Origin of the sequence: Agrococcus sp. SGAir0287, assembly GCF_005484985.1 — a bacterium.
Classification (GTDB): Bacteria; Actinomycetota; Actinomycetes; order Actinomycetales; family Microbacteriaceae; genus Agrococcus.
This window is the reverse complement of sequence record NZ_CP027942.1, coordinates 2,974,282-3,030,583: the sequence shown is the minus strand read 5'-3', so window position 1 is coordinate 3,030,583 and position 56,302 is coordinate 2,974,282. Positions and strand designations below refer to the sequence as shown.

The following is a 56,302-nucleotide window of genomic DNA, read 5'->3' as shown; positions in this document are numbered from 1 at the left end:
CGCCCAGTCGTCGTGGATATCGTGATCGCATGGACGACGCCTGGCGCGAGGACGTGCTGGGCGACGGGTTCCACCAGCGCACCCTCCCGCTGAGGCCCGACGACGAGGGAGAGGTCGTCGCGACGCTCGTGCGGGCGCTGCCCAGCCGGCGTCGCCTCTGGCATCCTGAGCGTGCGCTCGAGGACGTCGACGTGCTCTACGTGCACGGCTGGTCCGACTACTTCTTCCAGACGCGCCTCGCACGCTCGTTCACCGACCGCGGCGCCCGCTTCTTCGCCCTCGACCTGCGCAAGTACGGCCGCAGCATCCGGCCCGGCCAGACCCTCGGCTTCGTCGCCGACCTGGGCACGTACGACGAGGACATCGCCGCCGCGCTCGCCGTCATGCGCGAGGACGGCGCCGGGCGCGGGCGGCGTCTCGTGCTGCTCGGGCACTCGACCGGTGGACTCACGCTCACGTTGTGGGCGCATCGGCATCCGGGCGTCGCGAGCGCCGTCATCCTCAACGCTCCCTGGCTCGAGCTGCAGTTCGGGGCGCGGTCGCGCGCGGCCATCACGCCGGTGGCCGAGCTGCGCGGTCGCCTCTCGCCGCTGGCGCCAGCGCCGCAGATCGACCTCGGCTTCTACGCACGCGCGCAGCGGGAGGTGTTCGACGACGAGGATCCGTACGTCGTCGACCACGCCTGGCGGCCGGAGATCGCGATGACGGCGCACGCCGGATGGATCCGCGCCGTGCTCGCCGGCCACGCGCAGGTCGCCGCGGGGCTCGCGATCGAGGTGCCGGTGCTCGTGCTGCTGTCGACGCGCTCCATCCTGCCCACGCGATGGTCGGAGGCGCTCACGGGTGCCGACACGGTGATCGCCGTGGACCCCGTGGCGCGGGCTGCGCTGCACCTCGGCCGGTCGGTGACGATCGAGCGCATCGACGGCGCGCTGCACGACGTCTTCCTGTCGCGCCGCGCGGCGCGCACGGATGCGTACGCGCGCCTGGAGCGCTGGCTCGACGGCATGCTCGCTCGTCGGTGACCGCGGCGGAGCCGCCTGCCTCAGCGCTGCTCGGCCCGCGCCTCCAGCCGCTGCGCGAGCGCGATGGGCACGATCGAGACGATCACGAGCACGACGGCGACCACGTTCACGATCGGCGCCTGGCCCGGCCGGAACATGTTCTGGAAGATCCAGATCGGCAGCGTCGTCACGCCCGGTCCCGCCGTGAACTGCGTGACGATGATCTCGTCGAACGACAGCCCGAACGCGAGCAGCGCTCCGGCGAAGAGCGCTGAGCGCAGCTGCGGCAGCGTGACGAGACGGAACGTCGTGAAGCGGTCGGCGCCGAGGTCGGCGGAGGCGTCGACGAGGTTGCCGTTCAGGCGCCGCAGCCTCGCGAACGCGTTGTTGTAGATCGTGACGATGCAGAACGTGGCATGGCTGACGATGAGGGTGCCGAGCCCGAGCGTCAGCCCGAGGCCCGTGCGGAACAGGTTGTTGAGCACGATGCCCGTCACGATGCCGGGCAGCGCGATCGGCAGCACGATGAGGAGGTTCACCGCCTCCTTGCCGAAGAACGCGAACCGGTCGAGCGCGAGGGCGCACAGCGTGCCGAGCACGAGCGCGATCGCGGTGGCGCACAGGGCGACGACCACGGATGTGCCGACCGCCTGCCACGCGCCGGCGTTCTGCGCGGCGCGACCCCACCACTCCAGCGTGAGCGAGCGCGGCGGCCACGCGAGCGCCTGGCTCGTCGAGAACGCGTTGACGAGCACGACGAGCAGCGGCACGTAGACGAATGCGAGCGCGAGCGCGACGATCGCGACGAACGCCCTGCGCACGGGCTTCGAGATGCGCATGGATGGGCTCCTAGAGGTTTCGCAGCGCGCCCGTGCGGCGCACGGCGAGCAGGAAGAGCAGGATGACGGCGATCGGCACGAGCGCGACGGCGGCCGCCATGGGCACGTTGCCGGCGACGCCGACGTTGTCGTAGATGAGCGTGCCGAGGAACTGCGTCGAGCCGCCGACGATGCGCACGGCGATGTAGTCGCCGAGCGTGAGCGAGAACGAGAAGATCGCGCCCGCGATGATCGCCGGGTACATGAGTGGCAGCACGACGGCCGCGAACGTGCGCAGGTTGCGAGCGCCCAGGTCGCTCGAGGCCTCGACGAGCGAGTCGGGCACCCGCTCGAAGCCCGCGTAGATCGGCATGACGACGTACGGCAGCCAGATGTACGCGAGGGTCACGATCGTGGCGACCTCGCCGAAGCCGGGCGTGATGCCGAGCGACGACAGCAGGCCGCCCTCGATGAAGATCGACCGCCACGCGTACGCCTTCACGAGGTACGACGCCCACAGCGGCATGAGGAACGCGATGACGAGCGTGGCGCGGGCTCGCGGCCCGAACACCTTCGCCATGGCGTAGCCGACGGGCAGCGCGATCGCGACGTCGATGAGCGTCACGAGCAGCGCGGCGCCGAGGGTGCGCACCGTGACGGCGCGGTAGAGGTCCTGCGTGACGATGCGAGCGAGGTTGTCGAGCGTCCACTCCGTGCGGACCTCGTTCGTGAACGAGTCGGTCTGCCAGAGGGCCGTGATCAGCAGGAAGCCGAGGCTCACGACGTAGACGACGACGAGCCAGCCGAGCGGGAGGCCGAGCAGGGCGGCGAGCCCGACGCGCGGATGCCGGTCGAGCGCGCGGGAGGCTCGCCGCACCCCCGTCTCGGGGGGTGCGGCGAGCACCGTGGTGGATGCGGTCATGCGATCGGGTGCGTGGACAGGGGCGTCAGCCCTGGATCTGCTGCCACGCCTCGGTCCAGTCGGCGTAGTCGGTGCACTCGACGTCGGTGCGACCGTCGAGGCACTCGGCGATCGGCGTCGTCCAGTACCAGATCTGCGACGCGTACTCCTCGTCGCCCGCGTGGTACGCCTCGCAGTGGCCCTCGCTCGCGAACTCGCACGCCTCGGGGTTGTTCGGCGCCTCGCCGAAGTACTCCGTCGCCATCGCGTTGCCCTCGGGGCTCGCGATCCAGTCGAGCCATGCGTACGCGCACGCCGTCTGCTCGGTGCCGGACGAGATCATCCACGAGTCCGACCAGCCGGTCGCGCCCTCCTCGGGCAGCGTCGCCGCGACGGGCGTGCCCTCGGCGAGCGAGTTGATGATCACCTGCCACGTCGTGCCGGCCACGATCGATCCGGCCTCGAGACCCTGCAGCTCGAGCAGGTAGTCGCTCCAGTACTCGCCGATGTGCGAGCGCTGCTCGGTGAGCAGGTCGACGGCGGCAGCGAGCTGCTCCTCGTCGAGCGAGTACGGGTTCTCGATGCCGAGGTCCGGCTCGTGCGCCATGAGGTACATCGCGGCGTCGGCGATGTAGATGGGGGAGTCGTAGGCCGTGATGCGCCCGGAGTTCGCAGCCGCGTCCTCGAACACGACCGACCACGACGTGGGCGCCTCGGGGAAGACGTCGGTGCTGTAGGCGAGCAGGTTGGCGCCGTAGCCGTGCGGGATGCCGTAGACGTCGCCGTCGACCGAGTTCCACTCCTGCTCCTTGAGGAACGGGAAGATCGCGTCGTACGAGTCGAGCAGGTCCGTGTTCAGCTGCTGCACCGCGTCGGAGGCGATGAGTCGCAGCGTGAGGTCGCCCGACGCGGCGACGACGTCGAAGCCGCCGTCGCCCATGAGGTTGAAGGCCTCGTCGCTCGTGCCGTAGGTCTGCGACGTGACCGAGCAGCCCGTGGCCTCCTCGAACGGCGTCACCCAATCGACCTCGGGGTCGTTGGTGCCGTCCTCGACGTAGCCGGGCCAGGCGAGGATCGACACCGAGCCGCCCTCGGTGTCGCCGAGCTCGTCGGCGGGGCCGGTCGCCTGACCGCCGCCGCCCGACGTGCCGCACGCGCTGAGCGCGAGCGCGGCGATGCCGAGGCCGGCGCCGATCGCCGCGGTGCGGCGTCGGTGCATGGTGCGTGCCTGCATGATGACTCCTTGCTGTGGTGCGTGGCTCAGGCGGATGCCGTCGCCGGGGTGGGGGTCTCGGGGTCGGTGGTCGCATCGTCGGCGGCGCGCCGCTCGGCGGTCTCGGGCTCGACGAGGTCGCGCACGTCGTCGTGCGCCCATGCGATGCGCACGCGATCGCCGCGCGCGACGCTCGCGTGACCCGACGACGACTGCTCGAGCACGGTCAGGCGCATGCCGGCATCCGTGTCGACGACGCAGCGCACGCTCGCCCCGGCGTAGATGACCTCGGCCACGGTGCCGGGCAGCCCGTCGCCGGTCTCGCCGCGATGGATCTGCAGCTTCTCGGGGCGGATGGCGTGGATGCCGCCGTGGCCCAGCAGCGCGCGCGACTGCGCGTCGTCGAACAGGTTGGAGGTGCCGACGAACGTCGCGACGAAGGGCGTCGCGGGCCGCTCGTAGACCTCGGCGGCCGGGCCGACCTGCTGGATGCGGCCGGCGTCGAACACGGCGATGCGGTCGGAGAGCGTGAGCGCCTCGTCCTGGTCGTGCGTGACGAAGACGAACGTGATGCCGAGGTCGCGCTGCAGCTGCTTCAGCTCGACCTGCATCTGCTCGCGCAGCCCCCGGTCGAGCGCGCCGAGCGGCTCGTCGAGCAGCAGCGCGCGGGGCTCGACGACGATCGCGCGTGCGAGGGCGACGCGCTGCCGCTGGCCGCCGGAGAGCTGGCTCGGACGGCGGGCGCCGTAGTCCGCCAGCCGCATCCGGTCGAGCGCCTCCGTCGCCCTGCGGGTGCGCTCGGCGCGGCCGACGCCGCGCACGCGCAGACCGTAGGCGACGTTCTCGAGCACGCTCATGTGCGGGAAGAGCGCGTAGTCCTGGAAGACGGTGTTGACGGGCCGGTCGTACGGGGCGTCGCCCGAGACGTCCTTGCCGAAGAGCTCCACGGCGCCCGCGGTCGGGGTCTCGAAGCCTGCGATGAGGCGCAGCACCGTGGTCTTGCCGGAGCCGGAGGGGCCGAGCATGGAGAAGAACTCTCCCTCGGCGATGTCGAGATCCACGCCGTCGACCGCCGTGACGGGGCCGAACTCGCGGCGCAGGCCGCGCAGGCGGATGGCCGGCAGATGCGCTTCGGTCACGCGTGCTCCCTTGGCTGTGCGGATGCTGTGCAGTGGGCACCATAAAACCTCTGATTCCAGAGGTTTGGAAGTCGGCAGTGTTACGGTTGCGTCACGAATCCGAGACGGGGGACGTGGATGGAGCAGCCGGCGACGCTCGCGCGCTCCGCCGTCTTCGCCCCGATCGACGAGCTCGGTCGCACCGAGGCCGTCACGGCACGCCTCGAGGAGGCGATCGTGCTCGGCATGCTCCATCCAGGCGAGCGGCTCCCCGCGGAGTCGCGGCTCGCCGAGCGCTTCGGCGTCGCCCCCGCGACCGTGCGCGAGGCGCTCGCGGACCTGCGCGAGCGCCGGCTCGTGACGACGCAGCGCGGGCGGCGCGGCGGCTCCTTCGTCACGCTCGACGACGCCGATCGCGTCGCAGCCATGGAGGACCGCATCGTCGCGCTCTCGAGCGCGGAGCTCGCCGACCTCGGCGTCCACGCCGTCGCCATCGCGGGCACGGGCGCCGCGCTCGCCGCCGAGGAGGCGTCGGCGTTCGAGGCCGCTGCGCTCGCGCGCGACCTCGTCGGCATCGACTTCGACGACGAGCTCGCCGCACGCCGCGGCATCGGCGGCCTGCATCTGCAGGTCGTCGCGCTCAGCCGCTCGGTGCGCCTCGTGCGCGAGCAGGTGCGCTTCCAGCACGCCGACGGTCCGCTGCTCTGGGCGTCGCTGCACGACGCGGACGAGCGCGCGGCGGCACGCGCGGGCGCGGAGCTGCTCGTCGGCGCGATCCGCGACGGCGACGCGGGCGGCGCTCGCGCGCAGGTCGAGGCGGCGTGCGACCGCACCGTGCGGTGGCTCCTCGAGGCGAAGCGGAGGCTCGCATGACCGCGATCGATGCCGTGCGGGTGGTGGTGGACGAGGCCGAGGCCGTGATCGCGCGACTGCGCGGTGCGCTCGCCGATCCCGCCGTCGCCCTCGACGCGGCGGCGGCACTCGCCGTGGTGGAGCGGGTCATGGCGGCGGAGCTCGCCGCGCGTCCCGTGGTGTTCGGCGGCGGCTACGTCGTCGCGCCGGCGCGGCTCGGGCAGCCGCTCATGGCGTGGTGGCAGGCGCTCGGGGCCTCGCGCGACGTGCGCCGGCTCGACGCAGGGGCGACGGATGCGGGCTACGTGCGCTCGTACGAGGACATCGAGTGGTACTGCGTGCCCGCTGACACGGGCGAGGCGCACATGACCGGCCCGTACGTCGACCTGCTGTGCACGGATCAGGCGACGCTCACGTTCACCGCGCCGCTCGTCGTCGACGGCGCCTTCGCAGGCGTGGTCGGCGCAGACGTGACGATCCCGACGTTCGAGCGAGCGATCGGCGACGCGCTGCGGCAGGCAGCCGCCGGCGCCCTCGTCGTGACGAGCGAGGGTCGCGTCGCGGCATCCACCGACCCCGGCGTGCTCGTGCAGCGTCGGCTCCGCGACGAGGCGCTCGCGTCGTACGCGGTCGAGCCCGTGCCTGGCACTCGGCTCTCGGTCGCCCTCCCGCGCTGATCGCGTCCCGCGCTCTCGAGCGAGGGTTGTGCCCCGATGTCGCACATGGCAGCGTGATCGGGATGATGAGCGGGGAGTGCGCGCGATGACCGTCGAGACCGAGCAGACCGCGCCGACGCGCCCCCGCCTGCCGACACGACGACTCGTCACCACGGGCATCGTCGCGGCGGGCCTCTACTGGATGGTCGCGCGCGGATCGGTGGGTGGCGGTGCCGGCGGCGTCACGGGCGACGGCTCATGGATCGACGCGCAGGGCGAGCCGACGAGCGAGGCACCCCTGACGTTCGCGGTGACCCTCCTCCCGTCCCCCCTCGTCGTGCTCGTGATCGCAGGACTGCTCGTGGTCGCGTGGGCGACGAGGGATGCACGCGATCGCCTGGCATGGCTCGCGCCGGCGTGCGAGGTCGCTGCGATCGTCGTGCCCCTGCTCGCGATCGCCGGCCTGCACGCCTGGATCGTCGGCGTCGCGCAGACGTGGGACGCGGGCGTGCCGATCTCGCCCCCGTGGTGGGCGTCGTCCACGATCACGATCGACCGCATGCGCTGAGCGGCCCGGCTCGCGCTCCGGACCAGGGCTCGGTGCTCGAGGACGCCCTGGAGCCCGACGGAGCCCTCGATGGCGGGGATCGTCTCGCGCGTGCGCATGTGCTCGACGTCCTTCTTCCCGCCGAGGGACGGGAGCGGCACGGAGGTGGACGACTCGTCGCAGCAGAGAGGGAGGTGGCGCTCGTACGGCTCTGGATCGATCAGGCGGGAGGAGCCCTGCCCGAAGGACCCGTAGCCGCAGTGCTCCCAGAGCGTCCCTGCGCGACGACCGGCGTCGACCTCGCGCACCCGGCGGGTCAATGCTCGATGGGGCCCTGGAACTCGAGGTAGACCTGGATGGCCGGGATCGTCTCGCGCTTGCGCATGTGCTCGACCGACTGCTCGCCGCCCAGCGACAGGAGCGGCACGTAGGTGAACGACTGGTCGTACGACAGCGTCCCGTGGGCCTCCACCGCCTTCTGGTACATGCCCCAGTCGAGCGCGTCCGTGCCGTACTTCTCGATGCCGTCGTAGTTCAGGATCGTGAACATCGTCTTGATCTGCCGACCGAGGCCGGTGAGTCGCTGATCGCGGAACAGCAGGGCCGTCACGCTGTCGGGTTCCGGCTCCCAGCAGATCAGGTCGGCGAGACCGGTCGCGTAGATGGGGATGGACGTCGCCGGCTCCCCGTCGTCGCCGACGCGGCCGAGACCGTCGCCCAGACGCTCGAGGTAGAGGTCGGGGTCGATGACGCGGAAGAAGCCATCGCCGAAGCTGCCGTAGCCGTACCGCTGCCAGATGTCGATGAGGTCGTCGGGCACGCGGCCCCGATAGCGATCGATGGTGGCCTGCGCCACGGGCGCGTGCTGGACGAAGTCCTTGATCTCGATCACGCGGGGAGCCTATCGAAGGAAGGGGATGAAGATGTCCATGTTGACCGACCCCAGGTCCACGTCGGGATGCAGGTCCGCGAATGCGTCGACTGCAGCCGTGAGCTGGGGGATCCGAGCCCTCCACTGGCTCCCCAGCGAGGAGTTGATGCTGCGATCGCCCACCCCCGAGATGTCCAGCCAGTCGCCGCCGGCGATGCCGTCGAGGCGGTGCGTCGCCGCGACGAAGTCCGGGTCGAGTCCGCGCTCGATGAGGTCGGCGCGGATCTCCGCGCTCTCGTTGGCCTGATCGAGGATTCGGCGCTGCTCTGCGATCGAGCCGGGCGGGCGGGTGCGGTTCCCGTCCATCGCCGCGCGCCACGTCGCAAGGTCGATCCGGCCCAGAGCAGCGAGCTGCTCGTCCAGCTGGCGATCGAACTCGGCGTCGAGCGCATCCTGCGTGACGGCATCGTCGCCCCGAGCGTCCTCTCGTCGCCGACGAGTCGGCGTCATCGTGTACTTGTCGAACTTGTCGATGCCACGAATCGCGGCGACGTCGAGGTCGACCTTGGTGCCGAACTTCTTCGAGAGGTCCCCGACGGCGTCGCCCCCAGCGCGCATCACCCTCGGGATCGTGGTCGTCACGATGTCCGCCACCGGTCGGAAGATCTGTCCCATGGTCCCTACCCCGCCGTCGAGATCTGAAGCGTCGAGAACTGCGCCACGAAGTCCTCGGTGATGGTCTGCTGACTCGCCTGCGCGTCCGAGAGGTCGGCCGACGCCTGCTCGAGGACGAGGAGGTCGGCCTCGTACGACTCCTTCTCCGCCACCGCGTTGGCGACGACGGGAGCCTCGAGCATGCGATCCACGAGCTGCATCCCGAGGTTCATGAGCGGCTCGTCGATGAGCTCGACGACCTTGATGATGAGCTGCTCGAGGGCGACGTTCGTCGCGAACTTGAGCGCCGCCTTCCGCGCGAGCAGGATGGCGGTCTGCGCAGCGAGGCTCGCGCCGAAGGTGAACGCAGCCGCGGCGATCGCCGCGGCGACCTGCGCTGCCGTCAGGACGAGCTCCGCGATTACCTTGAGCTTCAAGGCGATGACGGCATCCGAGAAGAGATCCATGCCCTGGGCCGCCGGGTCGATGAGGCCGACGAACTGCTGGAGGTTCTCCGACCGCTGGTCGCTCCATGCCGAGCCGACCGCTCCGCCGGCGCTGGTGCGGTACGCGGGGACGAGCTGGTCCTGCACGATCGCATCCATCGCCGCGATGCTCGCGGAGAGGTCCTCGCCGTACTGCCGCAGCATCGCCGCGCCGCGCTGGACCTCGTCCTCGTCGATCTCGGGCCAGTCGAAGTCGAGCATCTGCAGCACCCACGCAAGCTCGTGCGGGAGATTGATCGCCACGGTGTCCCCTTTCCGCGCTCGACGCTAGCGAGAGTCGCTCGACATGGACATGGGGAGAACTGCCCTATCCGCTGAGCATCAGGTGGGATCCGGCGCCGTCATCGTCGACGGCAGCGCTCGGCATCGGCGCGAGACGCCGATCGGCCCGCTCGACGCTCCTCGCGCAGCACCCCGTAGACGAGGGCGTCGTGCACGCCGCCCGACCAGCGCCTGGCGCGCCGCATCCGCCCCTCGAGCGTGAAGCCCGCCGCCTCCGCGGCCCGCTGCATGCCGACGTTGCCGGAGTAGGTGGCGAGGTCGAGGCGCAGCGCGTCGGTGACGGCGAAGAGGTGGTCGGTCCACAGCGACAGCGCCTCGCGACCGACGCCGCGTCCGCGTGCCGCGTCGTCGTAGAGCACGATGCCGATGCGCCGCCAGTCGGTCTCGCGACTCTCCCAGTACCAGGAGACGCTGCCGAGCACCGCGTCGGTCGCGGGATCGGCGATCGCGAGCGACGGGCGCGGCATCGGCACGTCCGACGCGGGCATCGCGGCGAGGGCGAGGAAGGCCTGGCGGACCCGTTCCATGTCGTCGGCGGTCGGCCGGCCGAGGTACGGCCCGTTCGTGTCGTGCCACGATGCACGCGGATCGAGCAGCGAGCGCAGCGGCTCCGCGTCGGCGAGCGCCCAGTCGCGCAGCACGCACCGCGCGCCGACGATGCGGATGCGCTCGGCGCGCTCGCGCCGCCCGGTCACGGGGCCAGGTCGGTGAGCTCCGGCGCGAGCCCGACGTACGTGTTCGGTGTCAGCGCCTTCAGCCGCTCCTTCGCCGCATCCGAGACGTCGAGGCCGTCGACGAAGGCCGCGAGCTCCTCGCGGCCCACGCGGTGGCCGCGCGTGAGGCCCTTCAGCTGCGCGTACGGATCCTCGATCGACGACGTGCCTGCGAGCACCTCGGCGCGGATGACCGTCTGGATCGCCTCGGCGAGCACCTCCCAGTTGCCGTCGAGGTCGGCGGCGAGCGCAGCCTCCGACACCGCGATCTCGCCGAGTCCCTTGCGCAGGTTGTCGAGGGCGAGCAGCGAGTGGCCGAGGGCGACGCCGACGTTGCGCTGCGTCGACGAGTCGGTGAGGTCGCGCTGCAGGCGGCTCGTCACGAGCGTCGCTGCGAGCGACTCGAGCAGGGCGCTCGCGATCTCGAGGTTCGACTCCGCGTTCTCGAACCGGATGGGGTTGATCTTGTGCGGCATCGTCGACGAGCCCGTCGCACCCTCGACGGGGATCTGCGTGAAGTAGCCCATCATGATGTACGTCCACACGTCGGTGGCGAGGTTGTGGAGGATGCGGCCCGCGTGGCTGATGCGCGAGAACAGCTCGGCCTGCCAGTCGTGGCTCTCGATCTGCGTCGTGAGCGGGTTCCACGTGAGGCCGAGGCCGGCGACGAACTCCTTGGCGAGGTTCGGCCAGTCGGCCTGCGGGTCGGCGACGACGTGCGCCGAGAACGTGCCGGTGGCGCCCGCGAACTTGCCGAGCACCTCCACGTCCTCGATCTGGCCGGCGACGCGCTCGAGACGCCACGCGAAGACCGCCATCTCCTTGCCGAGCGTCGTCGGCGTCGCGGGCTGGCCGTGGGTGTGGGCGAGCATGGGCAGGTCGCGGTGCTCGACCGCGAGGCCGGACAGGCGTCCGATCACCTCGCGCAGCGCCGGCATCCACACCTCGTGCACCGCGGCCTGGATGGTGAGGGCGTAGGAGAGGTTGTTGACGTCCTCGCTCGTGCAGGCGATGTGCGTCGCCTCGGCGAGCGCGCCGAGGCCCTGGGCTGCGAGGCGGTCGCGCACGAGGTACTCGACGGCCTTCACGTCGTGGCGGGTCACGGCCTCCTTGGCCGCGAGCCAGTCGATCTCCGCCTGGCCGAAGCGCGCAGCCCACGCACGCAGGGACGCGGCGTCGTCGGCCGAGACCGCGGGCGTCGAGAAGAGGCCGCGCTCGGCGCAGAAGAGCAGCCACTCGACCTCGACGTGCACGCGCGCCCGGTTGAGCGCCGCCTCCGAGAGGTGCTCGCCGATCGCGCCGACCTGCGCGGCGTAGCGGCCGTCGAGCGGGGAGACGGGCTGCGGGGGAAGCGTCATGACGTCCTTCGAGGGTCGTGCCTGGTGCGCCGACTGGCGCGCGGACGTCCTCCATGCTCCCACGAGCACGATCGCGACGGGCGGTCGGGGAGGCTCAGGCGCCGACGACGATGCTCGCCGCGGTCGGCGGCACGCTGGCGACGGGATCGAGGTCGACGCGTCGCGCCCCGCAGACGAGGCAGCGCGCGTAGCGCACGACGCCCTCGCTGGTGCGGTGGCGCGACTCGGTGGTCCAGCCGTGCTCGTGGGGTCGGGCGAGGGTTGCGGGCGGGTGCTCGGCGAGCGTGTCGTGGTCCATGCATCCGAGCGTGATGTAATGTCGTTTTGCATCTCAACCCTTACGGTGAGTACGCGGTGCTGCTCGCGGCATCCCTCGCCAACGACTGGCCGGCGGACCGCGCCGCGATCGTCGCGCGCACGCGCGAGGCGGGCATGACGATGGACTTCACGCCCGCCGACGCCGCCGACCACGCGCGCACGCGCATCGTGATCGACGACTGGCTGCGCGTGGTCGACGCACCGACCGAGTCGGAGCGCGCGCGGCTGCTGAACGCCGAGATGGCCGCGGTCGCCGCCTACCCCCGCCTCACCGACCACGACGGTGAGGGATGGCACCTGCACTACCGCGACGCGCAGCAGTCGCTGCCGCACGTGCTGCGCGCGGTCATCGCCGTCGGCACCGCGCTGCACGTCACCACCCGGGGCATGCGTCGGCTCTCGCGCTGCGCGGCGGGGCTCGCACCCGGCGATCCGTGCACGAACGTCGTGGTCGACGTCACCCGCGGCGGTCGGCAGCGCTACTGCTCGGTGCGGTGCGCCAACCGCGACGCCGTGCGGCGGCATCGAGCGCGCGCGAGCGCCCGCGCGTGAAGGCTCAGCCGCGCCGCGAGGCGGCGAGCACGGGATGGATCTGGCGGAACAGCCGCCGGCACGCCGACTCGATCTGCTGGAGCACCGCGTCGAAGGTCTCCGGCTCCGAGTAGTACGGATCCGGCACGTCGAGCGTCGGCGGGTCGGACTCGAAGGCCATGAGCAGCCGCACCTTCGAGCGCGCCTCGTCGTCCCGCGCCAGCTGCCGCAGCACGCGCTCCTGCCCGCGATCGAGCGCGATGACGAGGTCGAAGCGGTCGAACCACTTGCGCGTGAAGTGCTTCGCGCGGTGGTCCGACGCGGGGTAGCCGGCGCGCTCCAGCGCTGCGATGGTGCGCTCGTCGGCGGTCTCGCCCACGTGGTAGTCGCTCACGCCCGCGCTCGTCACGAGCACGCGGTCCGCGACGCCGTGCTCGTCGGCGAGCCGCCGCAGCACCGCCGACGCCATGGGCGACCGGCAGATGTTGCCGGTGCACACGAAGCAGATGCGGAACCGCGACGCGTCGAGGAACGCGGGGTCCATGGTCACAGGCACATCATGGCAAGGATCCTCCACAGGCGGGAGGGATGCCCGCCCATCCACAGGCCGCGTGCAGGTCGACCCCGGACGACGGCGGAGCGGGCCAGTGTGCCCGTCGTGCCCGCACCCTTCGTCCCCACCGATCCCCTGCAGGCCGCCGTGCGCGCGGCGGCCCACGCATCCCTCGTCGCGCTGCGCGACGACCTCGTCGCCGCGCGCGGCGCGGCGGCCGCTGCGACGGAGGCGACGCCGTCGACGACGCTCGACTGGTTCGGGCCGGCGTCGCAGGCGCTGCGCGACGCGCTCGATCGGCTCGCGCTCGCGATCGACGTCGTGCACGCCGACCTCGACCGCGCCGTGCCGCTCGTCGACCAGGTGCTCGCATGACGCTCGTCGGCTGGAGCCCGGATGCCGCGCACGCCGTGCGCGCCGACCTCGACGCCGCCCGCGACGCGCTCGAGCGCGCGCAGGCGAGGCTGCGGACGCGCAGCGCGCCGGCGCTCGCCGCGCTCGCGCCAGGCGAAGCCGCCGCCGTGGCCGGCGCGCAGGCGCTCGCCGCCGACGCGGAGGCGGGATGCAGCCATGCGCTCGCGGACGTCATCCGGCTCGGGGCAGCCGTCGACCTCGCCGGCTGGTCGTACGCGACGACCGACGCCGTCGTGCGCGGGGCGGTCGACTGGGCGGCCGACACGCTCGCCGTGGGCATCGGGGCCGCCGCACGCACCGTCGTGACGGGTGGCATCGGGGTCGCGGTCGTCGGCGCTGGGCTGCTGTCGGCGCCGCTGATGGCGATCGCGATGCGCAACCCGCACGTCGTGAGCCTCGTCGGGGCGGGGCTCGATGCCGCGAGCCGCCTCGCCGCGCCCCTGCTGCAGGGCCTGCAGACCCTCGTGCAGCAGCACGGACCCGACCTGCTGAACCATCCCGCGTTCGTCGACGCCATCCGGCTCGCCGTCTCGCAGCTCGACGACGTCGGCGCGGGCTTCGCCATGGTCGCGCCGGCGCGGCTCGACGACGACGTGGCGCTGGGCGCCGGTGCCGCCGCGGCGACCCTGCTGGGGCTCATCGTCTCCGGCCATCCGCCGCGGCTGCCCGGCTCCGTGCCCGTGACGATCGAGCGCGGCCCGTCGGGCGCCGCCGTCGACCAGCAGCCCGTCGCCTCGTACGCCGACGCGTTCGCCCGCATCCAGGCCATGGAGTCGAACGTCGAGGTCGACCGCTACGAGCTCGCCGACGGCACCGTCGTCTGGCAGGTCTTCGCGGGCGGCACGGAGTCCTTCGCCCTCGACGACCCCGACACCGCCTACGACATGACGTCGAACCTCGAGAACGCCATGAACGTCGAGGGCGCCCCGACCGTCGGCAGCGCTGCCGCCGTGGTCGCGGCGATGGAGGAGGCGGGGGTCGCCGACGGCGATGTCGTGCAGCTGTTCGGCTACTCGCAGGGCGGCGCCGCCGTCGCGGGCGCGGCGCTCGGCGCCCGCGTCGCGGTGCAGTCGGTGGTCACCTTCGGCGCGCCCGTCGGCGCGATGGGCACGCCGAGCGGCACGACGGCCGTCGCGGTGCAGAACGACTCCGACGTCGTCTCGGCGCTCGGCGGTCGGCACGGCGAGGGCCGTCTCGTGCTCGAGGGCTCTCCCGACCTCGCGGCGATCGCGACCGATCGCTACGAGCCGGGCGGCGAGCCGCTCGCCGGGCTCGCCGTCGGCGGGCACTACCCCGAGGCCTACGCCGACACCGCCGCTCGGCTCGACGCGCAGGGCGACGCGGTCGTCGACGCCGTGTGGCAGCCGATCCAGTCGGCAGCGGACCCGGTGTCCGTCGAGTCGGCCGGATGGGACGTGCAGCGGTGAGCGCGCCGCTCAGTCCGCGACGTGGATGACGAGCTTGCCGCGCGTGGTGCCCGAGCTGCTCTGCGCGAAGGCTCCGGCGACGTCGTCGAGCGGGTACGAGCCCGCGATCTCGACGTCGAGCTCGCCGCTCGCCACGCGCTGGGCGAGGGCTTCGAGCCGCGGTCCGTCGGGACGCACCCACACCCAGCGCCCACCGTGCTGCTCGGCGGACGAGTCGGCGATCGACGCGTGGCGACCGCCATCCCGCAGCACCGCGAGCGTCTGCTCCAGCACGCCGCCGACGAGGTCGATCACGGCGTCGACGCCGCCCGGCGCGAGGGCGCGGACCGCGTCCACGAGCCCCTCGCCGTACGCGACGGGCTCGGCGCCGAGCGCACGCAGCCGGTCGTGGCCCGACGGCGATCCGGTGCCGATCACGCGTGCCCCGCGCAGCCGCGCGAGCTGCACCGCGAGCGTGCCGACGCCGCCCGACGCGCCGTGCACGAGCAGCACGTCGTCGGCGCCGACGCCGGCGGCGTCGAGCACGCGCTCGGCCGTGAGCCCCGCGAGCGGCAGGGCACCCGCCGCATCCCACGACATGCCGGCGGGCTTCCTCGCGACGTCGACGGCGCGCACGGTGACGAGCTCGGCGAACGTGCCCTGCTGCACCCAGTCCTTGCGCGCGTACGACAGCACCTCGTCGCCGACGGCGAGCTCGGGCACGTCGGGACCGAGCGCGTCGACGACGCCCGCGACGTCCCAGCCCGGCACGATGGGCAGCGCATGGTGCATCAGGCCGCGCAGCCCGCCGCCGAGCACCTTCCAGTCGACGGGGTTCACGCCGGCGCGCAGCACGCGGATGCGCACCTCGCCGGGCCCGGGCGTCGGGGCCGGGATCTCGCGCACCTCGAGCCGCTCGGGCCCGCCGAACGCGTCGTACACGACCGCCTGCATCGTCTGCTCGCTCATGCCTCGATGCAACGGCGCGAGCCGTGACGCATTCCAGGCCTTGCCGGAAACGTCCGGACGCGGTCAGTCGCGGTCGCGCGCACGCTCACGCCGCCACAGCGGCCGCGTGATCACGGTGACGAGCCAGGTGCCGAACGAGATGAGGATCGCGCCGAGGAAGCCCCACCAGAAGCCCTCGATCCACAGGCCGAAGCCGACGGCCTCCGACAGCCAGTGCACGCACATGAGCAGCAGCGCGTTCACGAACAGCGCAGCGATGCCGAGCGTCAGGAGGTAGATGGGGAAGGCGACGATGCGGATGAGGTTGCCGATCGTGGCGTTGATGACGCCGAACACGACGGCGACGAGCAGCAGCGTGCCGACCTCCGGCCAGACGCCCTCGGCCCACGGCACGACCCGGATCCCGGGCACGATGAGCGTGACGACCCAGATCGACAGGGCGGTGCCGGCGATTCGCAGCAGGAAGCGCATGCCGACATCTTGGCATCCACCGTCCTCATGCCCCATGAGGCGAGCCTTCGCCATAGCCTGGGTCAGTGCCGGTACGACTGCGTGACGCCATCATGGCCATCCCCGCCTACAAGCAAGGGCGGCCAGCTCCCGAGGGCGGATTCAAGCTCTCGAGCAACGAGAACCCCTTCCCGCCGCTGCCCTCGGTCGTCGATGCGATCGTCGAGCAGGCGTCGACCGTGAACCGCTATCCCGCCGCGGGCGCCCCGTCGCTCGTCGCCGCGCTCGCCGCGAAGCACGGCGTCGCGCCGGAGCGCATCCTCGTCTCCGACGGCTCGGTGTCGGCGATCATGCAGCTCGTCACCGCGGTCGCCGGGCCCGGCGACGAGGTCGTCTTCGCGTGGCGCTCGTTCGAGGCGTACCCGCTGCTCGTGCAGGTCTCGGGCGCGACGCCGATCATGGTGCCGCTCACCGAGACGGCCGAGCACGACCTGCCGGCCATGGCAGCCGCCATCACCGAGCGCACGCGTGCCGTCTTCGTCTGCAGCCCCAACAACCCCACGGGTCCGATCGTGACCCAGGAGCAGTGGGACGCCTTCATCGCGCAGGTGCCCTCCGACGTGCTCGTCATGCTCGACGAGGCATACGTCGAGTTCGTGCAGGCTCCGACGGTCGACGGCCTCGCGGCGCAGGCCGCCCACGACAACGTCGTGATCCTGCGCACGTTCTCGAAGGCGTACGGCCTCGCCGGCCTGCGCGTCGGCTACGCGATCGGCGATCCGTCGATCGTCGCCGCCGCCACCATCTCGGGCATCCCGCTGTCGGTCACGGGCCTCGCGACCGCCGCCGCGCTCGCGAGCCTCGAGGCCGAGGGCGAGCTCTTCGCCCGTGTCGAGCAGCTCGCAGCCGACCGCGACGCGCTGCAGCAGCGGCTCGCGGACGCCGGGACCCCCGTGCCGCACGCGCACGGCAACTTCATCTGGGTCGCCGCTCGCCCCGACCAGGCCGAGGCGATCGCCGGCATCCTCGACGACGTCCGCATCGTCGCGCGGCAGTTCCCCGACGGCGTGCGCATCACGATCGCCGAGCGCGAGGCGCACGACGGCATCGTCGAGGCCGTGCGTCGCATCCGGGAGCTCGCGTGACGGTGGCCCTCGCCGACCTCGACGAGCCGCTGCGGCTGCTCGACGCCGACGGCGCCCTCGTGCACGGCGCCGAGACCGAGCGCTGGCATGCCCTCGCCGACGCGCTGACGCTCGAGGACCGCATCGCGATGCAGCGCGCGATGGTCGTGACGCGCGCCGTCGACATGGAGGCGCGCAACCTGCAGCGGCAGGGGCGCCTGGGCTTGTGGGTCCCCTCCGTCGGACAGGAGGGCGGCCAGGTCGGCATGGCGTTCGCGATGCGCGACCAGGACACCGTCTTCCCGTCGTACCGCGAGCACGTCATCGCGCACGTGCGCGGCGTGGAGTGGATGCAGATCGTCGACGTCTTCCGCGGCGCGCGCCACGGCGGCTGGGATCCCGCGGCGACGCGCGGGTGCCGCATCTACTCCCTCGTCATCGCCACGCAGTCGCTGCACGCGACGGGCTACGCGATGGGCGTGACGATGGACGGCGCGGTCGGCACGGGCGACGTCGAGCGCGACGAGGCGGTGCTCGTCTGCTACGGCGACGGGGCGACGAGCCAGGGCGACGCCTCCGAGAGCCTCGTCTTCTCCTCGACGTTCGACGCGCCGCTCGTGACGTACGTGCAGGACAACAAGTGGGCGATCTCCGTGCCCTCGCGCGTGCAGTCGCGCACGCCGCTGCACCTGCGCGCCCGCGGGTTCGGCCATCGGGCCCACTGGATCGACGGCAACGATCCGCTCATCGCCTTCGCCGTCGGCCGCGCCGAGCTCGACGCCGCGCGCGCAGGCTCCGGCCCCGGGTACGTCGTCGCCGACACCTACCGGATGGGCGCCCACACGACGAGCGACGACCCGACGCGCTACCGCTCGAGCGAGGAGGAGGCGGCGTGGCAGCGCCGCGACCCCATCGCCCGCCTTGCGGCACACCTGCGCGCGCAGGGCGTGGAGGACGCGCTGCTGCGGAACATCGACGAGGAGGCCGCCGACACCGCCGCTGACGTGCGCCGCCGCACGCTGGAGGCGAGCAGCCCGCCCAGCGACGTGATCTTCGACCACGTCTACACGGATCCGCACGAGCCGCTCGCGCAGCAGAAGCTCGCGCTCGCGGAGTTCGAGGCGACGTTCGGAGGCGACGCATGAGCGAGCAGGCGACCCCGGAGGCGGCCGCGCCCGCGACGGAGCAGATGCCGATCGCGAAGGCCCTCACCGCCGGCATGCGCGCCGCGATGGCCGCCGACGACTCGGTCGTGCTGCTCGGCGAGGACATCGGGCCGCTCGGCGGCGTCTTCCGCGTCACCGACGGGCTGCAGGCCGAGTTCGGCACCGCGCGCGTCATCGACACGCCGCTGGCCGAGTCGGGCATCGTCGGCGCAGCGATCGGCCTCGCGATGCGCGGCTACCGCCCGGTGTGCGAGATCCAGTTCGACGGCTTCGTCTACCCCGCGTTCGACCAGATCGTGTCGCAGCTGGCGAAGCTCACCGCTCGGCACGCGGGCGCCGTGTCGTTCCCCGTCGTCATCCGCATCCCCTACGGCGGGCACATCGGCGCGGTCGAGCACCACCAGGAGAGCCCGGAGGCGTACTTCGCGCACACCTCGGGCCTCAGGGTCGTGTCGCCGTCGACCGCGAACGACGCCTACTGGATGATCCAGCAGGCGATCCAGGGCAACGACCCCGTGATCTTCCTCGAGCCGAAGGCGAAGTACTGGGCGAAGGGCGAGGTCGATCGCTCGGCCCCTCCCGGCCCGCTGCACCGATCCGTCGTCGCGCGCTCCGGCACCGACGTGACGCTCGTCGGCCACGGCGCCATGGTGCACGTGCTGCTGCAGGCCGCGCAGATCGCGGAGGGCGAGGGCACGTCGTGCGAGGTCGTCGACCTGCGCTCGCTGTCGCCGATCGACTTCGCGCCCATCGTCGAGTCGGCGCAGCGCACCGGTCGCGTCGTCGTGGCGCAGGAGGCGCCCGGCCACGTGTCGGTGGGATCGGAGGTCGCCGCCACGATCCACGAGCGCGCCTTCTACTCGCTCGAGGCGCCCGTGCTGCGCGTGTCGGGATTCGATGCGCCCTTCCCGCCGGCAGCGCTCGAGGCCGTGTACCTGCCGGACGCGGATCGCGTGCTCGACGCGGTCGATCGCGTGCTGGCCTACTGATGGAGGCATGATGCAGGAGTTCCGACTGCCGGATCCCGGCGAGGGCCTCACCGAGGCCGAGATCGTGGCGTGGAAGGTCGCCGTCGGCGACGAGGTCGCCGTCAACGACGTGATCCTCGAGATCGAGACGGCGAAGTCGCTCGTCGAGCTGCCGAGCCCGTTCGCCGGTCGCGTCGAGGCGCTGCTCGCCGAGCCGGGCGACACCGTCGAGGTGGGTGCGCCCATCATCCGCATCGCGGACGGCGACGCGCCGGCCGGCGAGGAGGCGGTCGACCCGTCCGCGCTCGAGGCGCAGGAGGCGGTCGCCGACGTGCAGGCGACGATCACGCACGACGAGCCGGGCGCCGTGCTCGTCGGCTACGGCGTGCGCGGCGACGCGCAGACGCGGCGGCGCAAGCCGCGCACCGTCGAGCAGCCGCCGCAGCGCACCGAGCCCGCCCGCCCCGCCTCGGTGCCGGCGGCGTCCGCGGTGCCGACGATCGCGAAGCCGCCGATCCGCATGCTCGCGCGCGACCTCGACGTCGACCTCCGCTCGGTCGTCGGCACGGGGCTCGCAGGCGAGATCACGCGCGACGACGTCGTGCGCGCCGCGGAGCAGGCGAGCGTGTTCAAGAATCTCGAGACGCCGGCGGCGTGGTCGGGGGAGCGCGAGGAGCGCATCCCCGTGAAGGGCGTGCGCAAGGCGATCGCGGCGGCGATGGTCGAGTCGGCGTACTCGGCGCCGCACGTGAGCGTCTTCGTCGACGTGGATGCGACGCGCACGATGGAGTTCGTCTCCCGGCTCAAGCAGTCGACGGACTTCGCGGGCGTCAAGGTCTCGCCGCTGCTCATCATGGCGCGGGCGGTGCTGTGGGCGGTGCGGCGCAACCCGAACGTGAACTCGACGTTCACGGGCGAGGAGCTCGTCGTGCACCACTACGTGAACCTCGGCATCGCCGCGGCGACGCCGCGCGGCCTGCTCGTGCCGAACGTCAAGGACGCGCAGGACATGTCGCTGCTCGAGCTCGCGAAGGCGCTCGAGCAGCTCACGATCACCGCGCGCGACGGGCGCACGCAGCCCGCCGACCTCGCGCGCGGCACGATCACGATCACGAACATCGGCGTCTTCGGCATGGACACGGGCACCCCGATCCTCAACCCGGGCGAGACGGGCATCATCGCGCTCGGCACGATCAAGCAGAAGCCGTGGGTCGTCGACGGCGAGGTGCGTCCGCGCTTCGTCACGACCGTCGGCGGCTCGTTCGACCACCGCGCGATCGACGGCGACATCGTCTCGCGCTTCGTCGCCGACGTCGCGTCGATCCTCGAGGAGCCCGCGCTGCTGCTCGACTGAGGCGCCGCGCCGTCGAGGTCAAGCAGCCGCCGCCGCTCGCGGTGGCTGCTTGACTGGAGCGACGCCGACCCAGGGGAGCCGATGGCCGCCGACACCCTCACGCCCGCCGACCGATACCAGGAGCTCTTCGTCGCCGTGCAGGACGGGGAGGTCTTCGAGGACTCGAAGCACTTCGTCGACTGCGTGCCGCGCGACGACCCCGAGCAGATCCTGCGCGCGTACCGTCGCGAGCGGAACCGCGAGGGGTTCGACCTCGCGACGTTCGTGGGCGAGCACTTCGACGAGCCGAAGCCGGCCCACAGCGGGTTCCGCCCGCACGCCTCCGACGACCTCGCACGGCACCTCGACCGGCTGTGGGAGCCGCTGACCCACCGCGCGTCCCCGAAGGTGATGGGCTCGCTCATCGACGTGCCGACGGCCTATCCCGTGCCCGGCGGTCGGTTCCGCGAGCTCTACTACTGGGACACGTACTTCTCGATGCTCGGCCTCGCGGCGAGCGGCCGCACCGGCCACGTGCGCGACGCGGTCACGGCGATCGCCTCCCTCGTCGACCGCTACGGCCACATGCCCAACGGCAACCGCACCTACTACCTCAGCCGTTCGCAGCCGCCGATGCTCGCGTGCATGGTGCAGCTCGCGGAGGCCGCGGGCGCCGTCGACCCGCGCGACCTGCTGCACGCGCTGCGGCGCGAGCACTCGTACTGGACGGACGGCGCGGATGCGCTGCGACCCGGCGAGGCGCATCGCATGTCGGTCGCCATGCCCGACGGCGCGGTGCTGCAGCGCTACTGGGACGACCGGGACTCGCCGCGCGAGGAGTCGTACCGCGAGGACGTCGCGACCGCTGCGGCATCCGATCGCCCCGTGCACGAGGTCTACCGCGACCTGCGTGCGGGTGCCGCGTCGGGCTGGGACTTCTCGTCGCGGTGGAACGACGTGCCCGACGACCTCGCGACCATCGCGACGACGCGCATCGTGCCCGTCGACCTCAACGCGCTGCTCGTGGTGCTCGAGCGGCAGATCGCGCGCCTAAGCGCGGCGGACGGCGACGACGAGTCGGCGGCGATCTTCACGACCGCCGCCCAGGACCGGTGCGAGGCGATCGACCGCTGGCTGTGGGACGACGATCGCGGCGTCTACCTCGATCGCGACATCCGCTCGGGCGAGCTGCGCGCATCTCTCACGGGCGCGTGCGTCGTGCCGCTCTTCGCCGGCTGCGCGAGCGACGAGCAGGCTCGCCGCACCGAGTCCGCCGTGCGGGACGCGCTGCTGCGCGACGGCGGCATGGGCACGACCGAGCATGCGACGGGCGACCAGTGGGATCAGCCCAACGGCTGGGCGCCCCTGCAGTGGATGGCGATCGAGGGCTTCCGCAGGCACGACCTGCCGCTCGGCGACGAGATCGCGTCGCGGTGGATCGCGACGGTGCGATCGGTGTTCGAGCGCGAGCACCGCCTCATCGAGAAGTACGAGATCGACGGCGACGACGGCATCGGCGGCGGCGGCGAGTACGAGCTGCAGGACGGCTTCGGCTGGACGAACGGCGTCACGGCGGCTCTGCTCGCCGGCTGGCGCCCGCCCCATCTCTGACCCGGCGGCGCCCCGCATCGCTACGCTCGCCCCAGGAGGGCGATGCGATGACGCGTGCCGAGGACTTCGTGGAGCGCTACGTGGATGCGTGGCTGACCGAGGACGACGACGTCGTGCGCGAGGCGTTCGCGCCCGACGCCATCTACCGCGGCTATCCCTCCGACGACGAGCCGGCGATCGGCATCGACGCCATCGTCGCGATGTGGCACGAGCAGGCGGACGCGCCGGGGTCGTGGACGTTCGACTGGCACATCGTCGCCGAGGAGGGCGACGTCGCCGTCATCCAGGGCGTCACGTCGTACGCCGACGGAGCGACGTACGACACCCTCTGGGTCGTGCGCCTCGATGCGATGGGCCGCGCGTGCGACTTCACCGAGTGGTACGTGCGCCGCGACTGAGTCGCTAGCGTGGGACGGGTGAGCGACGACGCCCCCCGCTGGACCACCGACACCCTCGACCTGCACCGCCCGTACGCGGCCGCGCCCGACCGGTACGCGGTCGACCGGTACCGCCAGGTCGGCACCTCGGGCCTCTACCTGCCGGCGATCTCGCTGGGCCTGTGGTGGAACTTCGGCGACAACATCCCGTTCGACGACCAGCGCGCGCTGCTGCGCCACGCGTTCGACCGCGGCATCACGCACTTCGACCTCGCGAACAACTACGGCCCGCCTCCCGGCACCGCCGAGACGAACTTCGGGCGCATGCTGCGCGAGGACCTCGGGCGCTACCGCGACGAGCTCATCATCTCGTCGAAGGCCGGCTACCCGATGTGGCCCGGCCCCTACGGATCGTGGGGCTCGCGCAAGTACATCCTCGCGAGCGCCGAGCAGTCGCTCACGCGCATGGGCATCGACCATGTCGACGTCTTCTACTCGCACCGCGCCGACCCCGTGACGCCGCTCGAGGAGACGATCGGCGCCCTCGACGCGCTCGTGCGCCAGGGCAAGGCGCTCTACGTCGGCATCTCGTCGTACTCGGCCGAGCGCACCGTCGAGGCGCACGCGATCGCCGAGCGCCTCGGCACGCCGCTCGTGATCCACCAGCCCGCGTACTCGATGCTCAACCGCTGGATCGAGGACGGGCTGACGGATGCGCTGCGCACGACGGGCATGGGCGCGATCGCGTTCACGCCGCTCGCGCAGGGTCTGCTGACCGACAAGTACCTCGGCGACGGCACTGCCGAGCGCCGCATGCAGCGTGCGTCGCTGTCGTCGAACCCGCTGCCGGAGGAGACCGTGCGCATCCTCGGCACCGTGAACGACCTCGCGCGCGAGCGCGGCCAGTCGCTCGCGCAGCTCGCGCTGCAGTGGGTGCTGCGCGACGACGTCGTGACCTCGGCGCTCATCGGCGCCTCGCGTCCCGCGCAGATCGACGAGAACCTCGCAGCCCTCGACGCGCCTGCGCTGACGCAGGAGGAGCTGACCCGCATCGACGAGCTCGTCGAGGGCGTCGACGTGGGCCTCAAGGCATGGCGGGAGTCGGCGAACCGCTGACGCCCGACGCGCTCGCGCGCTACGCCCGCACCACGCGTCGGCGCAAGCGGGGGCGATCCACCGCCGTGCCCCCTACGATCGCAGGGGGCACGGCGGGAGGCGATGCACATGGACGCGGTCGACGCGGAGCATCCGCTCGCACCGGGCTCGCTGCTCGCCGGCCGCTATCGCGTCGGCGAGCGCCTCGGGCGCGGCGGCACGGCGAGCGTCCATCGCGCACGCGACGAGCTGCTCGGCCGCGACGTCGCCCTGAAGGCGGTGAGCTCGGGCGCGAGCGACCCGACGGCGCACGAGCGGGAGCGCACCGAGGTCGAGCTGCTCGCGCGGCTGAGCCATCGCGCGCTCGTCACGGTGTTCGACGCGGTGAGCGCGCGCATCGACGGCGTCGACTCGATCGTCGTCGTCATGGAGCTCGTCGACGGGCCCACGCTCGCGCAGCGCCGCGAGGAGGGACCGATCCCCGACGCGGAGCTCGTGCGCATGGCGCACGACCTCGCGGAGGCGCTCGCGGTCGTGCACGCCGCGGGCATCGTGCACCGCGACGTGAAGCCGTCGAACATCCTCCTCGCGCCGTCGCCGCTGCCCGGGCACGAGTTCGACGCGAAATTGGCCGACTTCGGCATCGCTGCCGTCGACGGCGGCGCCGAGCTCACCGCCACCGGCGCCGTGCTCGGCACGGCCGCGTACCTGAGCCCCGAGCAGGCCGTCGGCGGCGACGTCGGGCCCGCCTCCGACGTCTACTCTCTCGGCCTCGTGCTGCTCGAGGCGATCACGGGCGAGCGCGAGTTCGACGGTCCGGCCCTCGAGGCCGTCACCGCGCGCATGCTGCGCGACCCTGTCATGCCGCCCGCGCTCGACGAGCGATGGACGTGGCTGCTGCGCGGCATGACCGCGCGCGAGGCCGCGGATCGGCCCACGACCGACGAGGTGCGCGCGCTGCTCGTCGAGCTGGAGCGCATCCCGGTGCACGTGCCGGCGGCCGCCGGATCCGACGTCGCCACCGCGGCGCTGCCCACGGCCGTGCTCGCATCCGACGCCGGGACCGACGCCGCATCCGACGGCGAGGACGCCCCGCCCACGATCCTGCTGCCCGCCGCGGGTGCCGGGATCGGCGCGGCGGCCGGGATGGGCGCGGCCGGCCCCGCGGTCGCCGACGCGACGAGCCCCATCCCGCTCGCGACGGAGCAGGTGCCCGCGCGCAGGCGCCGCCGCATCGCGGTGCTCGCGACCGTGGGCGTCGTGATCGTCGCGGGCCTCGTGGGCGTCGGCGCGCTCGCGATCCAGGGGACGGGCGGCGAGGATCCGACGCCGTCGGCCCCGGCGGAGGAGGCGGATCCCGCGCCGTCGACGCCGTCGCCGAGCCCGTCGCCGTCGACCTCGCCGACGCCGACGACCGAGGCTCCCGCGTCGCCGTCGACCTCGCCGACCCCGACCGAGACGCAGCAGGCACCCGCGCCGACGAGCGAGGCGCCCGCGCCGCCGCCCGCCGAGACGACGACGCCGCCGAGCGAGACCACGCCCGTCGAGCCGCCGCCGAGCGAGGCGCCGCCGACCGAGACGACGCCAGCGGATCCGACGCCCTCGACCGAGCCGGCGCCCACTCCGTAGGCCACGGCCACCCTGCCGCGCAACCCTCCTCGTCGGCACGTCGCGCGGGCATAGCCTCACGACGTCATGGCCGAGGACTTCCCCTCGCCGACGCTCCTCGTCGGCTCCCTCCTCGCGGGTCGCTACCGCGTGGGAGCGATGCTCGGCGCGGGCGGCATGGCTACCGTGCATCGCGCGCACGACGAGATCCTCGGCCGCGACGTCGCCATCAAGCTGCTGCGGACCGCGGACGCGGATGCGACCGCTCGCCGGCGGGAGCGCGCGGAGGTCGACATGCTCGCCTCCCTGAGCCACCGCGCGCTCGTGACCGTCTTCGACGCGGCCACCGTCCACCTCGCGCAGGGCGCCGGCACCGTCATCGTCATGGAGCTCGTCGACGGCCCGACGCTCGCTCGCCGCCGCCGTCGCGGTCCCATCGCCGACGTCGATCTCGCGCGGCTCGCCGTGGACCTCGCCGAGGCGCTCGTCGTCGTGCACGCCCGGGGCATCGTGCATCGCGACGTGAAGCCGTCGAACATCCTCCTCGCGCCATCGCCGTCGCGCGGCCGCGAGTTCGACGCGAGGCTCGCCGACTTCGGCATCGCGACGCTCGAGGGCGGCGCGCGACTCACGGCGACGGGCACGGTGCTCGGCACGGCCGCATATCTCAGCCCCGAGCAGGCGATGGGTGGCGCCGTGACGGCGGCCGCCGACGTCTACTCGTTCGGGCTCGTGCTGCTCGAGGCGATCACGGGCGAGCGGGAGTTCCCTGGCCCGGTCCTCGAGGCGCTCTCGGCCCGCATGCTGCGCGACCCCGTGATCCCGGCGTCCATCCATCCGCGATGGGCGACGCTGCTCGCCGCCATGACCGCACGCGAGGTCGCCGACCGTCCGTCGCCCGAGGAGGTCCTCGAGGTCGCTGCGGGGCTCCTCGCCGACCGCGTGCCCGCGATCGTCGAGCCGCCGACCGCGACGATGCCGATCGCCGTGCAGACGGCGTCGGACGTCCGCCATGCGGACCTCGCACAGCGTGCCGCGCCGCCGGGCGATCGCGCGCTCCGTCGACGTCGACCCATCCTCGTGGCGCTCACGACCGCTGCCGCCGTCATGGCGGGCGTCGTGGCGGCGGTGGTCGCATCGCAGGCGACGACGGGCACGCCGGCACCGGCCGAGGTGGCCGAGGTCTCGGATGCGCCGGCCGCGCCGGCCGTCGCCTCCGACGCTCCGACGCCGACGCCGAGCGAGGAGCCGGTCGTCGCTCCCGTCGTCGACCCGGCCCCTGCAGACGATCCAGCGAGCGGCGGCACCGCCGGGGTGGCTCCCGCCGTCGACCTGAGCAGCGAGGACGGCGGCAACGGCAACGGCAACGGCGGCAACGGGAACGGCGGCAGCGGGAACGCCGGCAACGGCAACGGCAGCGGTCCCTCGGGGAACAGCGGCAACGGCAGCGGCAGCGGGGGCAACAGCGGCAACGGCAACGGCAACCGCTGAGCTCAGCCGCTGCACGCGATGCGCGGGGAATGCCTCCGTCCTCGCGATGCGTTCGCTCCTCGCGGCGGGTACCGTGCAGGCAGGCACGGGCGGCTGCGGCGAGAGGGCACGAGCATGACACGACGGATCTCTCGGACGCAGGCCGTGATCGATCGTCTGCGCACGGAGTCCGGCAGCGCGCTCCTGCTGCTCGCGGTCTCCCTCGTGGCGCTCGCCTGGGCGAACTCGCCGTGGTCGCAGACCTACGTCGACCTGTGGGAGACGCACGCGGCCGTGACGATCGGCGACCTCGCGATCGACCTGAGCCTGCACCACTGGGTCAACGACGGGCTCATGGTCATCTTCTTCTTCCTCATCGGCCTCGAGGTGCGCGAGGAGCTCGCCGTCGGCTCGCTGCGCGATCGCCGCAGCGCCGTCGTGCCGCTGATCGCCGGCCTCGTGGGCGTCGCACTGCCCGCCGTCCTCTATCTCGCGATCGCCGGCCGCACGGCGCCGGAGGGCTGGGGCGTCGTCATCGGCACCGACACGGCGTTCCTGCTCGGTGCGCTCGCGCTCCTGGGGCCGCGGCTGTCCAACCAGCTGCGGGTCTTCCTCCTCACCCTCACGGTCGTCGACGACTTCCTCGCCGTCACCGTCATCGGCGTCTTCTACACCGAGGACGTGCAGCTCGTGCCGCTCGGGATCGCCGCGGTCGCGCTCGTGCTCCTGTACCTGCTCGGCAAGGCGCGGCAGTGGCGCTCGAGCCCGTACGTGGCCGTGATCGTCGTGCTGTGGGCGGCGACGCTCATGTCGGGCGTCCACCCGTCGCTCGCGGGCATGGCTGCAGGCCTGCTCGTGCCGGCCGCCGCGACCGAGCGCAGCGACGTGCTGGCGGCGAAGTACCTCTTCCGCGACTACTGGCAGTCGCCCGACGCCGGCGTGGCTCGACTCGTGCAGCGCGGGCTCGCGCGATCGATCTCGGTGAACCAGCGGCTGCACGAGGTGCTGCGCGGCCCCGTCTCGCTCGTGATCGTGCCGATCTTCGCGCTCGCGAACGCCGGCGTCGACCTCCGCGGCGGCGTGCTCGCCGATGCGCTCACGAGTCCCGTCACGTGGGGCGTCGTCGCCGGGCTCACGCTCGGCAAGTTCCTCGGCATCGGGCTGGGCGCCTGGGCGTCCACGCGCGCGGGCCTCGGCAGGCTGCCCGACGGCGTCGGGCCGGGCAGCGTCGCGGGCGGCGCGGCGCTGTCGGGCATCGGCTTCACGATGTCCCTGCTCATCATCTCCCTCGCGTTCGAGGGCGAGGTCGCGGACGCGGCGACCGTCGGCGTGCTGCTCGCGCTCGTGCTGTCCTCGATCCTCGGCTGGCTCACCTTCCGGGTCGCGCGCACGCGCCTCGGCGAGACGGAGGCCGACCTGCCCTCGACGCTCGACCCCGAGGTCGATCCCGAGAAGGACCACGTGCGCGGCCCCGAGGACGCCGTGCTGACGGTCGTCGAGTACCTCGACTTCGAGTGCCCGTTCTGCGCCCGCGCCACCGGCATGTGGCAGGACCTCAAGCAGCACTTCGACGGGCAGATCCGCTACGTCGTGCGGCACCTGCCGCTCGACGACGTGCATCCGCACGCGCGCGGTGCGGCGATCGCCGCGGAGGCCGCGGGTCGCCAGGATCGGTTCTGGGAGATGCACGACGTGCTCTTCGCGAACCAGTCGGCCCTCGAGGCTCACGATCTGCGCCGCTACGCCGAGCAGATCGGCCTCGACCTCGAGCGCTACGACGAGGACGTGCGCGACGAGGCCCTCGCGCGTCGCGTCGCCAAGCACGCCCGGTCGGCGCACGACTCCGGCGCGCGCGGCACGCCGACCTTCTTCATCAACGGCACCCGCCACCGCGGTCCCCACGACGCCCGCACGATGATCGCGGCGCTCGAGGCGTGGCAGCCCGTGCCGGAGCGCCGCCGCTCGTAGCCCGCGAGCGCCGCTACGACGAGAGCTGCAGCGCGCGCAGCCGCGCGAGCTCTGCGTGCACGAGCGGCAGCGCCGAGGCGCCCTCGCCCGCGGCAGACGCGACGCGCTTCATGGAGCCGGCGCGCACGTCGCCGACCGCGAAGATGCCCCGCACGGTCGTCTCGAGGCTCGCCGGCGGCACGCCGTCGATCCACGCATCCTTCGGCACGTCGCGTCCCGTGAGCACGAAGCCGTGGTCGTCGCATGCGATCTCGTCCGGCAGCCAGCCGCACGCGGGCTCCGCGCCGAGCATGCAGCACAGCCCGTCGGCGGGCACCGTCTCCCGCTCGCCGGTGTCGATGTCCTCGAGCGTCAGCCGCTCGAGGCGCGCATCCCCGCCGCCGTCGACGATCCGGGTCCGGGTGCGCACCCGGACGGCGTCGAGCGCCGCGATCTCGCGCACGAGGTAGTCGGACATCGTCTCGGCGAGGTCGCCGCGGCGCGCGACGAGCGTCACCGATCGCGCGAACTTCGCCAGGTGCACCGCTGCCTGCCCGGCCGAGTTGCCCGCACCGACGACGAACGCATCCCGGTCCTGCAGCTCGCGCGCCATGGTCGTCGCCGACCCGTAGGTGACGCCGTTGCCGACGTGCTCGTCGACGCCCGGCACGGCGAGGCGTCGGTACTGCACGCCCGTCGCCAGCACGATCGTCCGCGCGCACATCTGCGCGCCGTCGACGAGCACGTGATGGTGGTCGGGCTCGTGCGCCGGTCCGCGCTCGATGCGGATCGCCTCCCTGCCCGTGTAGAAGCGCGCGCCGAAGCGGGATGCCTGGATGCGCGAGCGCTGCGCGAGCCGCATGCCCGAGATCCCGCGCGGGAAGCCGAGGTAGTTGCGGATCATCGACGACGAGCCCGCCTGGCCGCCGATCGCGTCGCCCTCGAGCACGATCGTCGAGAGCCCCTCGGAGGCCGCGTAGACGGCCGCGGCGAGCCCGGCGGGCCCGGCGCCGATCACGACGACGTCGGCGACCTCGCCGTCGGGGATCTCGTCGAAGCCCCCGTACATCGCCTCGCTCACGCGCGCCGGGGTCGCATCCTGCAGCACCTGGCCCGTGAACGATCGCACGAGCGGGAGGACGGGATCGGGGCCGGCGAGCACGAGCATCTCGAGGGCCTCGGGGTCGTCGGGCGCGAGCGTGCGGTTCGGCATGCCGAGCCGGTCGAGCAGGTCGCGGATGGCGCCGACGCGCCGGTCGCCCGGCTCGGCGACGATGTCGGCCGACGAGACGACCGGCCCGGCGACCGACCATCCCCACTCCGACAGCAGCTCGGTGAGCGCGATGTGGAACTCCTCGTCGCGCTTGCCGCGCGGCACGCCGACGAAGGTGTCGATGTCGCGCCGCAGCATCGCCGCGCGCATCTCGTCGATCGCGTCGACGTACTCGCCGGGAGCGAGCAGCGACACGCGACGCGCGGCCGGCGCGAGGGCGTGGGTCGCGCGCAGCAGGTCGAGGCCCGTCGCGTCGGGCAGGTGCCGAGCGGCCCCCAGCATCGCGATGGCGACGCGCTCGTCGACGAGCTCCGCGAGGCGCGCGAGCGTCGCGGCGGCGTCGGGCAGCAGCTCGATGCGGTAGTCGCGGTCGTAGCGGGCGCGGAACTCGCGGTCGATCACGTCGGCGGCGTCGGATGCGGCGAGGAGGATCGCCGGGCGCGTGTCCATGCGGTCAGGATAGGACGCGCACGGGCGTCGCGGCGCGGTGCGGAGCGGGCTCCTCGGTTCGGGCTCCGGGGGACAGACACGCCGGGATGCTTGCCCCGTCGCGTCCCCCAGGTAGGGTGAGCACGGCTCACAGAACAGTGAGCATGCGTCATCCTTCTGACGCACGATCCTCCGCGGCGGCCTGGCTGGACCGTGGACCGCCCTCGGAGACCCCATGCCCCGTCGCATCGTGCGCGCCCTCGTGGCTGCCCTCGCGCTCTCGACCCTCGTCGTCTCGCCCATCGTCGCGCCGCTCACGGGCTCCGCGCCCGAGGCGGCCGCCGAGCCGGTCGGAGCGATCGTCATCGGTGCCGGCGCGGACGTGCCGACCACGACGCTCCTCGGCGACCGCGTGGCCGTCACCCTCACGGCGAGCAACGAGACGTCGACGAACGCGTACAACCTCGCGTTCCGCGCGATCCTGCCCGTCGGCACGCCCGCCGACAGCATCGCGACCGCATCCGAGAGCATGCCCGCGCCGACCGTCACCACGCTGCCCGACGGTCGCGTCCTGGCCGTCTGGACGAACGTGGCCGACCTCGTCGCCGGCGCGACCGTCGGGCTCGACGTCACCTTCCTCGCACCGCCGACGTTCACGATCGGCGACGACGTCCTCGTCGACGTCGCAGCGGCAGCCTCGACGAACCCGCGCAACGTCGCCGCCTTCACGGCGACCGGCGCCCCCGACCTCGACGGCGAGACGGGCGCGAACACGGCCTCCGGCACCACCGAGCTCGCCGCCTTCGAGGTGACGAAGTCCGAGCCGAGCGCCGAGGCCGAGCTGCTGCGCGGCGTGCAGGACCACGCGACCGTCTACACGCTCACGGTGCGCAACAACCTCGAGACGCCCACGTCCGGCATCTCGATCGTCGACCACCTGCCGGCCGGCCTCGAGTTCCTCGGCTGCGGCGTCGTCGACGCGAGCCCCGCGGACACGGAGGAGTACCCGGGCTCCGGGCGCATCCCGACGGTCTCGGCCGATCGCTTCGCCAACCCCTGCGTCACGCCGACGAGCGTGACGACCGTGGAGGTCGACCCCGACGGCGCGGACGGCCCGCTGCCGTTCGACGTGTACACGCGCGTGGAGTGGTCGACCGCGACCCTCGCCGCCGCGGGGGTCGCGACGACGCTCGCCGCACGCACCGAGATCCGGATCGACTACGCCGCTGCCATCCCGCTGCGCGAGAACGCCCTGCCCGCCCCCGAGGTCTCGACCGCGAACCTCGAGAACAACACGGGCGCGCTCACGGCCGACGAGCAGTCGCTCGTCAACCACGTCGCCGTCACGGGCACGACGCTCGGCGCCGCGAGGACGGTGACGACGACGCACGAGGTCATCGCCGAGGACGTGTCGATCCACAAGTCGGTCGACCAGGGGACGTCGAAGCAGGGTGCGACGAGCACGTGGACGCTGCTCGTCGAGTCGAGCGAGTACGCCACCGCCACCGGTCCGATCACGGTCGTCGATACCATCCCCACCGCCCTCGACTTCGCGGGCAGCGACACGCCGCACTCCGTCGCGGTGGTCGACGGTCACGAGGTGGTGACGTGGATCCTCCCCGGCTTCACGGACCGCAACGGCACGCAGACGATCTCGTACACGACCACCACGCGCACGGACTACCTGGGCGCGGGCCCGGTGTCGGCGGCCGACTCGTGGACGAACGAGGTGAGCCTCGAGACGACGGCCACCGTCATCACGGCGAACGACGGATCGACCTCGCAGCTCGACGTCGTCGATGCTTCGAGCGCCGGCCAGACCACGGCTCCCGTGGAGCTGCGCAAGGACGTCGCGAACGCGCCCGCGCCCGGCACGACGCTCGACTGCGCCGCGGTCGCCGCCTCCGACTGGTCGGACCGCACCGCGACGGGGGCCTTCACCGTGGGCGATCGGGTCTGCTGGCGCATCACCGCGACGTTCCCCGCTGCGCTCGACACGCTCGACGTGGTCGTGACCGACTTCCTGCCCGCGGGCTTCGCCTACGAGGCCGGCGCCGCCACCTATCCCGGCTCGGTGCAGCCCGCCGGTCAGCCGACGGTCGACGGCCAGACGATCACCTGGACCCTCGGCACGGTGGACGCAGCCGCCACGAGCCAGACCTTCGTCGCGATCATCCCGACGACCGTCACCGACACGACGGCACGCCAGGCCGGCGACCTCACCGCCAACCTCGCGAAGCTGCAGTACCGGAACACCGTCGGCGACGTGCTGCAGCTGCGCGACGACGCGTCCGCGGTCTTCACCGCGCCTCTCGTGACGATCGACAAGTCGCTCGTGCCCGGCGGCGCGTCGACGGTGCGCGGCGGCGACGTCGTCTCCTACCGCGTCACGGTGTCCAACCCCAACCCTCAGCCGGGCACCGGTGCGCCGGCCGTGCCCGTCGAGGACGTCGCCGTGAGCGACGTGCTGCCCGCGGGCATCGCGCCGGCCGACGTGACGAACCCCGGCACCGCGACCGTCTCGACGAACGCCGCGGGCCGCACCGTGCTCACGTGGCCGCTCTTCGCGCTCGCGGCCGGCGGCTCGGCCACCTTCGACTACTCGGTGACGATGCCGAGCACGTTCGCGCCGAACGCCGCGCTCACGAACGTCGCGACGATCGACCGCTACGTCACCGTCTCGAACCAGGGCACCGAGGTCCCGTACACTCCCGCCACGACGAGCGACGAGACCGTGCGCATCCTCCTGCCCGTCGTGACGAAGGAGCAGTCGACCTCGATCACCGAGAGCGGCAACGGCGCGGGCGACGCCACGATCGGCGAGACCGTCGACTACGTCATCACCGCCACGATCCCCGAGGGCACGACCCTGCCTGCCGGGGCCTCGCTGCGCGACACCCTCCCCGCCGGGCTGCAGATCCAGGACACGCCTACCGTGCTCGTGAACGGTCTCGAGACCGCCCCCGCCGGGTGGCAGCTGACCGTCGACGGCCGCTCGATCGCCTACACGACCTCGGTCGACCAGCCGAACCCCGCGGGCACGGGCGACGACGTCATCGAGATCTTCGTCTCCGCCCTCGTGCTCGACGAGGCGTCGAACGCCCACGGCACGCGGCTCGACAACACGGCGGTGCTGTCGTGGGACGGCGGCTCGACGTCGTCGAACACCACGACGACGACCATCGTCGAGCCGCAGGTCACGATCGCCAAGTCCGTCGTCGGCGGCGCGCAGAGCGTGCGGCCAGGCCAGGAGATCGAGTACCTCGTCACGATCGGCAACGGCTCCGGTCGCTCCGTCGCGCACGAGGTGCGCGTCGTCGACCAGATGCCGGCGGACATCACGCCGAGCGACCCCGACTCGCTGCCGTTCGACGGCGCGTGGGACCCGCAGTCCCGCACCATCGTCTGGACCTTCGCGACGCTCGAGCCCGGCCAGACCATCGACCTGCGCATCCCGTCGGTCGTGGCGGACCCGCTCACGAGCGGCTCCTCGCTGCGCAACACCGCGAGCATCGAGGCGACGACGACGCCGGGCCCGAACGGTCGCGACTCGGGGACGAGCGTGACCGCCAACAACGGCATCTCGGTGAACGCGCCGCAGATCTCGCTGGCGAAGTCGGTCGACCTCGCGCAGGCGACGATCGGTCAGAGCCTGACGTACACGATCGACGTCACGATCCCCGCGGACACGCAGTCCTTCGACGTCACCGTCGTCGATCAGCTGCCGTCCGGCATCGCGTTCGACGGCCTCGCGTCCTGGACGATCGACGGCGTGCCCGTCGCGGATGAGGACGCCGTCGTCATCGAGGGCTCGAACCGCCGGATCGCGTTCTTCATCGGCGACGTCACGGCTGCACCTGCCGATCGCATCGTGCGCATCGTCTACGACGCGCACGTCACGGACACCCTCGCCGCAGGCACCGTGGTCAGGAACGCAGCCGTCGTGCGCTCGAACCTGACCGACACGACCTCGGGGACGCCGACGACGGTCCCGACGACGTCCGACGTCGTGACGCCGACCGTCCGGGCGCAGACGACCATCGTCGAGCCCCGCCTGACCATCGCGAAGGACGTCGCTCGCGGCGACGCCTGGGTCGCCCAGCGGCGCGCGGTGCCCGGCGAGCAGCTGACCTACCGCATCGTCGTGGCCAACTCGGGCACGAGCCCCGCGTACGACGTCACGATCACCGACGACGTGGTCGTCGCAGGCAGCCTCGGCGACTACGAGATCGCCGGCGTCGAGGGCGCGACCCTCGTCGACGGCGACCCGAGCGACGGCTCGCTCGCGTGGTTCGTCGCCGGACCCATCGCCGTCGGCGGCAGCGTGACGCTGACGTACGTCGTCACCGTCCCGGCCGACTGGGACGAGCAGCAGGAGGTCGACGGTCCCGAGATCGTCAACACCGCCGCCGCCGGTGGCTTCGGCCTGCCCGAGGCGACGCGTGAGGCCGAGCCGGACCGCGACTACCCCGCGTACGACGCGGGCGACGACACCGTCGAGGTCGAGCTCGACCTCGCATCCATCGGCGACACGCTCTGGTACGACGTGGACGGCGACGGCGAGATCGGCGACGACGAGCCGCGCCTCGCGAACGTGCCGGTGACGGTCACGTACCTCGGCCCCGACGGCGTGCTCGGCGGCGGCGACGACGAGTCGTGGACGGTCACGACCGACGCGAACGGCGTCTACCTCGTCGAGCACCTCCCCGGCGGCGCGTACGTCGTGACGGTCGACCAGAGCGCGGCGGCCATCGCCGGCTCCGGCCTCGTGCCCTCGTCGGACGGCCCCGGCCAGACCGGTGCCGCCGACGGCGTGTGGACCGGCACGCTCGGCGAGGCCGAGGCGCGCCGCGACGTCGACCTCGGCTTCCGCGGCACGGGCTCGCTCGGCGACCTCGTCTGGTTCGACCAGGACCGCGACGGCGTGGTCGACGCAGGCGAGGCCGGCATCCCGGACGTGCGGCTCGAGGTCACGTGGCTCGGCCCTGACGGCGTGCTCGGCGGCGGCGACGACGTCGTGCAGGTCGTGACGACCGGCGAGGACGGTCGCTGGACGCTCGACGCGCTCCCGTGGGGCGTCTACGACGTGCGCGTCGTGCCCGGCGACTCGCTGCAGTCGTACGAGCAGGTCTCGGCCGTGTCGAACGACGTCCTCGACCTCACGTCGACCACGACGCTCTCCGCTGCCGCGCCGAGCGACCTCGACCTCGACTTCGGCTTCGCAGGCAGCGGCTCGATCGGCGACCGCATCTGGCTCGACCAGGATGGCGACGGCGTGCAGGACGCCGGCGAGCCCGGCCTCGTCGGCGTGACGGTCGAGCTGACCTTCACGGGCCCGTCGGGCGAGGTCTCGACCTTCACGACGACCACGGGCGACGACGGCATCTACGGCTTCGCGAACCTGCCGGCCGGCGAGTACGTCGTGCGCGTCACCGGCGCGCTGCCGGCGGGCGTCACGAACACGTTCGACCCGGATGCCGCCGACGGCGAGGAGGGCGACTCCGCCGCTGCCGACACGCTCGGCGACGGCGAGGCGCTCGACACGGTCGACTTCGGCTACCGCGCCGAGGTCGTCCTCGGCGACCGCGTCTGGCTCGACCTCGACGGCGACGGCGTGCAGGATCCGAGCGAGCCCGGCCTCGAGGGCGTCGCCGTGACGGCGACCGGTCCCAACGGCCTCACCTTCACGACGACGACGGACGCGAACGGCGACTACCTCTTCACCGAGGTCGTCGAGGGCACGTGGACCGTGACGATCGGCGCGGGCCTGCCCGACGGGGTCGAGCCGACGTTCGACTTCGACGGCACCGGCACGCCGGGCGTCTCGGTCGTCGAGCTCGGCGCCACGGGCTCGCTGCTGCAGGACTTCGGCTACCGCGGCTCGGCCTCGGTCGGCGACCTCGTGTGGCTCGACCTCGACGGCGACGGCGCGCAGAGCGCCGGCGAGCCCGGCCTCCCCGGCGTCACGGTCACGCTCACGATCGTGCGCGAGGGCCTCGAGGACGTCGTGCTCACGACGATCACGGATGCGAACGGCGCGTACGCCTTCACGGGCCTGCCCGCGGGCACCGTCACGGTGGCGGTCGACGCGTCGACCCTCCCGCCGGGCGTGACCTGGACGCACGACCTCGACGAGGTCGCCGACGGCACCGCGACGCTGCAGCTCGCCGCAGGCGACGCGCGCACCGACGTCGACTTCGGCGTCCGCGGCTCCGCCTCCCTCGGCGATCTCATCTGGCTCGACCAGGACGGCGACGGCGAGCAGGGCGACGCCGAGCACGGCCTCGGCGGCGTGACGGTGCTCGTCGACTGGGCGGGCATGGACGGCATGCTCGGCACCGACGACGACGTCACCTTCGCGACGACGACGGACGTCGACGGCGCCTACGGCTTCGACGGCCTGCCGGCCGGCGACTACCGCGTGCGCATCGACGCCTCCACGCTGCCCGCGGGCCTCGTGGCGACGTTCGACGAGGACGGCACCCCCGACGGCTCCACGCTCGTCACGCTCGACGAGGGCGAGGCGCACGACACCGCCGACTTCGGCTACCGCGGCGACGGCGTCGTCGGCGACCTCGTGTGGCTCGACCTCGACGGCGACGGCGTGCAGGGCGACCGCGAGCCGGGCGTGCCCGGCCAGCAGGTGGAGCTCACGTGGCTCGGCCGCGACGGCGTGCCGAGCGACGACGACCTCGTCTTCGTCTCCACGACGGACGCGAACGGCGCGTACCGCTTCGACGGGCTGCCCGACGGCGCCTACGTCGTGCGCGTCGTCGACGGCGTCGTCGGCACGGCCACGAACGTCACCGACCCCGACGGCGGCGCGGACTCCACCGCGTCCTTCGTGCTCGACGGCGACGCGCGCGAGCGCCTCGACCTCGACTTCGGCTACCAGGGCGCCGGCGCGCTCGGCGACACCATCTGGTGGGACGACGACGCCGACGGCGTCGACGAGCCGGGCGAGCCGCGCCTGGCCGGCGTCGAGACGATCGTGACCTGGTTCGGCCCGGACGGCGAGCGCGGCACGGCCGACGACGTCGTGCTGCCGACCCTGCCGACGGACGCCGACGGTCGCTACCTGCTCACGGGCCTGCCCACCGGCACGTACGCCGTCGAGGTGGGCGAGGGCATCCCCGCCGGACTCGCGCCCACGGTCGACGCCGGCGACACGGTCGACCCCGACGGCACGAGCGTCGTCACGCTCGACGACGAGACGGGCCTCGTCCGCCTCGACCAGGACTTCGGCTTCGCCGGATCCGGCGTCATCGGCGACCTGGTGTGGCTCGACCTCGACGGTGACGGCGAGCGCGACGCCGGCGAGCCCGGGCTCGAGGGCGTCGTGGTGACGATCGTCTGGGCCGGCCCGGACGGTGTCGTCGGCACCGACGACGACCGCACGTGGACGACGACGGTCGCCGACGACGGCTCCTACGCCGTCGGCGGGCTGCCCGCCGGCGAGTTCCAGGTGTCGCTCGCGGGCGTGCCCGCCGGACTCGTGGCCTCCGCGGACCCCGACGGTGGCGAGCTCGGATCGAGCCTGACGCTCGAGCCCGGGCAGCAGGACCTCGACCAGGACTTCGGCTTCGTGGGCGACGCGAGCGTCGGCGACACGATCTGGCTCGACGTGGACGGCGACGGCGTGCAGGGCGAGCGCGAGCCCGGCGTGGGCGGCGTCACGGTCATCGTGACCCTGCCCGGCGTCGACGGCATCCCCGGCACCGACGACGATCTCGCCATCGAGGTCGTGACGGACGCCGAGGGCCACTACGGCGTGGGCGGGCTGCCCGCGGGCCCCGTGGTCGTGTCGTACGACCCCGCGACCCTGCCGTCAGGCACGGCGCCGTCGAGCGACCTCGACGGCGGTGACGCCACCGAGACGTTCGCGCCCGTCGGCCCGGGCGAGGCGCGTGACGACGTCGACTTCGCGGTCGTCGGCACGCAGTCGCTCTCGGGCGTCGTGTGGGTCGACGAGGACGGCGACGGCGTGCGCGACGAGGGCGAGCCGGGCATCTCGGGCGTCACCGTGATCGTGACGTGGGACGGCCCCCTCGGCCCCGTCGAGCTCACGGTCGTGACGGGCGAGGACGGCAGCTGGACCCTGCCGAACGTGCCCGCGGGCGACTGGACGGTGCGGGTCGACCTCGACACCGTGCCGCCGCACCTCGTCGGCTCGACGCCCGCCTCGGTCGTCGTGCAGGTGCCTGTCGGCGGCGTCGGCACGGTGGAGCACGGCCTCGTGCCCACCGGCCAGGTCGGCGACACCGTCTTCCACGACGAGGACCGCGACGGCGTGCAGGACGCGGGCGAGCCCGGCATCGAGGGCGTCACCGTGCAGCTCGTCGACGCGCAGGGGAACGTCGTGGCCGAGACGGTCACCGACGCCGACGGTCGCTACCTGTTCGAGGACGTCGCCCCGGGCGACTACGTCGTGCGGATCGACCTGTCGACGGTGCCCGAGGGCTACGAGGTGACGCAGGGCACGGCCGAGATCGCCGTGACCGTCGGGCCCGGCGAGTCGGTGCTCACGGCGGACTTCCCGCTCGCGCTGCCGCCGATCGTGGCGCCGGCGCCGGGAGTGGCGCTGCCGCAGACGGGTGCCGAGCTGCCGCTCGGCCTGCTCGGGGGCACGCTGCTGCTGCTCCTCGCAGGCGCGCTCCTGCTGCTGCGCCGCCGACGCGCGTAGCCGGCCGCAGCACGCTCGAGGGGCCCGATCCGCACGGATCGGGCCCCTCGAGCGGCGTGCGGGGTCGCTCAGGGACGCAGCAGCACCTTGCCGACGCGGCCGGGCGTGAGGCTCGCGCGCACGGCGTCCGTCACGTCGTCGAAGCCGTGGATGCTCGACACCGGCAGCGTGAGCGAGCCGTCGGCGATGCGCGCGCCGAGCTCGGCGAAGAGCGTCGCGCGCGTGTCCGCATCCATCGTGCGGCTCACGACGGCGCCCCAGAAGCCGCGCACCGTGGCCTGCTTGAAGATGAGGTCGCCGGAGGAGAGCTCCATCGTCGCGTCGCCCATCGCGCCGAACGCGACGAGCGTGCCGCCCTCGCCGAGCACCGAGAGCACCTCGCCGGCCGCGGCGCCGCCGACCGAGTCGACGCCCGCGACGATCGGCGCGCCGCCCGTGAGGGCCGCGACGCGATCCCGCCATCCCTCCTCGTCGGTCGCGACGATGCCCTCGATGCCCGCCTCGCGCAGCTCCTCGATCGCGGCCGTGCGGCGGACGAGTCCGACGACGTGGATGCCCCGGGCGACGGCGAGCTGCGCGACCATGCGGCCGACGGCGCCGTTGGCCGCGTTCTGCACGATCCACTGCCCGGGCTCGAGGTGGAGGGAGTGCAGCAGGCTCACGGCGCTGAACGGCATCGCGACGAGCTGCGCGGCGGCCTCGTCGGGCATGCCCTCGGGTGCGGGGACGAGCCCGCGGGCGTCGACGACGACCTGCTCGGCCCACGCGCCGGGCGCGCCGCCGATGACGACGCGGTCGCCGACGGCGACGCGGTCGACGCCCTCGCCGAGCGCGTCGACGATGCCGACGGCCTCGGTGCCGGCGACGGCGGGCAGCTCGGGTCGCACGCCGTAGGTGCCGCGGACGGTCCACAGGTCATGGTTGTGGATGGTCGCGAGCAGCACGCGCACGCGCGCCTGCCCGGGGCCGGGCTCCGGCGTGGGGCGCTCGCCGATGGTCAGGACGTCGGCGGGCTCGCCGAAGGTCTCGTGCACGATCGCACGCATGATGCAGCTCCTCTGCGGTGATGGATGAGTGGCTCAGCGAGCGCGGCGGGCGCGGATGCGCTCGGCGATCGCGTGGCCGGCGCCCGTCGACCACAGGGCTGCGGCGACGAGGACGGGCTGGAGGAAGAGGCGGCCGAGGCGCGCCTGATCGGTGTCGAGGCCGAATCCGTCGCGACCGTGCACCCACTGCGCGACGTTGCCGGGGAAGATGGCGACGAAGAACGCGGCGGTGGCGAGGCCGACGGCGATGCGGCGCCGCCTCGCGGCGACGAGCGCCGTGCCGAGCGCGATCTCGACGACACCGGACGCGACGACCGTCACGTCGGGATCGAGCGGCACGACGTCGGGGACCTGCGCCTGGAACTCGTCGCGGGCGACGGTGAGGTGCGCGATGCCCGCGCCGGCGAGCGCGACGCCGAGCAGGACGCGCAGCACGGTCTGCGCCGGGCGCCGGCCGTGCCGCGCGGCCGAGCGATCGGCCATCAGTCGTCCGTCACGGTGACCGTGACGTCGATGTTGCCGCGCGTCGCGTTCGAGTAGGGGCACACCTGGTGGGCGGCGTCGGCGAGCGCCTGCGCCTGGTCGTGCGGCAGCTCGGGGATGACGACCTCGAGCTCGACGGCGAGGCCGTAGCCGCCGTCGCCGTTCGGGCCGATGTGCACGCGTGCGCCGACGCTCGAGTCGGCGATGGCGACCTTCTGCGCCCGGGCGACGCCCTGCAGGGCGGAGTGGAAGCACGCGGCGTAGCCGGCGGCGAAGAGCTGCTCGGGGTTGGACCCCTCGCCCGAGCCGCCCATGTCCTTCGGCACGGCCATGTCGAGCGCGAGGCGCCCGTCGGGCGTCGTGACGCGACCGTTCCTGCCGGCGCCGGTCGACAGCGCCTCTGCGGTGTAGAGCACGTCCATGGTGGTCCTCCTCGGGATCGGTGGTTCGGTCGGGTCAGGCGGTCGTCGAGCGCTGCGTCGTCGAGCGCTGCTCCGTCGAGCGCTGGTCCGTCGAGCGCTGTGCTGCGTGCCGCTGCAGCGAGTCGGTGACGGCGTGGATGCGGTCGAGCAGCGCCTGCCCGTCGTCGGCGTCGGCGATGCCCATGGCACTCGCGATCGTCGTGGGCACGTGGGCGAGCTCGCCCCGCAGTGCGAGGCCGCGCTCGGTGGGGCGCACGTCGACGACGCGTCCGTCGTCGTCCCGGCGGGACCGCTCGACGAGGCCGTCCTCCTCCATGCGCCGCAGCAGGGGGGAGAGGGTGCCGCTGTCGAGCTGCATGCGCTCGCCGAGCGAGCGGACGGTCTGCGGCCCCTCGATCCACAGCGTGACGAGCACGAGGTACTGCGGATACGTGAGGCCCCACGGCTCGAGCAGCGCCCGGTACGCCTGCGTCGTGGCGCGCGTCGACGCGTAGAGCGCGAAGCACACCATCTCGTCGGTCACGGCCATGCCTCCACCGTGGCACGGATTTCGATTGTGCACAACCTATCTCGCGGCGGCGAACCCGAGCGTGCGTCGCTTTGACAACGGTTCTCATTCGCGCGTAGCGTGGAGCCATGCCCCGTCGCTCCTCGCGCCTCGTCCTGCCCGTCGTCGCCCTCGCCGCGTCCGCCGTGGCCCTCGCGGGCTGCTCGACGTCCGCCGGCGCCGGCGCCGGCGACGGCACGCTGCGCGTCGTCGCGACGACGACGCAGATGGGCGACGTCGTGCGCGAGATCGTCGGCGACGACGCCCAGGTGACGCAGCTGCTGCAGCCGGGCCAGTCCGCGCACTCGTACGACCCGACGCCCGAGGCGCTCACCGCGCTCGCGAACGCCGACGTGCTCGTCATCAATGGTGCGGGGCTCGAGGAGTGGCTCGACGACACCATCGAGGCGTCGGGCTTCGACGGCGAGCTCGTCGACGCCTCGGCCGACGTGCACCTGCACGAGGGCGAGGCGCACGACCACGGCGACGACGAGCACGCCGAGGAGGAGCACGCCGACGAGGCGACTGCCTCGGATGGCCACGACGACCACGACCACGGCGGCACCGACCCGCACGTGTGGAGCGACCCGCACCAGGTCGTGCACATGGCCGAGACGATCGGCGCCGCGCTCGCCGCCGCCGACCCGGCGGACGCGGCTGCGATCGAGGCGTCGACCGCCGACTACGTCGCGCAGCTCGAGGCGCTCGACGAGTGGGTGCACGCCTCCATCGAGCAGGTGCCCGCCGAGCAGCGACTGCTCGTGACGAACCACGACACGTTCTCGTACCTGGCCGAGGCGACCGGCATCACGATCGTCGGCTCGGTCATGCCCTCCTTCGACGACAACGCCGAGCCGAGTGCCGCCGACATCGACGCCCTCGTCGCCGCCATCCGCGACTCCGGCGTGCGCGCCGTCTTCTCGGAGACGAGCATCGATCCCCAGATCGCGCAGACGATCGCGTCGGAGGCCGACGTCGAGGTCTACTCGGGCGAGGATGCCCTCTACGCCGACTCGCTGGGCGCCGAGGGCACCCCCGGCGCGACGTACGTCGGCAGCGTCATCCACAACGTCACGCTCATCGTCGAGTCGTGGGGCGTCGAGCCGCTGCCCGTGCCGGATAGCCTCGCGTAGGTGAGCATCGTCCGCGTCGATCGTGCGTCCTTCCGCAGGGGAGGGCGCACGGTGCTGTCCGGGGTGACCTTCGCGGTCGAGCCGGGGGAGGCGGTCGCGCTCGTCGGACCGAACGGCGCCGGCAAGTCGACGCTGCTCGACGGGCTGCTGGGGCTCGTGCCGCACGACGCCGATCGATTCGAGGTGCCGACGGGCGCCGGCGCCATCGGCATGCTCGCCCAGTCGACGACGACGGACCCCGCCTTCCCCATCTCCCTCGAGCAGGTCGTCATGCAGGGGCGCATCGCGCGCCTGGGGCTGCGCTGGCCCGGTCGCGCCGACCGCGAGGCCGTCGCGGCGGCGCTCGACACCGTGCGGCTCACGGCGCACCGGAAGGCGCGCTTCGGCGACCTCTCCGGCGGCCAGCAGCGCCGCGGCCTCCTCGCCCGCGCGATCGCCGGCGAGCCGGCGCTCCTCCTCCTCGACGAGCCCTTCAACGGGCTCGACGCGGCGAGCAGGCAGTCGCTGCTCGACGCGATCGAGCGGCTCAAGGCTCGCGGCGTCGGCCTCGTCGTGACGACGCACGACCTCGAGCTCGCGCGCGCCGTGTGCGAGCGGACGCTGCTCGTCGACCGCGAGCAGGTCGCGTTCGACGACACCGCGTGCGTCCTCACGCTCGAGCAGGTGCGCGCCACGTTCGAGCACCACGCGGTCGAGATCGACGGGCACACGCTCGCGACGGCGGAGCACCACGCCGCCGAGCACGGCCACGTCGAGCACCGCGACCACGACGAGCGCTGACGGTGCTCGACCTCGTCACCCCGTTCCAGCTGCCGTTCATGCTGCGGCCGCTCGTGCTGCTGCTCGTGCTCGCCGTCGCCGCTGGCACGGTCGGCACGATCGTGAACCTCCGCAGGCTCGAGTTCGCCTCCGACGGCCTGACGCACGCCGTCTTCCCCGGGCTCGTGATCGGCTTCGTCGTCGCGGGCGCGGGCGGCATCCTGCCCGGCGCGCTCGTCGCTGCGATCGTCGCAGCGCTCGTGCTCGTCGCCGTCGCGAGGCGCACCGGCACCGAGACGGGCGTCGCGATCGTGCTCACCGCCTGCTTCTCGCTCGGCGTCGTGCTCGTCTCGCTGCGCTCGGAGTGGGCGGGGCAGATGGAGTCGTTCTTCTTCGGCAGCCTGCTCACGGTGACGGATGCGCAGCTCGCGATCTCGGTCGGCCTCGTCGCCCTCGCGGTCGCGGGCATCGTCGCCACGTGGCGCTGGCAGGTGCTGCGGGCGTTCGACGAGCAGGCGGCGCGCATCGCGGGCGTGCCCGTGCGCGGCACCGACGTCGTCGCGAACGTCGCGGTCGCGCTCGTCGTGGTCGCGGCGTCCGCCGCCGTCGGCACGCTCCTCGTGCTCGCGGTGCTGATCGTGCCGGCTGCCGCATCCCGCGCGCTGACGCGCCGCGTCGTGCCCGGTGCGCTCGTCGCGACCGGCATCGCGGCGCTCGCGTCGTGGCTCGGGATGGCGATCGCGTTCGCCGCCTCGAGCGGCGGCGTGCAGGCCTCGCCGTCGTCGATCGTCGCCCTCACGATGCTCGCCGCCTACCTCGTCGCGCTGGCCGTCGGCGCCGTGCGCGAGGGTGCGCTGGCGCGGAGGGCGATCGCATGAGCCTCGACTACTTCACGCGGGCCCTGCTCGAGGCGGGCCTCGCGGGTGCGCTCGCAGGCCTCGTCGGCGTGCTCGTCGTGCTGCGCGGTCGCGCCTTCTTCACGATGTCGCTGACGCACGCGACCTTCCCGGGCGCAGTGCTCGCGGCGATCCTCGGCGTCTCCATCCCGCTCGGCGCCGCCGTGACCGCCGTCGCGCTCGTGCTCGTCGCGACGCTCGTCGGCCGCATCCCCACGCAGGGCTCCGCCGTCGCCTCGGGCATCATGCTCACCGCGGGCTTCGCGGTCGGATCGTTCGCCGAGACGGCCGCGCACGTGCCCGTCGACGTCGGCTCCTTCCTCACCGGCACGATCCTCGCGACGACCCAGGCGGACCTCGTCCTCACGGCCATCGTGCTCGTCGTCGCGATCGTCGTGCTCGCGCTCTACGGCAGGCACCTGCTGTTCGCGTCGTTCGACGAGACGGGCTTCCGCGCCGCAGGGCTCGCTCCCGCGCGCGCCGAGGCGGTCGCGCTCGCGCTCATCGCCGCGACCGTCGTCGCGATCATGCCCGCGCTCGGCGCCATCCTCGCGGTCGGCCTCATCGTCGCGCCCGCCGCCGCGGCACGGCGACTCGTGCGCTCGGCGACGGCGATGCTGTGGCTCGCGCCGGCGATCGGCATCGCGTGCGCCGTCGCCGGGCTCCTCGTCTCCCGCGCGTGGTCGGTGTCGGCCGGCGGCGCCATCACGCTCATCGCCGCCGCGGTCGTCGGGCTCGTGCACCTCGTGCCGCAGCGCCGCGACGCGCGGGCCCAGGCGGGTAGCGTGGTCGCATCATGACCGACGTGCGCCGACGATCCACGAAGCAGCGGGAGGCCGTGCGCGAGGCGCTCGACGCCGCCGACGGCTTCGTGTCGGCGCAGGCGCTGCACGCGACGATGCGCGAGGGCGGGTCGACCGTCGGGCTCGCCACGGTCTACCGCGCGCTCGCGACGCTCGAGCAGGACGGCGCGGCCGACGCCGTGCAGCACGACGGCGAGACCGTCTACCGCGCGTGCACGCCGACGCACCACCACCACCTCATCTGCCGCGAGTGCGGGCGCACCGTCGAGCTCGAGGCCGACCCCGTGGAGGCGTGGACGCGCGAGGTCGCCGCCCGCCACGGCTACACCGATCCCCACCACACCATCGAGATCACCGGCATCTGCGATCGGCATCCGGCAGGAGGCGCAGCATGATCGAGATCCTCTCGCCGCGCGAGGTCGAGGCGGCGAAGCCTGCGGGCGAGCTCGTCGGCCGCATCCTCTCCACGATCCAGTCGCGCGTCGTGCCCGGCACGAACCTGCTCGAGATCGACGAGTGGGCTGCCGAGATGATCCGCGACGCCGGCGCCACCTCCTGCTACGTCGACTACGCGCCGTCGTTCGGTCGCGGACCCTTCGGCCACCACATCTGCACGTCCGTCGAAGACGCCGTGCTGCACGGGCTGCCCTATGACCGAGCGCTGCGGAAGGGCGAGCTGCTCACGCTCGACATCGCGGTGATCGTCGACGGCTGGGCGTGCGACTCGGCGCTGACGTTCGGCGTCGGCGGCACGCGCCCTGAGGACGTCGCGATGGTCGACGCCACGCGCGTCGCCCTCGAGGCGGGCATCGCGCACGCGCAGGTCGGCAACCGCATCGGCGACGTGAGCCATGCGATCGGGGAGGTGCTGCGCGGCGCGGGCTTCCGCATCAACGGCCAGTTCGGCGGCCACGGCATCGGCTCGACGATGCACCAGGACCCGCACGTCGCGAACGACGGCGCGCCCGGTCGCGGCTACGCGCTGCGCCCGGGCCTGCTGCTCGCGATCGAGCCGTGGGTCATGGCTGGCACCGACGAGCTCCGCATGGATGCCGACGGCTGGACGCTGCGCTCGGCCGACGGCTCGCGCACCGCGCACTCCGAGCACACCGTCGCGATCACCGAGGACGGCCCCGTCGTGCTCACACGGCGCGCCGACGAGGTGCCGCCCGCCGCGCCGACGCAGGCGGCCTGAGGCGCACATGCGCATCGTCGCGGTCGACGAGCGCACGTCGACGTGGGAGCGCGCCGACCCGCGCTACCGGCTGCACCTGTTCGAGGGCGCAGGCTTCGCCACGACGACGCTCGACGTCGTCGACGCACGGTCGATCGAGCGCGTGCTCGACGATGCTGCGAGGCTCGCCGGCGACGCGCGCCTGTGGTCGCTCGCGCTCGTGTCGACCGACGAGCGCGGCACGCAGGGGCTCGTCTGGCTCTCGGGCATGGACTACCACCAGGTGCCGCGGACGCAGGAGGAGTGGCGGCGTCGCGGCGACATGCAGGATCGGCTGCTGTCGGCGCGCAGTCGCGACGGCAGGCCGCTCATGCTGCCCGACGGGCGGCGCGTCCTTCGCATGCTCCCCGAGTGGGTGAGCGGCGTGCCGTTGTGGGAGAGCTTCAGCGACGAGTACCACCTGCGCGATGCGGACGGCCTCGGACTCGCTCCGCGCCTCGTCACCGAGCTCGTCGCCTGGAACGAGTGGTGGCTCGCACGCGACGTCGACGACGAGGTGCGGGACCACGAGGGTTGGATCGCCGAGGGGCTCCGACTGCACGCCGCGCTCCAGGAGCAGCTCGAGGGCGTCGCCGAGGTGCGACGGGAGTTCGGACCGTGATGCACGCCATGCGCACGACCCTCGACGATGGCGCGTCGATCGAGGTCGTGCCGGCGACGACCGACCGCTTCGACGTCGTCGATGCGGTGCTCGCGCCCGCGAACCCCGACGCGCCCGCGTGCTGGTGCCTGTCGACGAGGATCCCGAACGCCGAGTTCCGCGCGCTCGAGGGCGCCGCGCGCCCCGCGCGCCTGCGGCGGTACAGGAGGGGCGCGCGCCGGGCGTCGTCGCCCTCGTCGACGGCGAGGCGGCCGGCTGGTGCTCGGTCGCGCCGCGGATCCAGCACCATCGCCTCATGCGCTCGCGCTCGATCCCGATGCTCGACGAGGACGCGTGGAGCATCGTCTGCTTCGTGGTGCGCGCGCCGTTCCGTCGTCGTGGCGTCGCCGACCACCTGCTCGCCGGCGCGGTCGCATTCGCCGAGGCCGAGGGTGCGCGCGTCGTGGAGGGCTACCCGATCGACGCCGCGTCCGGGCGGGTGTCGTCGGCGTTCGCCTACGTCGGCTCGACGACCCTCTTCGAGCGCGCGGGCTTCGAGCGTGCGGCCGAGACGACGTCGCGCTCCGGAGGCGCGCCGCGCTGGGTCATGCGCCGCGAGCTCGCGGGCTGAGGCGATCGCGCTCGCGCAGCACTCGCTGCCTGCACACGCGGTGCGCGGACGTCGTCGACGCACGGCGAAGACGCACGGGAGCGTGACGCGTCCGATCCGGGAGCGTCATGACCGCCGTGCCTCGAGCCCGCCGTGGTCGTCGGCGCGGCAGCGGCCCGTGCCGCCGCAGCAGCGAGCGCCGCAGCCGACCCCGCCGCAGCCGACCCTGCCGCAGCCGACCCTGCCGCAAGCGATCCCGCCGCCGCAGCGTCCGCCGGCTCCGCCCGCCGGGGACGCACGAAGACCGTGAGGGATCCGCGAGGAACGATCGGCCTGAGGGCATGATGAGGCGTGCCCATCATCGACAACGCCGTCTACGTCGACGGTCGCCGCATCGACGACCCGTCGAGCCTCGAGCAGACCTTCGAGCACATGCGCGCCGCATCCGGCATGGCGTGGATCGGCCTGCTGCGTCCCACCGCCGAGGAGCTGCAGGAGGTCGCGGCCGAGCTGTCGCTGCATCCACTCGCGGTCGAGGACGCGCTCGAGGGGCACCAGCGCGCGAAGCTCGAGCGCTACGGCGACTCGCTGTTCGTCGTGCTGCGTCCCGCACGGTACCTCGACGCGCACGAGGCGGTGGAGTTCGGCGAGCTGCACGTCTTCGTCGGCGCGGACTTCGTCGTCACGGTGCGGCATGCGGAGGGCCCCGACCTCGCCGCGGTCCGCGCGCGCATGGAGGCGAGCCCCGAGCTGCTGCGGCTCGGCCCCGCCGCGGTGCTCTACGCGATCCTCGACCAGGTGGTCGACGACTACGGGCCCGTCGTCGCGGGGCTGCAGGACGACATCGACGAGATCGACGACGCGCTCTTCCAGGGCGGCGAGCACGGGCTCGCGCGCCGCATCTACGAGCTCGCGCGCGAGGTAGTCGCCTTCCAACGTGCGACGACGCCGCTCGAGGCGATGGTCGAGTCGCTGCGCTCCACCGCGGAGGAGGGCGGCGAGGTCGAGCTGCGGCGTGCCCTGCGCGACGTCGTCGACCACGTCATCCGCGTGCAGGAGAAGGTGGCGTCGTTCCGCTCGGTGCTGCACAACGCGCTCACCGTCAACGCGACGCTCGTCACCGAGCGGCATACGGAGACGGCGCTCGCGCAGAACGAGAGCGTGAAGAAGATCTCGGGATGGGCGGCGATCCTCTTCGCGCCGAGCCTGGTCGCCGGCGTGTACGGCATGAACTTCGATCGCATGCCCGAGCTGCACTGGACGTTCGGCTACCCGTTCGCCATCGGCCTCATGGTCGCGACGAGCGCGGCGCTGTACGCCGTCTTCCGCCTGAAGCGCTGGCTCTGACCGCGCGCGCCACGCCGTGGTGGCGCCGCGCCCCGGGCGTGTCGTAGGATGGTCGTTTGTGCGGCATCGTCGCACGGCGCTCCGCAAGCTCTCCTCCGGGTGAGGACTGCGCGCGCAGGCAAGTGATCTTGGGTGGGGCCTTCCGGCCTCACGGTACCCCTGGAGGAACCATGGCAGCAGTGTGCCAGGTGACTGGAGCCGTCCCCGGCTTCGGGCACAACATCTCGCACTCGCACCGCCGGACGAAGCGCCGCTTCGACCCGAACGTGCAGAAGAAGACGTACTACGTCCCCTCGCTCCGCAAGAACGTCACGCTGACGCTCTCGGCGAAGGGCATCAAGGTGATCGACGCTCGTGGCATCGAGGCCGTCGTCCGTGACCTCCAGAAGAAGGGGGTGAAGCTCTGATGGCCAAGAAGGCGCAGGACGTCCGTCCGATCATCAAGCTCCGCTCGACCGCTGGCACCGGCTACACCTACGTGACGAAGAAGAACCGTCGCAACAACCCCGACCGTCTCGTGCTCAAGAAGTACGACCCCGTCGTGCGCAAGCACGTCGAGTTCCGAGAGGAGCGCTGACATGGCCAAGAAGAGCATGATCGCGAAGAACGAGCAGCGGAAGGTCATCGTCGCTCGCTACGCCGAGAAGCGTGCCGCCCTGAAGAAGGCGCTCGTGGACCCGAGCAGCACCGACGAGCAGCGCGAGGAGGCCCGCCTGGGCCTGCAGAAGCTGCCCCGCGACGCCTCGCCCGTGCGCGTGCGCAAGCGCGACGCCATCGACGGCCGCCCCCGCGGCCACGTCGGCGAGTACGGCATCTCGCGTGTCCGCTTCCGCATGATGGCGCACCGCGGCGAGCTGCCCGGCGTGACCAAGTCGAGCTGGTAGGCACCGGAATCCGCCGACCACGGCAGCACGAAGGCCCCCGACCTGACGGTCGGGGGCCTTCGTCGTGCCTTGCACGGGATGCCGTCAGGCCGCGGTCCGCTCGTGCACGGCGCTCGACAGCGCCGTGCCGTTCACCTCGGCGTAGAGCACGCCCTCGGTGCGCGACAGCGTCATGGTCGTGCGCCGCGCGATGGCATCGGCGACCGCATCCACGAAGCCGTCGTCGAAGGACACGAGCCGCACGTGCTCGGCGCGGTGGATGCGCTTGCCGGACCAGCGCGCGGCGACCTTCTCGGGGTCCCGATGCGTGTAGACGGCGCATCGCTCGGCGGCCATGCTGCCGCGGTGGATGCGCTCGGCCTCGGGCGCGCCGACCTCGATCCACGCGACGAGCGCGCCGGTGAGGTCGCGCACGAGCACGGCGGGCTCGTCGCCGCCCGAGAGCGAGTCGCCGAACGCGATGCCCTCCTCGTGCTCGAGCAGGAAGGCGAGCACGCGCGTCGTCAGGAACGCGAGCGTCTCCGACGGGTGCTGCGCGACCTTGAACGACACGTCCTCGTAGACGCCGCGATCCACGTCCGCCAGCGCCACGTCGAACGTGTGGATGGTCGCGCCGATGGCCATGCATCGAGCCTAGGTGCGCACCGCGTCAGAGCTGCACGATCGTCATGGCGTACGTCGCGCCCGTGCCGTCCGTGCCGGTGAGCTCCATGCCGCCCGTCGCCGCCGTGCCCGTGAACACGATGTCGACGATCGCGCCGGAGGGCGACTGCAGCTGCGACATCGTCAGGGTGAGCGTCGACCCGTCGACGCTCCAGACGTCGCCGGGCACGTCGGAGGGATCGCCGTTGAAGCTCGTGAAGTCGACCGTGCCGTCGGCGCCGAAGGTGAAGGTGACCTCGGCCACGCCCTCGGCGGTGCCGAACCACGAGGTGCCAGCGAGCATCTCGGCCGTCGCGCCCGGCGTGATCGCCGGCGCCTGGGAGGCCTCGGCGCTCGGCGCCGCGCTGGGCTGCGCCGAGGCGGTCGCGGTCGTGCTCGGCGTCGACTCCTCGTCGCTCGCGCACCCGGCCAGGAACAGCGCCGGGAGGAGCGCGACGGCGGCGAGCGCCTGGATCGTGCGGGAGCGGGTCGTCATCCGCGCGAGCCTACGCCGCCGTGCCATGCACGTCCGATGCCCGGCCGTGCCGCCTCCGCGGAGGGCGCATCCAGGGCGACTACCTACGCTCACGGGCACAGGAGGCCCGACGTGACGACCGTGCACCCCACCCCGCCCGCTCCCGCAGCCGCGAGCGATCCGCGAGGTCGCGTCCTCGGCGCCCTGCTCGTCCTGCCGATGCTGCTCGCGACGCTCGTCTGCATCGGCTGGCCCGCGCTCGACACGCTCGTGCGCGCGACGACCGTCGGCGAGCCGTCCGGTCCGATCGCCGGGGGCGCGGCGAACTGGTCGGGCGTGCTGTCGGTGGCGGGCGGACTCGCGTTCGCGGGCGTCGTCCAGGTGGTCCCCGCGGTGCTCGCCGGCACCCTCGTGGCGATCCCGATCGCGCAGGCGCTCGCGCTCGGCGCGCTCGCCGCGCGCATCGGCGCCGCTGCGCTGCTCGTCCTGCCGATGCCGCTCGCGGCGGCGACCTGGTGGGCCCTGGGTGCGGGCGAGATCGGGCCGCAGGGCGCCGTCGGCACGGCGACCGCCGCGCTGCTGCCGACGATCGCGGGCGTCGCGGCCGTCGTGCTCGTGCCGGTCGTGCGCGCGGGCATGCGACCGGCGGCGACGATGCTCGCCGTGGTCGGCATCGGTGCGGCGACCGCGGCGATCGCGCTGCAGTCCTCCGTCACGGGCGTCTTCGCAGGCGGACCGGGCGGCACCATCCCCGCAGCGTCCTACGAGTCCGCGTTCCGACGCTTCGACCTCGCCGACGCCGCCGCGCTCGACCTGCTCGTCCTCGTCGCCCTCGGCGTGCTCGGGCTCGTGGTGGTCGCGCTGCTCGTCGTCACCCGCACGGCGGTCGTCATCGCCCCGACGCCGTCGGCGCGCTCCGGCTCGCAGCCGCTCGCCGCGACGATCGGCGGTCTCGTCGCGATCGTGCTCGCCGTCGCGGCCGTCGCGATGCCGATCATGCTCGCGACGGAAGGTCGGATGATCGACGGGGTCGCCGGCCTGCTCCTGCCCGCGGCCGTCGGCACCTGGGCCCCCGCGCTCCTTGGCGCAGCGCTGGCCGTCGTGCTCGCGGTCGCCGCCGCGATCGGCATCGCGTGGCATCGTCCGCTCGGTGCCGCGAGCGGATGGCTCCTCGTCCCGTTCGCGCCGGCGCTGCTCGTGACGGCCACCCCGCTCGTCGCGTCGGTCTTCGCGCGCCGCCTCGAGCTCGAGCTCGGCACGCTGCCGCTCGTGCCCACCGTCGTCGTCTCGGTGCCGCTGCTGGTCGCGCTCACGCTGCTCGTCGCCGGGATGCGCCGTGCCGGTCGGCTCGACGGCCGCCTGCTCGCCTTGGCGGCGCTCGCGAGCTTCGCGGTGCTCGCCGCGACGAACGCGCAGGCGCTCGAACCGGCGCGCGTGCTCGCGGTCACCGAGGAGTCGAGCATCGTGCTGCAGCTCTCGACGCTGTCGGCGGCGCTGGGCGGCGGGGCGTCGGCGGGCATGATCGCCCTCGCGACGACGCTGCCCGTCGGCGTCGTGCTCGCGCCGCTCGTGGTCGTCGGCCTGGGAGCGGCGCGAGGCGCGACGCTCGTGGTCGCAGACGAGCTCGTGCCTGCCGCCGCGACGGACGCGGATCGGTGGGTCGCGCCCGGTCCGCCGCCCCCGCAGCCCGGCACGCGGGTGCCGCCGCCCGCCTGACGGCGACTCAGACGATCGCGCGCTCCTCGTACGCCGTCGCCCGCGGGGTCGAGCCGGCGCGCAGGTCCTGCCACGCCATGCCCAGCCGCTCCATCGCGGCATCCATCACCTCGGGCTCCCACGTGATCGGGATGCGCGCGAAGCGGTCGAGCACGCCCGTCGCGGTGAACCGCGGCCCGGGCGGCAGCAGCAGGCCGTGCTCGCGCGCGGCGAGCGAGAGGCTCGTCGACACCGGTGCGCCCAGGTCGACCCATGCGGCGAGGCCGCCGGGGACCTCGGGCAACGTGACGCCGGGCAGGTGGGCCGCGACGCCGGCACGCACCGAGGCGCGACCGGCGGTGAGCCGCCTGCGCGTGTGCTCGAGCAGCCCGTCCATGTCGTCGAGGAGCTCCGTCGCGATGCACTGCTCGAGCAGCGGGCTGCCGAGGTCGAACGACGGCCGCACCGCGAGCAGCCGCTCGACGTGCTGGGCCTCGGCGCGGATCCAGCCGATGCGCAGCCCGCCCCACGCGAGCTTCGACATCGACCCGATGCTGATGGCGGGGCCGTGCGCCGCGAACGGATGCGGCGTCCAGCCGCGGTCGACGTCGAGCTCGACGCACGTCTCGTCGACGATCACGAGCGCCCCGACGCTGCGAGCGGTCGCCGCGAGCTTCGCGCGCTCGAGGTCGGGCATCGTCGCCCCGGTCGGGTTGTGCAGGTCGGCGATCGTGTAGACGATGCCGGGCCTCGTCTCGCGGATGCGGCCGGCGAGGTGCGCGAGGTCCCACCCCTCGGGCGTGACGGGCGTGGGCACGAGGCGCATGCCGACCCGGCGCAGCGCCTCCATGGCGTGCGGGAACGTGGGCTGCTCGACGATCGCCGCGCGGCCGCGCTCGCCGAACGCCGCCGTGATGAGGGTGAGCGCATGCATGGCGCCGCTCGTGACGACGATCTGCGACGGGTCGGTCGGCAGGCCGCGCTCGGCGTAGCGGGCAGCGATGCGCTCGCGCAGCTCCGGCAGCCCGTCGAGCGAGTAGCCGGGGGTGCCGAGCAGCGATGCGAGGCGGTCGAGCGCACGCACCGTCGCCGCGTGCAGGCCCGGCGTCGACCCGACCGAGGCGATCGTGAGGTCGATGACGTCGTCGGTCGGTGCCGGCACGCGGGTCGCGGAGCGGTGGGGGAGCGCGACGCGCGTGCCCGAGCCGTGGAGCCGCGCGAGGTAGCCGGCGTCCGCGAGCGTCTCGTACGCCTTCGTGACCGTCGCCCGCGAGCGGCCGATCTCGGCGGCGAGGGCGCGCTCGCTCGGCACGCGCTCGCCCACCGTGAGGCGGCCGTCGAGGATGAGCATGCGGATGCGGTCCGAGAGCGACTGCGCCACGGCGCCGCCCTGGTACCACTCTCCGAGCTGGCGACCGAGTCGAGATCCCATCGCACCATCATGCCCGCGAGTGGACCGCCGTGCACGAGCCACCTCGTCGTGGGTGGCTCGCGCATCCCGGGCCACTGCTCGCGCATGCTGACATGCATGCCCCGCTCCGCCGCCTCCGCACGCCGTCGTCTCGCGATGTCGCGATGGCTCATGCGCATGGTGCTGCCGATCGAGGCGGTGTCGCGTCGCGACGTCGGCCGCCGGCTCGTGCAGCTCGTCGTGGGCCTGTGGCTCTACGGCGTGGGGATCGCGCTCATGGTGCGCGCCGAGATCGGCGTCTCGCCGTGGGACGTGCTCACGCTCGGCATCCAGCGGCAGACGGGGCTCGGGTTCGGGCTCGTCATCGTGCTCACCTCCGTCGTCGTGCTGCTGCTGTGGATCCCGCTGCGCCAGCGCGTCGGCGTCGGCACGTTGCTCAACGGCCTGCTCGTGGGACCGTTCGCCGAGCTCACGCTCGCGATCGTCCCGCCCGTGCCGACCGCGGATCCCGCGACGTGGTGGTTCCGCGCCCCGCTCTTCCTCGTCGGTCTCGTCACGCTCGCCGTCGCGACCGGCATGTACATCACCGCCCGCTTCGGCCCCGGGCCGCGCGACGGGCTCATGACGGGCGTCGTGCGCGTCACGGGCTGGCCGATCTGGGTCGTCCGCACCCTCATCGAGGGATCCGTGCTCGTCGTCGGCCTGCTGCTCGGCGGTCCGGTCGGCGTCGGCACGCTCGTCTTCGCGTTCGGCGTCGGCCCGCTCGTCGGCCGCGCCCTGCCGTGGTTCGAGCGTCGTCGCAGCGCTGCGGAGGCCCGGGAGGCGGCGCGCGTGGCGGCGCTGCCGACGGCCGGCTGACCCGACCGACGAGATGCATGGACGGCCCCGATCGGGCCGGATTGCCACGAATCGACCCTGAATCCCGCGGAATCACGCGGATTCCTCGGCGTGTCGGGCCAGCCTGCACGGTGCGCGCCCGCCGCGCGGGTACCGTGGCGATGCGGCCCGGGCACTGCCTGCGGCCGCCGTGCACGACCCGCCCTGGCGGGGCAGGAACGAGTCCAGGAGGACACCATGGCAGAGACCATCAACAAGACCACGCTCGTCGCGAAGATCGCGGCGTCGACCGACGCCAGCCAGGCCACCGTCGGCGCTGTGCTCGACGCGCTGTTCGCCGAGATCTCGGGCGCCGTCGCCAAGGGCGACAAGGTGTCGATCCCCGGCTTCATGACCGCGGAGCGCACCGCGACCGCCGCCCGCACGGGCCGCAACCCGCAGACGGGCGAGGAGATCAAGATCGCTGCCGGCCACCGCGTCAAGCTGACCGCTGGCTCGAAGCTCAAGGCTGCCGTCAAGTAGTCACGCGCCTCGCAGCGCACGAGGGCCCCCGACCGCGAGGTCGGGGGCCCTCGTCGCGCGTCGGGCAGCGCGCGGCGCCCATAGGGTCCGCCGATACCCTGGATGCGTGGCACGCGCGAGACTGATCGGTCCCGGTGCCGTCGTCGCCGCAGGGCTCCTCGCCGTCATCGTCGCGCTCGAGCTCGGCGGCGGAGCGGCCCCGCTGACGGTCGGCGACCCTGGCGCCGTCGTGCGATGGGGTACCCCGATCGCGCGCCTGCTGCAGGACATCGCGACCGCGACCCTCGTCGGCGGCCTCGTGCTCTCCTGCTTCGCCCTCGTGCCGGGGTCGAAGGCATGGGATCGTGCGATCGACGTCGCCGCCGCGGCTGCGGGCATTGCGACGGCCGCATCCGCCGCAGTCGCCTTCCTCGCGTTCCGCACGCTCGTCACGAGCCCGCTGTCGATCGACGCGACCTTCACCGACTCGTTCCTGCAGTTCTTCACGCAGATCGAGCGCGGCCAGTACCTCGGCGCCGCGACGCTCGCGTTCGCGGTCGTGACGACGCTCCTCGTCGTCGTGCGCTCGGCCGCCGGCGTCGCCTGGGTCGCCGTGCTCTCGGTCGCACCCCTCGTGCTGCTCGCCGCCGCCGGCCACGCGGGCACGGCAGAGAACCACACGCTCGCGACGAGCTCGCTGTGGCTGCACCTCGTGTTCGTGAGCATCTGGGTCGGCGGGCTGATCCATCTCGTGATCCTGCGGCTCGACCGCAGCCCGA

At 73.2% G+C, this 56,302-nt stretch carries 55 protein-coding genes (1 of these 55 cut by a window edge); 34 read left to right on the top strand and 21 right to left on the bottom strand.

From position 1 onward, the window contains the following. Positions 1-29: 29 nt before the first annotated feature. Positions 30-1,025 carry an alpha/beta hydrolase gene (locus C1N71_RS14510; protein ID WP_137757059.1) on the top strand — a complete coding sequence of 332 codons (996 nt, stop codon included), beginning with the start codon at positions 30-32 and terminating at the stop codon, positions 1,023-1,025. 20 nt (positions 1,026-1,045) lie between these two features. On the opposite strand, the gene C1N71_RS14505 is transcribed toward C1N71_RS14510, so the two are convergent. Genes C1N71_RS14505 through C1N71_RS14490 form a run of 4 tightly spaced genes read right to left on the bottom strand, consistent with a single transcriptional unit; the run spans position 1,046 to position 5,075 of the window. Beyond that, a complete protein-coding gene (locus tag C1N71_RS14505; protein WP_137757058.1) occupies positions 1,046-1,843 on the bottom strand; it encodes an ABC transporter permease in 798 nt (265 codons plus the stop codon). Positions 1,844-1,853: 10 nt separating this feature from the next. Continuing rightward, complete coding sequence (locus C1N71_RS14500; RefSeq protein ID WP_137757057.1) at positions 1,854-2,744, bottom strand: ABC transporter permease; 891 nt, start codon at positions 2,742-2,744, stop codon at positions 1,854-1,856. A gap of 25 nt (positions 2,745-2,769) precedes the next feature. Next, positions 2,770-3,957 (bottom strand): ABC transporter substrate-binding protein, encoded by a 1,188-nt coding sequence (locus tag C1N71_RS14495; RefSeq protein WP_254678029.1) that lies wholly within the window; start codon positions 3,955-3,957, stop codon positions 2,770-2,772. 26 nt (positions 3,958-3,983) lie between these two features. Then, positions 3,984-5,075 (bottom strand): ABC transporter ATP-binding protein, encoded by a 1,092-nt coding sequence (locus tag C1N71_RS14490; RefSeq protein WP_254678028.1) that lies wholly within the window; start codon positions 5,073-5,075, stop codon positions 3,984-3,986. 117 nt (positions 5,076-5,192) lie between these two features. Here C1N71_RS14490 and C1N71_RS14485 point away from each other — a divergent pair, with 117 nt between their 5' ends. The 3 genes from C1N71_RS14485 (at position 5,193) to C1N71_RS14475 (ending at position 7,130) form a co-directional block, all read left to right on the top strand. Beyond that, on the top strand, positions 5,193-5,927 hold the full coding sequence (locus C1N71_RS14485) for a GntR family transcriptional regulator (RefSeq protein WP_137757055.1): 735 nt from the start codon (positions 5,193-5,195) through the stop codon (positions 5,925-5,927). Further along, complete coding sequence (locus C1N71_RS14480; RefSeq protein WP_137757054.1) at positions 5,924-6,583, top strand: cache domain-containing protein; 660 nt, start codon at positions 5,924-5,926, stop codon at positions 6,581-6,583. The genes C1N71_RS14485 and C1N71_RS14480 overlap by 4 nt, the downstream gene beginning before the upstream one ends. Positions 6,584-6,668: 85 nt before the next feature. Then, positions 6,669-7,130 carry a hypothetical protein gene (locus tag C1N71_RS14475; protein ID WP_137757053.1) on the top strand — a complete coding sequence of 154 codons (462 nt, stop codon included), beginning with the start codon at positions 6,669-6,671 and terminating at the stop codon, positions 7,128-7,130. Positions 7,131-7,425: 295 nt separating this feature from the next. Here the strand turns inward: C1N71_RS14475 and C1N71_RS14470 are convergent, their stop codons facing one another. From C1N71_RS14470 to C1N71_RS14445, 6 genes are all read right to left on the bottom strand, one after another. Continuing rightward, the gene (locus C1N71_RS14470; RefSeq protein ID WP_137757052.1) at positions 7,426-8,001 is read right to left on the bottom strand and encodes a GAD-like domain-containing protein; all 576 of its coding nucleotides are present in this window, start codon (positions 7,999-8,001) and stop codon (positions 7,426-7,428) included. Between the two features lie 9 nt (positions 8,002-8,010). Then, on the bottom strand, positions 8,011-8,655 hold the full coding sequence (locus tag C1N71_RS14465; protein ID WP_137757051.1) for a polymorphic toxin type 15 domain-containing protein: 645 nt from the start codon (positions 8,653-8,655) through the stop codon (positions 8,011-8,013). 5 nt (positions 8,656-8,660) lie between these two features. Further along, the gene (locus C1N71_RS14460; RefSeq protein WP_137757050.1) at positions 8,661-9,383 is read right to left on the bottom strand and encodes a WXG100-like domain-containing protein; all 723 of its coding nucleotides are present in this window, start codon (positions 9,381-9,383) and stop codon (positions 8,661-8,663) included. A 98-nt stretch (positions 9,384-9,481) separates the two neighbouring features. Then, positions 9,482-10,117 (bottom strand): GNAT family N-acetyltransferase, encoded by a 636-nt coding sequence (locus C1N71_RS14455; RefSeq protein WP_137757049.1) that lies wholly within the window; start codon positions 10,115-10,117, stop codon positions 9,482-9,484. Continuing rightward, positions 10,114-11,493, bottom strand: coding sequence for an adenylosuccinate lyase (gene purB / locus C1N71_RS14450; protein ID WP_137757048.1), 1,380 nt, complete (start codon positions 11,491-11,493; stop codon positions 10,114-10,116). The genes C1N71_RS14455 and purB overlap by 4 nt, the downstream gene beginning before the upstream one ends. Before the next feature lie 94 nt (positions 11,494-11,587). Then, a complete protein-coding gene (locus C1N71_RS14445; protein WP_137757047.1) occupies positions 11,588-11,791 on the bottom strand; it encodes a hypothetical protein in 204 nt (67 codons plus the stop codon). 26 nt (positions 11,792-11,817) lie between these two features. Here C1N71_RS14445 and C1N71_RS14440 point away from each other — a divergent pair, with 26 nt between their 5' ends. Then, positions 11,818-12,363, top strand: coding sequence for a CGNR zinc finger domain-containing protein (locus tag C1N71_RS14440; protein WP_137757046.1), 546 nt, complete (start codon positions 11,818-11,820; stop codon positions 12,361-12,363). Positions 12,364-12,367: 4 nt separating this feature from the next. Here the strand turns inward: C1N71_RS14440 and C1N71_RS14435 are convergent, their stop codons facing one another. Further along, complete coding sequence (locus tag C1N71_RS14435; RefSeq protein WP_137757371.1) at positions 12,368-12,886, bottom strand: low molecular weight protein-tyrosine-phosphatase; 519 nt, start codon at positions 12,884-12,886, stop codon at positions 12,368-12,370. 114 nt (positions 12,887-13,000) lie between these two features. Between C1N71_RS14435 and C1N71_RS14430 the strand changes: the two genes are divergently transcribed. Both C1N71_RS14430 and C1N71_RS14425 read left to right on the top strand, forming a co-directional pair. Further along, on the top strand, positions 13,001-13,270 hold the full coding sequence (locus tag C1N71_RS14430; protein ID WP_137757045.1) for a hypothetical protein: 270 nt from the start codon (positions 13,001-13,003) through the stop codon (positions 13,268-13,270). Next, positions 13,267-14,736 (top strand): hypothetical protein, encoded by a 1,470-nt coding sequence (locus C1N71_RS14425; RefSeq protein ID WP_137757044.1) that lies wholly within the window; start codon positions 13,267-13,269, stop codon positions 14,734-14,736. Before C1N71_RS14430 ends, C1N71_RS14425 begins: the two co-directional genes overlap by 4 nt. A gap of 9 nt (positions 14,737-14,745) precedes the next feature. On the opposite strand, the gene C1N71_RS14420 is transcribed toward C1N71_RS14425, so the two are convergent. Then, complete coding sequence (locus tag C1N71_RS14420) at positions 14,746-15,684, bottom strand: NADP-dependent oxidoreductase (RefSeq protein ID WP_368074132.1); 939 nt, start codon at positions 15,682-15,684, stop codon at positions 14,746-14,748. 63 nt (positions 15,685-15,747) lie between these two features. Beyond that, a complete protein-coding gene (locus C1N71_RS14415) occupies positions 15,748-16,155 on the bottom strand; it encodes a phage holin family protein (RefSeq protein ID WP_137757043.1) in 408 nt (135 codons plus the stop codon). 65 nt (positions 16,156-16,220) lie between these two features. Here C1N71_RS14415 and C1N71_RS14410 point away from each other — a divergent pair, with 65 nt between their 5' ends. The 10 genes from C1N71_RS14410 to nhaA all read left to right on the top strand — a co-directional run bounded on the left by C1N71_RS14410 (position 16,221) and on the right by nhaA (position 28,854). Beyond that, positions 16,221-17,279, top strand: coding sequence for a histidinol-phosphate transaminase (locus tag C1N71_RS14410; protein ID WP_368074131.1), 1,059 nt, complete (start codon positions 16,221-16,223; stop codon positions 17,277-17,279). Then, positions 17,276-18,403, top strand: coding sequence for a thiamine pyrophosphate-dependent enzyme (locus C1N71_RS14405; RefSeq protein ID WP_254678027.1), 1,128 nt, complete (start codon positions 17,276-17,278; stop codon positions 18,401-18,403). Before C1N71_RS14410 ends, C1N71_RS14405 begins: the two co-directional genes overlap by 4 nt. Then, a complete protein-coding gene (locus C1N71_RS14400; RefSeq protein ID WP_254678026.1) occupies positions 18,400-19,413 on the top strand; it encodes an alpha-ketoacid dehydrogenase subunit beta in 1,014 nt (337 codons plus the stop codon). Before C1N71_RS14405 ends, C1N71_RS14400 begins: the two co-directional genes overlap by 4 nt. A gap of 7 nt (positions 19,414-19,420) precedes the next feature. Next, a complete protein-coding gene (locus C1N71_RS14395; RefSeq protein ID WP_441297087.1) occupies positions 19,421-20,746 on the top strand; it encodes a dihydrolipoamide acetyltransferase family protein in 1,326 nt (441 codons plus the stop codon). An 81-nt stretch (positions 20,747-20,827) separates the two neighbouring features. Next, positions 20,828-22,336 carry an alpha,alpha-trehalase TreF gene (gene treF / locus C1N71_RS14390; protein ID WP_137757042.1) on the top strand — a complete coding sequence of 503 codons (1,509 nt, stop codon included), beginning with the start codon at positions 20,828-20,830 and terminating at the stop codon, positions 22,334-22,336. 47 nt (positions 22,337-22,383) lie between these two features. Next, positions 22,384-22,734 carry a nuclear transport factor 2 family protein gene (locus tag C1N71_RS14385; RefSeq protein WP_137757041.1) on the top strand — a complete coding sequence of 117 codons (351 nt, stop codon included), beginning with the start codon at positions 22,384-22,386 and terminating at the stop codon, positions 22,732-22,734. Between the two features lie 18 nt (positions 22,735-22,752). Next, the gene (locus C1N71_RS14380) at positions 22,753-23,829 is read left to right on the top strand and encodes an aldo/keto reductase (protein ID WP_137757040.1); all 1,077 of its coding nucleotides are present in this window, start codon (positions 22,753-22,755) and stop codon (positions 23,827-23,829) included. 108 nt (positions 23,830-23,937) lie between these two features. Then, a complete protein-coding gene (locus C1N71_RS14375) occupies positions 23,938-25,437 on the top strand; it encodes a serine/threonine-protein kinase (RefSeq protein ID WP_175414253.1) in 1,500 nt (499 codons plus the stop codon). Positions 25,438-25,503: 66 nt separating this feature from the next. Continuing rightward, positions 25,504-26,907, top strand: a complete 1,404-nt coding sequence (locus C1N71_RS14370; RefSeq protein ID WP_137757038.1) for a serine/threonine-protein kinase — start codon at positions 25,504-25,506, stop codon at positions 26,905-26,907. 144 nt (positions 26,908-27,051) lie between these two features. Further along, a complete protein-coding gene (gene nhaA / locus C1N71_RS14365) occupies positions 27,052-28,854 on the top strand; it encodes a Na+/H+ antiporter NhaA (protein WP_441297086.1) in 1,803 nt (600 codons plus the stop codon). 13 nt (positions 28,855-28,867) lie between these two features. Here nhaA and C1N71_RS14360 read toward each other — a convergent pair whose 3' ends face one another. Then, a complete protein-coding gene (locus C1N71_RS14360) occupies positions 28,868-30,556 on the bottom strand; it encodes an FAD-dependent oxidoreductase (RefSeq protein WP_137757036.1) in 1,689 nt (562 codons plus the stop codon). 214 nt (positions 30,557-30,770) lie between these two features. On the opposite strand from C1N71_RS14360, the gene C1N71_RS14355 reads away from it, so the two are divergent. Continuing rightward, entirely contained in the window at positions 30,771-39,218 is an 8,448-nt protein-coding gene (locus C1N71_RS14355) for an SdrD B-like domain-containing protein (protein ID WP_137757035.1), read from the top strand. A gap of 68 nt (positions 39,219-39,286) precedes the next feature. Here C1N71_RS14355 and C1N71_RS14350 read toward each other — a convergent pair whose 3' ends face one another. Genes C1N71_RS14350 through C1N71_RS14335 form a run of 4 tightly spaced genes read right to left on the bottom strand, consistent with a single transcriptional unit; the run spans position 39,287 to position 41,698 of the window. Further along, positions 39,287-40,264: a zinc-binding dehydrogenase gene (locus tag C1N71_RS14350; protein WP_137757034.1), complete on the bottom strand. Its 978-nt coding sequence runs from the start codon at positions 40,262-40,264 to the stop codon at positions 39,287-39,289. 33 nt (positions 40,265-40,297) lie between these two features. Continuing rightward, complete coding sequence (locus C1N71_RS14345) at positions 40,298-40,747, bottom strand: DoxX family protein (protein ID WP_137757033.1); 450 nt, start codon at positions 40,745-40,747, stop codon at positions 40,298-40,300. Beyond that, on the bottom strand, positions 40,747-41,169 hold the full coding sequence (locus C1N71_RS14340; protein ID WP_137757032.1) for an organic hydroperoxide resistance protein: 423 nt from the start codon (positions 41,167-41,169) through the stop codon (positions 40,747-40,749). The genes C1N71_RS14345 and C1N71_RS14340 overlap by 1 nt, the downstream gene beginning before the upstream one ends. Positions 41,170-41,203: 34 nt before the next feature. Then, positions 41,204-41,698 (bottom strand): MarR family winged helix-turn-helix transcriptional regulator, encoded by a 495-nt coding sequence (locus C1N71_RS14335; RefSeq protein ID WP_175414252.1) that lies wholly within the window; start codon positions 41,696-41,698, stop codon positions 41,204-41,206. A 107-nt stretch (positions 41,699-41,805) separates the two neighbouring features. Between C1N71_RS14335 and C1N71_RS14330 the strand changes: the two genes are divergently transcribed. From C1N71_RS14330 to rpsN, 12 genes are all read left to right on the top strand, one after another. Next, positions 41,806-42,849: a metal ABC transporter substrate-binding protein gene (locus C1N71_RS14330; protein ID WP_137757031.1), complete on the top strand. Its 1,044-nt coding sequence runs from the start codon at positions 41,806-41,808 to the stop codon at positions 42,847-42,849. Continuing rightward, positions 42,850-43,629, top strand: coding sequence for a metal ABC transporter ATP-binding protein (locus tag C1N71_RS14325; protein ID WP_137757030.1), 780 nt, complete (start codon positions 42,850-42,852; stop codon positions 43,627-43,629). A 2-nt stretch (positions 43,630-43,631) separates the two neighbouring features. Continuing rightward, entirely contained in the window at positions 43,632-44,486 is an 855-nt protein-coding gene (locus C1N71_RS14320; RefSeq protein ID WP_137757029.1) for a metal ABC transporter permease, read from the top strand. Then, positions 44,483-45,304, top strand: coding sequence for a metal ABC transporter permease (locus C1N71_RS14315; protein ID WP_137757028.1), 822 nt, complete (start codon positions 44,483-44,485; stop codon positions 45,302-45,304). Before C1N71_RS14320 ends, C1N71_RS14315 begins: the two co-directional genes overlap by 4 nt. Next, on the top strand, positions 45,301-45,702 hold the full coding sequence (locus C1N71_RS14310; RefSeq protein ID WP_175414251.1) for a Fur family transcriptional regulator: 402 nt from the start codon (positions 45,301-45,303) through the stop codon (positions 45,700-45,702). Before C1N71_RS14315 ends, C1N71_RS14310 begins: the two co-directional genes overlap by 4 nt. Further along, positions 45,699-46,502: a type I methionyl aminopeptidase gene (gene map / locus C1N71_RS14305; protein WP_137757027.1), complete on the top strand. Its 804-nt coding sequence runs from the start codon at positions 45,699-45,701 to the stop codon at positions 46,500-46,502. The genes C1N71_RS14310 and map overlap by 4 nt, the downstream gene beginning before the upstream one ends. A gap of 7 nt (positions 46,503-46,509) precedes the next feature. Beyond that, complete coding sequence (locus C1N71_RS15090; protein ID WP_175414250.1) at positions 46,510-47,142, top strand: hypothetical protein; 633 nt, start codon at positions 46,510-46,512, stop codon at positions 47,140-47,142. A gap of 118 nt (positions 47,143-47,260) precedes the next feature. Continuing rightward, on the top strand, positions 47,261-47,752 hold the full coding sequence (locus C1N71_RS15085; protein ID WP_175414249.1) for a GNAT family N-acetyltransferase: 492 nt from the start codon (positions 47,261-47,263) through the stop codon (positions 47,750-47,752). A 330-nt stretch (positions 47,753-48,082) separates the two neighbouring features. Beyond that, positions 48,083-49,078 (top strand): magnesium and cobalt transport protein CorA, encoded by a 996-nt coding sequence (locus C1N71_RS14290; protein WP_137757025.1) that lies wholly within the window; start codon positions 48,083-48,085, stop codon positions 49,076-49,078. Between the two features lie 170 nt (positions 49,079-49,248). Beyond that, entirely contained in the window at positions 49,249-49,485 is a 237-nt protein-coding gene (gene rpmB / locus C1N71_RS14285; RefSeq protein ID WP_137757024.1) for a 50S ribosomal protein L28, read from the top strand. After that, complete coding sequence (gene rpmG / locus C1N71_RS14280) at positions 49,485-49,655, top strand: 50S ribosomal protein L33 (protein ID WP_092503806.1); 171 nt, start codon at positions 49,485-49,487, stop codon at positions 49,653-49,655. Before rpmB ends, rpmG begins: the two co-directional genes overlap by 1 nt. A gap of 1 nt (position 49,656) precedes the next feature. Continuing rightward, on the top strand, positions 49,657-49,962 hold the full coding sequence (gene rpsN, locus C1N71_RS14275) for a 30S ribosomal protein S14 (RefSeq protein WP_137757023.1): 306 nt from the start codon (positions 49,657-49,659) through the stop codon (positions 49,960-49,962). Positions 49,963-50,046: 84 nt separating this feature from the next. Here rpsN and C1N71_RS14270 read toward each other — a convergent pair whose 3' ends face one another. Beyond that, positions 50,047-50,586, bottom strand: a complete 540-nt coding sequence (locus C1N71_RS14270) for a YaeQ family protein (protein WP_137757022.1) — start codon at positions 50,584-50,586, stop codon at positions 50,047-50,049. 25 nt (positions 50,587-50,611) lie between these two features. Next, the gene (locus C1N71_RS14265; RefSeq protein WP_137757021.1) at positions 50,612-51,100 is read right to left on the bottom strand and encodes a hypothetical protein; all 489 of its coding nucleotides are present in this window, start codon (positions 51,098-51,100) and stop codon (positions 50,612-50,614) included. A gap of 111 nt (positions 51,101-51,211) precedes the next feature. On the opposite strand from C1N71_RS14265, the gene C1N71_RS14260 reads away from it, so the two are divergent. After that, entirely contained in the window at positions 51,212-52,795 is a 1,584-nt protein-coding gene (locus tag C1N71_RS14260) for a hypothetical protein (RefSeq protein ID WP_137757020.1), read from the top strand. Between the two features lie 7 nt (positions 52,796-52,802). On the opposite strand, the gene yczR is transcribed toward C1N71_RS14260, so the two are convergent. Beyond that, positions 52,803-54,206, bottom strand: coding sequence for a MocR-like transcription factor YczR (yczR, locus tag C1N71_RS14255; protein ID WP_137757019.1), 1,404 nt, complete (start codon positions 54,204-54,206; stop codon positions 52,803-52,805). Between the two features lie 96 nt (positions 54,207-54,302). On the opposite strand from yczR, the gene yczE reads away from it, so the two are divergent. The 3 genes from yczE to C1N71_RS14240 all read left to right on the top strand — a co-directional run. Next, a complete protein-coding gene (yczE, locus tag C1N71_RS14250) occupies positions 54,303-55,043 on the top strand; it encodes a membrane protein YczE (protein ID WP_254678025.1) in 741 nt (246 codons plus the stop codon). Between the two features lie 216 nt (positions 55,044-55,259). Further along, on the top strand, positions 55,260-55,544 hold the full coding sequence (locus tag C1N71_RS14245; protein WP_137757018.1) for an HU family DNA-binding protein: 285 nt from the start codon (positions 55,260-55,262) through the stop codon (positions 55,542-55,544). Positions 55,545-55,650: 106 nt separating this feature from the next. Next, positions 55,651-56,302, top strand: partial view of a cytochrome c oxidase assembly protein gene (locus C1N71_RS14240; protein WP_254678024.1) — the start only. Its footprint extends 1,277 nt past the window's final position; 652 of the gene's 1,929 nt are visible here — the first part of the coding sequence; its start codon is at positions 55,651-55,653; the stop codon falls past the right edge of the window.

Excerpts from the sequence above, each read along its gene's own strand:
- C1N71_RS14510 (WP_137757059.1), top strand. The coding sequence starts at position 30 with ATGGACGACGCCTGGCGCGAGGACGTGCTGGGCGACGGGTTCCACCAG.
- C1N71_RS14505 (WP_137757058.1), bottom strand. The coding sequence starts at position 1,843 with ATGCGCATCTCGAAGCCCGTGCGCAGGGCGTTCGTCGCGATCGTCGCG.
- C1N71_RS14500 (WP_137757057.1), bottom strand. The coding sequence starts at position 2,744 with ATGACCGCATCCACCACGGTGCTCGCCGCACCCCCCGAGACGGGGGTG.
- C1N71_RS14495 (WP_254678029.1), bottom strand. The coding sequence starts at position 3,957 with ATGCAGGCACGCACCATGCACCGACGCCGCACCGCGGCGATCGGCGCC.
- C1N71_RS14485 (WP_137757055.1), top strand. The coding sequence starts at position 5,193 with ATGGAGCAGCCGGCGACGCTCGCGCGCTCCGCCGTCTTCGCCCCGATC.
- C1N71_RS14480 (WP_137757054.1), top strand. The coding sequence starts at position 5,924 with ATGACCGCGATCGATGCCGTGCGGGTGGTGGTGGACGAGGCCGAGGCC.
- C1N71_RS14475 (WP_137757053.1), top strand. The coding sequence starts at position 6,669 with ATGACCGTCGAGACCGAGCAGACCGCGCCGACGCGCCCCCGCCTGCCG.
- C1N71_RS14465 (WP_137757051.1), bottom strand. The coding sequence starts at position 8,655 with ATGGGACAGATCTTCCGACCGGTGGCGGACATCGTGACGACCACGATC.
- purB (WP_137757048.1), bottom strand. The coding sequence starts at position 11,493 with ATGACGCTTCCCCCGCAGCCCGTCTCCCCGCTCGACGGCCGCTACGCC.
- C1N71_RS14445 (WP_137757047.1), bottom strand. The coding sequence starts at position 11,791 with ATGGACCACGACACGCTCGCCGAGCACCCGCCCGCAACCCTCGCCCGA.
- C1N71_RS14435 (WP_137757371.1), bottom strand. The coding sequence starts at position 12,886 with ATGGACCCCGCGTTCCTCGACGCGTCGCGGTTCCGCATCTGCTTCGTG.
- C1N71_RS14425 (WP_137757044.1), top strand. The coding sequence starts at position 13,267 with ATGACGCTCGTCGGCTGGAGCCCGGATGCCGCGCACGCCGTGCGCGCC.
- C1N71_RS14420 (WP_368074132.1), bottom strand. The coding sequence starts at position 15,684 with ATGAGCGAGCAGACGATGCAGGCGGTCGTGTACGACGCGTTCGGCGGG.
- C1N71_RS14415 (WP_137757043.1), bottom strand. The coding sequence starts at position 16,155 with ATGCGCTTCCTGCTGCGAATCGCCGGCACCGCCCTGTCGATCTGGGTC.
- C1N71_RS14400 (WP_254678026.1), top strand. The coding sequence starts at position 18,400 with ATGAGCGAGCAGGCGACCCCGGAGGCGGCCGCGCCCGCGACGGAGCAG.
- C1N71_RS14395 (WP_441297087.1), top strand. The coding sequence starts at position 19,421 with ATGATGCAGGAGTTCCGACTGCCGGATCCCGGCGAGGGCCTCACCGAG.
- treF (WP_137757042.1), top strand. The coding sequence starts at position 20,828 with ATGGCCGCCGACACCCTCACGCCCGCCGACCGATACCAGGAGCTCTTC.
- C1N71_RS14385 (WP_137757041.1), top strand. The coding sequence starts at position 22,384 with ATGACGCGTGCCGAGGACTTCGTGGAGCGCTACGTGGATGCGTGGCTG.
- C1N71_RS14375 (WP_175414253.1), top strand. The coding sequence starts at position 23,938 with ATGGACGCGGTCGACGCGGAGCATCCGCTCGCACCGGGCTCGCTGCTC.
- C1N71_RS14370 (WP_137757038.1), top strand. The coding sequence starts at position 25,504 with ATGGCCGAGGACTTCCCCTCGCCGACGCTCCTCGTCGGCTCCCTCCTC.
- C1N71_RS14360 (WP_137757036.1), bottom strand. The coding sequence starts at position 30,556 with ATGGACACGCGCCCGGCGATCCTCCTCGCCGCATCCGACGCCGCCGAC.
- C1N71_RS14355 (WP_137757035.1), top strand. The coding sequence starts at position 30,771 with ATGCCCCGTCGCATCGTGCGCGCCCTCGTGGCTGCCCTCGCGCTCTCG.
- C1N71_RS14350 (WP_137757034.1), bottom strand. The coding sequence starts at position 40,264 with ATGCGTGCGATCGTGCACGAGACCTTCGGCGAGCCCGCCGACGTCCTG.
- C1N71_RS14345 (WP_137757033.1), bottom strand. The coding sequence starts at position 40,747 with ATGGCCGATCGCTCGGCCGCGCGGCACGGCCGGCGCCCGGCGCAGACC.
- C1N71_RS14340 (WP_137757032.1), bottom strand. The coding sequence starts at position 41,169 with ATGGACGTGCTCTACACCGCAGAGGCGCTGTCGACCGGCGCCGGCAGG.
- C1N71_RS14335 (WP_175414252.1), bottom strand. The coding sequence starts at position 41,698 with ATGGCCGTGACCGACGAGATGGTGTGCTTCGCGCTCTACGCGTCGACG.
- C1N71_RS14330 (WP_137757031.1), top strand. The coding sequence starts at position 41,806 with ATGCCCCGTCGCTCCTCGCGCCTCGTCCTGCCCGTCGTCGCCCTCGCC.
- C1N71_RS14315 (WP_137757028.1), top strand. The coding sequence starts at position 44,483 with ATGAGCCTCGACTACTTCACGCGGGCCCTGCTCGAGGCGGGCCTCGCG.
- C1N71_RS14310 (WP_175414251.1), top strand. The coding sequence starts at position 45,301 with ATGACCGACGTGCGCCGACGATCCACGAAGCAGCGGGAGGCCGTGCGC.
- map (WP_137757027.1), top strand. The coding sequence starts at position 45,699 with ATGATCGAGATCCTCTCGCCGCGCGAGGTCGAGGCGGCGAAGCCTGCG.
- C1N71_RS15090 (WP_175414250.1), top strand. The coding sequence starts at position 46,510 with ATGCGCATCGTCGCGGTCGACGAGCGCACGTCGACGTGGGAGCGCGCC.
- rpmB (WP_137757024.1), top strand. The coding sequence starts at position 49,249 with ATGGCAGCAGTGTGCCAGGTGACTGGAGCCGTCCCCGGCTTCGGGCAC.
- rpmG (WP_092503806.1), top strand. The coding sequence starts at position 49,485 with ATGGCCAAGAAGGCGCAGGACGTCCGTCCGATCATCAAGCTCCGCTCG.
- rpsN (WP_137757023.1), top strand. The coding sequence starts at position 49,657 with ATGGCCAAGAAGAGCATGATCGCGAAGAACGAGCAGCGGAAGGTCATC.
- C1N71_RS14270 (WP_137757022.1), bottom strand. The coding sequence starts at position 50,586 with ATGGCCATCGGCGCGACCATCCACACGTTCGACGTGGCGCTGGCGGAC.
- C1N71_RS14265 (WP_137757021.1), bottom strand. The coding sequence starts at position 51,100 with ATGACGACCCGCTCCCGCACGATCCAGGCGCTCGCCGCCGTCGCGCTC.
- yczR (WP_137757019.1), bottom strand. The coding sequence starts at position 54,206 with ATGGGATCTCGACTCGGTCGCCAGCTCGGAGAGTGGTACCAGGGCGGC.
- yczE (WP_254678025.1), top strand. The coding sequence starts at position 54,303 with ATGCCCCGCTCCGCCGCCTCCGCACGCCGTCGTCTCGCGATGTCGCGA.
- C1N71_RS14245 (WP_137757018.1), top strand. The coding sequence starts at position 55,260 with ATGGCAGAGACCATCAACAAGACCACGCTCGTCGCGAAGATCGCGGCG.